Genomic DNA, 56,988 nt, shown 5'->3' with positions numbered 1-56,988 from the left:
GAACGCCGGGTGAAAAGACGACCCGGTGCGCCGACGATGTACGCGCCGTCTTGTCTCCGTCCTCGGCGTTCCCGTACCTTGGCGCTCCCCGCGAGGTTCGCCTCGCGACGGACGCCCGCCTCGATAGCTCAGCGGTAGAGCATCCGACTGTTAATCGGACGGTCGCAGGTTCAAATCCTGCTCGGGGCGCTTCAAACCCTCGCGATGCCCAGCGTCGCGAGGGTTTGTCATATCTACCCAGGCCCATGACCCGCCGCCGGCTCCTGATCGGACTCGTCCTCGTCGCCTCTGGCGTGACGGCCCTCCTCTTGTGGCGTGGCCGCTCGCTCACGCTCGACGCCGTGGAGGCGACCGTCCGCAACCAATTTCCAGGCGTCGCCACGGTCACCACCGAACAACTGGCACAGGCGCTAGCGGACTCCTCCACTGCGCCCCTCCTTCTCGACGCGCGCGAGCCCGACGAGTACGCCGTCAGCCACATCCCCGGCGCGCTCCGCATCGACCCCGATGCCAGAGGCGAGGCTCTCACAGGCGCGGTCGCCGCGATTCCCGAGGGGCGCGACGTCGTGGTGTACTGCTCGGTCGGCTACCGATCCGCCCAACTGATCCAGCGCTTGCGCGAGGCCGGCGCGGGGCGGGTGTCCAACTTGGAAGGCTCCATCTTCCGATGGGCCAACGAGGGGCGGCCTCTGGCGGGCGCCCAGGGTGAGGCCGGGCTCGTGCATCCGTACAGCGAGACGTGGGGGCGGCTTCTCGACCCCGAGCGCCGCGCGCCCCTGGCGGACGGGTAGCGCCAGAGGCGCCTTTAGCCCGCGACGGGTTTGGCCGACACCAGAGGCTCTGCCTCTGCTCCGATGCCGACCGACCTGACCACCTGGCTCCTGCTCTTCGTCGTCGGCGCGGGCGTGCTCGCGCTATGGCTGCACCGCATCGACGCGCTCCGGGCGGTGTTCAAACCTGCGATGGACCGGGCGCGCGAGGACGAGATCCGGGACCGCACCCAGGCGCTCCAGCACCGCGCGTGGAGCCAGGACGAGCACACCGATGACCGCGACCTCGCGGCTCGACTGCAAGACTCGCTCTACGCCTCTGGCGCCGAGCCGCTGCAGACCGAGGACGAGATGTACCTCCCTGGCATCGGCCCCATGCCGAAGGAATGGCGGGACCCCGACAGCAACGCGCCAGAGGCCCGGTCGTAGAGCCTCTGGCGCGAGTTGTGCGGAACGATCGGATCAGGCCGCGAGCTTGTCCAGATAGTGCGCGCGAAGCTTCGCCACCTTTGGCGCGATCACGGCCTGGCAGTACGGCTGCCCGGGGTTGGAGCGGTAGTACTCCTGGTGGTAGTCCTCGGCCGGGTAGAACGTTGGCTCCTCCACCACCTCGGTCACGATAGGCCGGTCGAACGTGTCTTTCAGCTCCTCAATCACCGCCTCGGCAGTCTTGCGGTGCTCCTCGCTGTCGTACATGATCGTAGACCGGTACTGCGTGCCGCGGTCGGCGCCCTGCTGGTTGAGCGTTGTCGGGTCGTGCGTCGCGAAGAAGACGCGCAAGAGGTCCGCGTAGGAGATCACGTCCGGATCGAACTCGACGCGCACGACCTCGGCGTGGCCCGTAAGGCCGGTGCAGATCTCGCGGTAGGACGGGTTGGGAATCTTGCCGCCCGCGTAGCCGCTCGTCACGCTTTTCACGCCGCGCAGCTTTTCGAGGACGGCCTCGGTGCACCAGAAGCATCCGCCACCGAGGGTGGCCGTTTCAGTCGTCGCCATGGGAATCAGGGGGTGTTTGGCGTGCTAACGCCCGGCGGTTCTCGGTGATTCTGCCTCCGCACTGTCTTCGCGCCGGCCGGCCTCTGGCGCCAGAGGCCTCACGCGCGGCGCAGCTTCTCGCTCCGCAACTGGTGCCGAGGCGAGAACAGCGCGCGGTAGGCCAGCGCGACCACTCCGCCGGTGGCGAGCGCGACGCACGAGGCGATCATGAACATGATCAGGATCTGGTACCGGACCGCCTGCGCGGGATCGGCACCGGCGAGAATCTGGCCGGTCATCATGCCCGGTAGGCTTACGAGGCCCATGATCATCATCGAGTTGACGACCGGGATCATACCGGTTCGGATGGCTTCTTTGGCCACAGGCCGCGCGGCCTCCCACCGCGTCGCGCCAAGCGCGAGGCGGGTCTCGATCAGAGGGCGATCCTTGGCGCAGCCTTCCATGAACCGGTCGAGCCCCAGCGAGATGCCGTTGAGCGCGTTGCCAAGCAACATCCCATGGAGCGGGATGAGGTACTGCGGGTCGAACCACGGCTCCACGCGCAGGATGCCGAGGACCGTCGCGCCGGTCACGAGAAACGAAGCGCCCAGGATGACGACGAGCGCGTTCCACAGAATCCCGGGGTAGCGCCGAACGGTCCGGTTCACAGCCGCGCGACCCGCCAGCGCCGCCATCACCGTGGCGATGCCGAGGATCAGCCACGCGTTCTCCGACGCGAACACCCAGTCCAGCACGAGCCCCACGAGCAGGAGCTGCACCGTCATCCGCGCCGCGCCAATGACCAGGTCTTTCGCGAGCCCCAGCCGGAGCGCGACCGACAGCCCGAGGTTGACCGCCAGCAGCAACGCCCCGAGCGCGAGTTGGCCAAAGCCGATGTCGATCGTGTCCATCAGAGTGCGGCGGTCTCGGTGGCGCGTTCGCCAGAGGCCTCTGGCGCCGGTATGGCGGTGCCGAGGTCGACCACGCGGGTTGCCACGCGCGCGCGCTGCTCCTCGCTATGGCTCGTCCAGATGGCGGCGCGGGCGCCGTCCTCGTCCAGCCAGTCCGAGACGAGGCGCTCGACGGCATCGGTCGCGTCAGGGTCCAGGCTGGCCGTGGGCTCGTCCAAGAGCAAGAGGTGCGGACCGCTCTGCATCGCGCGGAGGAGTGCTGCGATCTGCGCCTCGCCGCCCGAGAGCGTCTCCGTGCGCGCGTCGAGAAAGCCCGCGCCGCGCCCGAGTCGTCCAAGCCGCTCCACTGCCCAGGCCTCTGGCGCGGCGCCAGAGGCCGCCGCGAACGCCCGCGCACCCGACAGCGCGTCACGCACGGTCCCATCGGCGAAGGCCGGCGACTGCGGCACGTAGCGCACGCGCATGCGGAGATCCGGCAGGTGCCAGTCCGCCAGAGGCCTCTCGTCCACGGAGACGGTGCCCTCGTCCAGGTCGTCCAACCCGATCAGCGCGCGGAGCAGCAGCGATTTCCCCGAGCCCGACGGGCCTGCAATGGCGACGCGTTCGCCCCCATCCACCTCGAACGAGAGTCCACGCCACAGCCAGCGGTCGGGGATGCGGCGGCCGGCGTCGCGGACGGAGAGGAGCGGCATGAGGGATCGTCGGAGGTGCGCTCGGCGTCAACCGACGATCTTGCGCACCGTTTCCGCTCTCCCACGCTTATGGCCCCCAGCCACGACCGCCTCCGCGTCCGCCTCGTCCAGATCCGCGAGAAGCCCGACATCATCGAGGAAGAGCAGGCCAGCTTTTGCGCGCGCGCGCAGATGCGCCGGGACCAGCTCCTCATCACCGATGCGCTCTCCGAGCCTCTGGCGCCAGCGTTGCTGGACGACGTGGACGCGCTCATGATCGGCGGCGCGGGCGCGTACTCCGTGACCGAGACGTACCGCTGGACCCAGGACCTCATCGACCTCTGCCAGGCCAGCGCCGACCGAGAGCTCCCGCTGTTCGGCTCCTGCTGGGGCCACCAGTTCGTAGCACGTGCTTTTGGCGGGACCGTCATCAATGACCCCGAGCGCGCGGAGATGGGGACGGTGGACGTGGAGCTCACCGAAGCCGGCGAGGCCGACCCGCTCATGGGCTCGCTGCCCCGCCGCTTTGCCACGCAGATGGGCCACCACGACCGCGTGAGCGTCCTCCCCTCTGGCGCGACCGAGCTCGCCACCAACGAGGTGGCGCCCTACCAGGCGTTTCGCATGGACGGCCTGCCCATCTATGGCACGCAGTTCCACAGCGAGCTCGACGAGCACACCGAGCGCCAGAGGCTGTTCGCCTACCGCGATCACTACCCGGAGATGCAGGACGACGCCGTGTTCCAGGCCGCGCTGGACGCGCTCAAACCGTCCCCGCATGCGGACGACCTCTTGCGCCGCTGGCTCCTGCTCTACGCCGTCGAGGACGGCGCGGCGCTCTTGGACGCCGAGGACGCGGCGTAGGCCGCTTCCAACCACCGCGCCGCGACGGTCTCGTCCCACAGCTCGCCCGCCAGAGGCCGCTGCGGCCACCCGACGTGGCCGCCCTCCTCTGGCGCGATCAGCCGCACGAGCGGGTTGGCGAGATCCTCGGGGAAGCACGACGGCGCGAGAAACGGGTCGTTGCGCGCGTTGAGCAGCAGCGTCGGGACCGCGACGCGTTCGAGGACCGGGAGCGCCGAGCTCTGCGCCCAGTAGTCCTCCGCGGACTCGAACCCGTGCAGCGGCGCGGTCACGTGCGCGTCGAACTCGGCAAACGAGGTCATCGCGCGGATGGGCTCCGGGTCCGGCGCGTCCTCGAACCGGAGCGCCTTCTCTTCGGCCTTGCTCGCGAGCGAGCCGATAAAGCGCTTCATGTACAACCGCCGGTCCAGCGCCTTCATCGTTTCCGCCGATCCCGCGAGGTCCACCGGAACCGAGATCCCGACCGCGCCCACGATCTCCGGCGCGATGGCCTCCCCTGCGTCGCCCACGTACTTCAGCGTCACGTTCCCGCCCAAGCTGAAGCCCACCAGCCCGAGGTGCGCGTAGCCTCTGGCGAGCGCCCAGTCCACGACGGCCGCGAGGTCCTCGGTCGTGCCGCTGTGGTAGGCCCGCGCGAGCCGGTTGGGCTCGCCGGAGCAGCCACGGTGGTTCCACGCCACGGCGTCCCACCCGCGCGAGGCGAACGCCTTGGCCATCCCGCGTACGTACGCGCGCTCCGACGTGCCCTCCAGCCCGTGTGAGATCAGCACCACCCGGTGCGACGCCCGGCCTGCGCCTCTGGCGCCAGAGGCTGCGGCCCTCCAGGAGCCGCCAGAGGCCGGGACGAGATCGAGATCCAGAAAGTCGCCGTCGTCTAGCTCCAGCCGCTGGCGGCGGTAGCGGATGCCGGTTACCTCACGGAAGACGGAGGGCACGACGGTCTGGCGGTGGCCGCCGCCGAGGCCGACCGGCGGGGAGTACTTAGGAACGTCGAAATCAAGCACAGTCTCGCGGGAGCACTAGAGTCATAAATCAGAATCGAATGAGGGCGCTATATCAGATCTACAGGCAGCACCACGATCTCCTTGCCGCTCACCTTCGCGACCTCAGCGAAATACTGGACTTGGACATCACGCAACCGGTCACGGGGCCCTTTGACTTCGCAAAAGAAGTAGTCCGAGAAGTCGGGTGCGAAGACGAGTAAGTCTGGGGCGTGAAGCATGCCATAGCGCCGCCGCTGTGTGTCGAAGAAGCGAAGCAAGTCGTCGCCTCCGAGGCGGCTCACCACTCCGCGCTTCCACGTTTGGTTCTTCCACTGATAGCTCTCGATGAGAGAGTTCCAACCCATCGTTTCGCAAAAGTGGACTGCCGAAAACCATTCGTAGAAATGCCCCGTCCTCTGATTCAAGGCAGTTCTTACTTCGTGCGGATCAAAGGTCCAGGGGTATTTATCAACCCATTCCTGGAGTAGCTCCCCTGATCTAAACCGGACCCGCTCTGCTTGCGTGGCGACGATTTGTGGAAGTTCGCGGTACGCAGGCAAGTCGTCCACAGCAGGCAAGGAGTGAGAAGCAGTCGCGCGTGATCGGCGCCAGAGGCCGCGTGCGCGGAAGGCGCCTCTGGCGGGGTGCCCCGGACAGGAGTCGAACCTGTGGCCTACCCTTTAGGAGAGGGTCGCTCTATCCACCTGAGCTACCGGGGCGGGTCCGCAAGATAAAGCAGCCTCTGGCGCTAGCTTCGCCCGAACCCCAGCCCTCCACGATGGCCCGTCCTCCCGCCTCGCAGACCGCTCAGATCCGTTCGTGGGCGCTCTACGACTTCGCCAACTCGGCGTTTACGACGCTCGTCATCACGTTCATCTACGCGACGTTCTTCGTCAAGGGAGTCGCGCCGGACGAGACCACGGGGACGACGCTGTGGTCGCTCGGCGTGGTGACGCCGACGGCGATTCTCGTCGCGCTCCTCTCCCCTCTCTTAGGCGCGATGGCGGACCGGACGGGCACGCGCAAACGCGCGCTGTTCATCACGACGGTGATCTGCGTCGGCACAACGGCGCTGTTGTTCTTCCCCCAACGCGGCGACGTATGGATGGCCATCGTGCTGGTCGTGATCGCCAACGTCGCCTTCGAGGTGGGACAGGTGTTTTACAACGCGTTCCTGCCCGAGATCGCGCCAGAGGACAAGATCGGCCGCATCTCCGGGTGGGCGTGGGCGCTGGGATACGCGGGCGGGCTGCTGTGCATGGCGCTCGCGCTCGCGCTCGTCATGCCCGAGGTGGCGCCGTTCGGCCTAGACAAGGACACGGGGGAGCATGTCCGCGTGACCAACCTCCTCGTCGCGGGGTGGTTCGCGCTGTTCTCCATCCCGGCGTTCCTGTACCTCCGCGAGCCCAAAGCGGAGGCCGCCCCGAGCGAGCGCGGCCTGATTGCCACGACGTTCGGCGAACTCAAGAACACGTTTGTCGAGATCCGCCGCTACCGCCAGGTAATCCGCCTGCTCCTCGCGCGGCTGTTCTACAACGACGGACTGGTCACGGTCTTCGCCATGGGCGGCATCTTCGCCGCGACGGCCTATGGCTTCTCCGAGAGCGACATCCTCCTTTTCGGGATCGTGCTCAACGTCGCAGCCGGCATCGGCGCGTTTAGCTTTGGCTTCGTGGACGACAAGTTGGGCGGCAAGACGACCATCTTCATCTCGCTCGGCATCCTGTGCGTGGCGACGCTGATCGCGGTGCTCGGCCCATCGCGGGCGTGGCTGTGGGGCGCGGGCGTGCTGATCGGCGTCGCCAGCGGCCCCAACCAAGCGGCCAGCCGCTCGCTGCTCGGCCGGTTCGTGCCGCACGACAAGGAGACGGAGTTCTACGGCTTTTTTGCCTTCTCCGGCAAAGCCACAGCCTTTATTGGCCCCGTCCTGTTCGGTGTGCTGACCGCCGCATTCGGCACGCCGCGTGCCGGGATCGCCGCCGTGTTGGGCTTGTTCGCCATCGGCGCCTTTTTCCTGCTGCGCGTGAACGAGCAGGAAGGCGCGGCGCTCCGCGTCGCCTCCGCGAGCCCCCAGGCGACGCCCGCGCTCTAGCCCCTGGCGCAGGCCCCCACCCACGCCATCGCCAGAGGCCTCTGGCGCCACGCCCGCAACCTCGGAACTCGGAACTCAATGCCTACCGCCGCCGACATCGTCGCCTCCCTCAACCGCTGGGCGCCAGAGGCGCAGAAAGCCGACTTCGACAACGTCGGGCTCCAGGTGGGCGACCCGTCACGCGAAGTCACGCGCGTGATCGTGGCGCTGGACCTCACGCCCGAGGTGATCGACGAGGCCGTCGCCTCTGGCGCGGAGATGATCGTGACACATCACCCGCTGCTGTTCAAGCCGCTCACAAAGCTGGTGCCGGACGGCTTCGTGCCCGCACTCGCGTTCCGACTCGCGCAGGAGAACATCGCGTTCGCCGCCATCCACACGAACCTCGACGCGCAGTTTGGCGGCGTCTCGTTCGCGCTCGCGGGGCTCCTCGGGCTGCAAGGCGTGACCACGCTCGCGCCAGAGGCCGGGATGTTGAAAAAGCTCGTCGTGTTCGCGCCTCAGACGCACGCCGCTGGCGTCCGCAAAGCGATGGCCGAGGCCGGCGCGGGACAGATCGGGGATTACAAGGACTGCTCGTTTTCTGCCTCTGGCGAGGGGCGCTTCCGAGCGACCGCCGCCGCGACGCCGCACGTCGGCGCCAGAGGCGAGGTGCACGTGGAGCCCGAGGTGCGGATCGAGGTGCTCGTGGAGCGCTGGACGCTGGGGGCCGTCGTGCGCGCGATGAAGGAGGCACACCCGTACGAGGAGGTCGCCTACGACGTGTACGCCATCGAGCAAAGCTCCCGGACGATCGGCTACGGCGCCGTCGGCACGCTGCCCGAGCCTCTGGCGCTGGACGCCTTTCTCGCGCGCGTCGCGAGCGGGACCGAGGCCGAGGTGCTCCGGTATTCTGCCGCGCCCGAGGCCATGATCTCGCGCGTGGCCGTCTGCGGCGGCTCCGGCATGAGCTTTTTCGGCGCCGCCCTCGCCTCTGGCGCCGATGCCTTCGTCACCGGCGACGTCACCTACCACCGCTTTTTCGAGCCGCTCGACGCCAGAGGCCGCTCGCGCATGGCGCTGATCGACGCGGGGCATTACGAGACGGAGTGGGTCACGGAGCGCCTTCTCGCCGAGCACATCGCGGGCGCGTTCCCGGACCTCCACGTCTCACGCACGCGCACGCGCACGAGCCCGGTCCAGACGTTCGTGCCGTAGCAGGGCCGCCGGCGCCAGAGGCAAGCCCGTCGGGGCGCGCGCACGAAGGCCTTGCGCCCGCCCGGTTCTCCCGCGCCTCTGGCGCGAGGGGCCGCCCGCCGGTCCGCCAGAGGCGATCTTCCGCCGTCCCCCCTCCCCACCGTGAAGCGCCTGCATTGGGCCATTCTCCGCGCGCTGCCGCTGCCGTTTTTCGCAGCGTTCGGCACGCTGATGTTTCTGCTCCTGATGCAGTTCCTCATCAAGTGGCTGCCGGAGTTGGTGGGGCGCGGGCTGCCGTTCGGCGCGATGGCGGAGTTGATCGCGTACAGCCTCGCGTACATGGTGACGCTGGCCGTCCCAATGGCGTGGCTGATCGCGCAGCTCGCGGCGTTCGGGAAGCTGGCCGAGAGCCGCGCCTACCTCGTCGTCAAGAGTGCGGGTGTGCCGCTGTGGCGGCTGGCGTGGCCGGCGGCGCTCGTGGGCGTCTTTCTCGTGCTCGGCATGGGCGTGTTCAACAACATCCTCCTGCCCGAGGCGAACTACCGCATGAACGCCCTCTGGCGCGACATCAGCACCGCGCGCCCGGCCTTCGCGCTGGAGCCCGGCGTGTTCTACACCGGCGTAGACGGCTACGCGATCCGCGCCGACGCCATCCCGCCAGACTCCACCGGCGTGCTCGTCGGCGTGACCGTCGTGGAGGGCCGGACCTCTGGCGGCGGGCAGACCGTCCTCGCGGCTGAGCGCGCCACGATCCAGCGCGAGTACGGCGGCCAGCGGCTTACCCTCCTGCTCGAGAACGGTCAGGCCCACGCCAAGCGCGGAGGCGGCGAGGACCGCTACGAGCGCCTCGCCTTTGACCGCCACCGCGTCGCCTTCGACCTCGGCTCGCTCGGCTTCGAGCGCCGCGACGAGGCCTCTGGCGCCCGGTCCGACCGCACGATGCTGACGAGCGAGATGCTCGCCGTGATCGACTCGCTGGACGCCCAGGTCCGGGTCCGCGCCGACTCCGCCCGCGCTACGGCTCTCCGGCTCGGCCGGCCCGTCGCCTCCGGCGCGCCCGGCCTCGATTCGCTCCTGGCCTCTGGCGCCGTCTCGCCAGAGGCGTACGCGTTCCGCGACCGGTCTCCCCAAGACCTCGAGCGCACGGCGCCAGAGGCGGGATCGCCGGTTGCCTCAGGCGAGGCGCCGCTCCTGGCCGGCTTGGACGCGCAGACGCGCCGCTCGGTGGTGGCGCTGGCGCAGGACCGCACGCGCGAGGTGCGGAGCACGGCCGAGGCGGCGGCATCGTCCGCGCAGTGGGAGCGCCAGCGGGCCGACCGCTACCGGGTGGAGGTGTACAAGAAGAACTCCATCGCGCTGGCCTGCCTCGTCTTCGTGCTCGTCGGCGTTCCGCTCGGCCTCGCGATCCCGCGCGCGGGCGTCGGCGTGATCGCCACGCTGTCCGTCTTCATCTTCCTCTTCTACTGGATCTCGCTCGTGCAAGGCGAGAAGCTGGCCGACCGCGGGCTGCTCCCGCCGTGGCTGGGCATGTGGGCGGCGAACGTCATCATCGGCATCATCGGCGCCTACCTCGTCGCGCGAGAGGCCCGGGACCCGGCGTGGCGCGACCCTATCGCTACGCTTGCGGGACTGGCAAAGCGTCGCAAAGGCTAGCCTCTGGCGCCAGAGGCCTACTCGGCGGGCATCCGGCCCCGCCATGCCGTCTCGGTGCCGTCGGGCGTCTCGCCGCCGCCGAGGACAAACAGGCCATCGGCCGAGACGGCGTCGATGGACATCAGCCACCACCCGTCGGCGTCGAACACGTCGCGGGCAAAGCGCACCCCGGCCTCTGGCGTCCAGACTACCGCCAGGGCTGTTTGATACGACCCGACGACCGTCGAGCCGTCCGCAGACACGTCGCGGGCGATCCACTCGCCCAGAAACGTGAGGCCATCTTTTTCGGACCACCGGAAGGCGACGGCCTCCGAGATGTTTGCGAGCGACCCGTCGTACGCGTACCCCACCACGACGCGCCCGTCGGCAGACACGGCGTTCGCTTCGGACGTGCTGAAGCCCTCCAGTCCGGGAATCGGTACCGAGCCCGTCTCGGCGGTCCACCGGAACGCGGCCCTGTCGAAGCCACCCGTCGGCAGGCTCGCTCCGACGACGACCGAGCCGTCCCGCGAGAGGTCGCGCGCCACCGCGCGCGCGTGCCCTTCGAGCGGAGGGATCGTGGCCGCCTCCCGGCCGTCTCGCCAGAGGACTTCCCGGCTCGCCTCTGGCGACCGAGGCGCGATGCGCCCCAGGACGACCGATCCGTCGCCAGAGGCCGCCCGCGCGTAGGACTGAGCGGCCTCTGGCGTCGGGAGCCACGAGGACCCACCGCCCTCGCTCCACCGAAACGCACGCATCCGCATCGGTCCCGCCAGAGGATCGGGGTTCACGAGCAGCACCGATCCCACGACCACGGACCCGTCGGCGGACAGCGCCGTCTCCGTACCGGCGCGGATGAGGCCGAGCGAATCCGGCGCCGCGACCATCTGAGCGGGCTCGCCAGCGGTCCACAGAAACGGCCTCGACTCGGCCGGGGGCCAGTCGGTTGAGAGCAGGTCGTCCACGTTCGCCACGCCCGCCACCCGTTCCCCGTCTGCAGACAGTCCGGCGGCATAGACGCGGGGGTGCGTCTCGCTCGGCGTGCGGATCGCCTCGATGGCTCCCGGCGCTAGGGGCTCTGGAGACTGCGCCTGCGTGGTCGCCGCAGCGAGGCACATCAGAGCAGCCGAAATGAACGGGCGAACAGTCATCATCATGGAAGCGGCTCATCCGCTGGGGAGGAATGGCACGGCGCGAGCGGCGGCGCGGTTTCTACGCACCCTGCGCGCCGGAGGCCTCTGGCGCGAGCGGTTTCACCGCGAGGTACACGTGGTTGTCCCACGCGTCGCGGTACTCACGTTCCAGGTGCATTCCGGTGCGTTCGAGGGCCTCGCGGTACCCATCCACGCCGAGCGAGATGTAGCGAAACCGCACCCCGTCCATCTCGCCCTCAATCTCGCCCGCCTCGCCGCCTGACGTGAACAGAAACCGCCCGCCAGAGGCCAGCCACCCGGAGACCTTCTCAATCGTGGCGCGCTGGTCCTCTGGCGAGAGATGGAACAGCATGCCCCACGCCACCACACCGTTGAACGCCCCGGCTGCGAACGTGGCCTCTTGCGCCCTCTCGCGTCGAACGGTGACGTCGGGGAAGCGCGCCCGGAAGCGCGCGATCATCTCCGCCGAGCTATCGAGCCCGATGACCTCGAAGCCCTCGCGGAGCAAGAGCTGCGAGACCGGGACGCCGTCGCCGCAGCCGAGGTCGAGGACGCGGGCCTCTGGCGGGAGGCGGCGCGCAAAGCTGAGCACATCGACCGCACCCACGTTTGCATCGCGGACGCGGGCATACCAGCCGGCGATCTCGTCGTACTCACGCATGGAGACTGTGTCGGCGAGAGCGACCCCACTCGCGCTAGAGGCCGAGACGTACAAGGTCTCTCGGGTTAACACTGGGCCCGCCTCTGGCGCCAGAGGCCGCCTAGAACGAGTACGCGGCGCGGAAGCCGAAGCCGCTTTGCCACGGTGAGACCAGGGCGTCATCGGTGGAGTTGCGGAGAACGGCGAACTCTCCTCCCAGAGAGATCGGACACGACGCGCACGTTACGTAGTCCAATCCCAGCGCTGCTCTCACTTGAATGCCCACCTCGCTCCGCTCCGGGATCGTAAAGGGCAGCGGTCCGCCGGTGGTTCTACTGATGTACGTCCCCGAGGCTCGACGCCGACGGGAGCGCAACTGCCCAACGCCCGCCTGCAGGTAAGGCCTCACTCCGACCGTCGTCCGGAGCATGTAGCGAGCCATCCCATAGATCGACGTCGTCTCCATCGGGATGTCGAGTTGGAAGGGGTCCGACGATCCGCGGTTCTCGAACGTCGCCCGGGTGAGTTCACCGCCGAGGCCGAGCGCGATGCGTGGGGTCAGGAAGACGAACCCCTCGGGGTTTACCGAGAGGGTGACGCCGCCTTCGAACCCATCGAAATCGAGATTCCCCCCGGCTGACGCGAGGCTAACCGACCCCGGCGCGGAGCGCGTGGCCACACCGAGCTTGACCGAGCCCCCTGCACGCCGGATGGCGGGCTCGTTTCGCTCGTAGCGCGAGACGCGGCGCTCCCCGTCCTCCAGTCGGGCATCTGCGATCACGCGCTGCGTGCTGAGCCTGTCGATAAACGGGCGGTGATCCGGGTGGCGGCTACCCATGTACTGCTCGACGGCGTTCAGGGCCGAGCGCGCGGCCACGTACTGACCGTCTTGCAAGAGGTCGAACACGTTTTGTTGGGCCGCGTCCAGAATCGCCGTCACGCTTCGGGTGTGCCGAACCAGGAAGTACCGCGAGGCCTCGATGTACACCAGTGCCTCGTTGTAGTCCTCGGCTTCCGCGAGTTCGAGAAAGCGCTGGTAGAGCCGGACGGCGGTTGGGCCTGCAAGCGCTTCGGTGTATGACGCGCCCACCCGCACCTGCTGGAGCACGTACGTCTTGACCGCCGCAGAACCGGCCTCCGTCCGCGCATCGACGCGCTCCAAGAGCGCGCCCACGTCATCTGGAGCGTCCCCCTCCCGCTGCCATGACCGCAGCCCTTCAACGTCGGGAGCTCCAATCAGCGCGTCAAGGCGAGCCTGGTCCGCTGCTGCAAGCGAATCCGTCTGGGCACTCGCAGAAGGCCCCACGACGAAAGGAAGCAGACAGAGGAGGAACAGAAAGACGCGCATGAACACAGAGGAATCGGATCTAAAGAGAACGGCGAGCGCACGGAGGATACTCCCGCACGGGCTAGCCCACACGGGCAGCCGCCGCGGATGCTCAGACGTAGCCGCCTCCCGTTCGGGCCCGACCCCTCTTCCTTTCTTTCTCGCGTTTCCCTCGCCAGAGGCCGTCTAGCTTTCGGCCTCATCCAAGACGCACGCCCGATGTCCACGCCCCGCCTCACGCCCACCGACGCCTTCACGCACGGCGACCGCACGCACACCTGCGGCGATCTCCGCGAGTCCGACGCCGGCACGACCGTCACGCTCAAGGGCTGGGTCGACACCGCGCGCAACTTCGGCGGCCTGAACTTTATCGACCTCCGCGACCGCTACGGCCTCACGCAACTCGTCTTCTCGCCCGAGTTGGACGGGCCTCTGGCGGCGACCGCCGAGAAGCTCCGGATGGAAGACGTGATCTCCATCCAGGGCGAGGTCCGCGTGCGCGAGCGCAAGAATCCCGACATGGCGACGGGCGATGTGGAGGTCTACGTGACCGGCATGGAAGTGCTCAACACGTCCGAGGTCACGCCCTTCGTGGTCAGCGTGGGCGACCCCAAGGCGACGGTCCCGGGCGGCGACCTCGCGCTGAAGTACCGCTACCTCGCGCTGCGCAAGCCGGCGTTGCAGAACAACCTCCTCTTGCGCCACCGCCTCGCACAGAGCACGCGGCGCTACTTCGACGAGCACGCGTTCGTGGAGGTCGAGACGCCGGTTCTGATGAAGAGCACGCCAGAGGGCGCGCGCGACTACCTGGTGCCGAGCCGCGTGCACCCCGGAAAGTTCTACGCGCTGCCCCAGAGCCCGCAGACGTACAAGCAGATCCTCATGATGAGCGGCCTCGACCGGTACGTGCAGATCACCAAGTGCTTCCGCGACGAGGACCTCCGCGCCGACCGCCAGCCGGAGTTCACCCAGATCGACGTCGAGATGACGTTCGCGACCGAGGACGGCATCTACAACCTCATCGAAGGCCTCATCGCCCAGGTCTGGCAGGACACGCGTGGCATTGAGATCCCGACGCCGTTCCCCCGCATGGCCTACGCCGAGGCCATCCGCCGCTTCGGATCGGACAAGCCCGACTTGCGCTACGGCATGGAGATCGCCGACGTGAGCGACATCGCCAGAGGCTCGGACTTCAAGGTCTTCGAGTCCATCCTGGAGGAAGGGGGCGCCGTCGTCGCCATCCGCGTCGATGGCGAGGGCGACCGCGGACGCAAGCCGATGGACAAGCTGGACAAGGAGACCGTCCGCGCGCAGATCGGCGCCGGCGGCCTCTTCTACGCCAAGCTGCCGAGCGACGGAAGCGACTTCACCGCCTCGGTCAAAGACGCCGTGTTCTCGCGCGACAAGATGCAGGGCATCATCGACGCCGTCGGAGCCGAGACGGGCGACCTGGTGCTCGTGCTCGCGGGCGAGGCGCCCAAGGTGTTCGAGCAGATGGGCGACCTGCGCGTCCACATGGCGAAAGAGACCGGGTTGGCGCCAGAGGGCGCCGACGGGCCGTGGAATTTCCTCTGGGTGACCGACTTCCCTCTTCTGGAGTGGGACGAGGAGAGCGGCCGCTACCACGCGATGCACCACCCGTTCACCAGCCCCGCGCCCGACGACTTCGCGCTCTTGGACTCGGCCCCTGGCGAAGTCCGCGCCCGCGCCTACGACCTGGTCCTCAACGGATCCGAGATCGGCGGCGGATCCATCCGTATCCACCGGCCCGACGTGCAGGCGCGGATGTTCGAGCTTCTCGGCATCAGCGACGAAGAAGCCGAGCGCCGCTTCGGCTTCCTCCTGGAAGCGCTCAAGTACGGCTGCCCGCCCCACGGCGGCATCGCGCTCGGCCTGGACCGCATGGTCATGCTCCTCACGGGCGCCCCCTCGCTCCGCGACGTTATCGCGTTCCCCAAGACGCAGCAGGCGACCGAGCTCATGTCGTCCGCGCCGGACATCGTGGACGCGGAGCAGCTTCAGGACCTCCACATCGCGCTGGCCGTGGATGCGCCAGAGGCCGAACACACCACGCCTCTGGCGAGCGACCCGACCTGAGCCCCTGGCGCCAGAGGTCTACCCCCTCAGCCTCTGGCGCCGGCGCGCGTACCCGGGCGCTACGGCGAGCCGCACCTTGCGACGCTTCGGCACCCACGCGCGCTGCGTGAGGTTGTCGTAGCCGCGGGCGCGGACCTCGTTGAGGATCTCTCGGTAGGTGCGCAGCGCGGTTCGAATGCCCCATTTGGCGTTAAAGCGCAGGCTCGCGATACCGCGGTCCGCTTCGTCGTAGAACGCCTCGGCCTGCTCCATCAGCCCCTCGACGAGCGCGGCGTAGCGCGGCGCCAGAGGCCCGAGCGGCGTCTCGCCCGATGCGGCGCGACTGAGCGCCTCTGGCGAGATGCCGGCGGCCGCCAAGTCGTCGGCTGGGAGGTACACGCGGCCGAGCTCTCGGATGTCCTCGCCAACGTCGCGGAGGATGTTGGTGAGCTGCATCGCCGCGCCGAGCGCGCGCGCGGGGCGGTCCAGTTCGGATCGGTCCGCGCCCTCGCGGACGAGGAACGGAAGCACGATGGCTCCCACGCTTCCCGCGACGAGGTCGGAGTAGTCCAGCAGGTCCTGGTTGGTCTGGATGGGCGTCTCTTCCAGGTCCCAGACCGCGCCATCGAGTTGCTGGTGGAGCGGGAACGGGTCCAGCTCGAACTCCCGGTGCACGTCCGCGAGCCGGCGCCAGAGGAGCGCGTCCGGCCCGCCCTCTGGCGGGTGCCCGGCGAGGGTCACGTCCAGGTCCAGGCGCATCTTGCTGGCCTCTTCCAGCGCGGCCTCTCGGCCGATGCGGTAGGCCCGCTCGTCGGCGAGGTGGTCCACCGTCCGGCAGTACAGGTAGACGGTCGCGACGGGGAGGCGCACGCGGCGTGGGAGCAGCCGCGCGGCGAACGAGAACGTGCGGCTGTGGTGCCGAAACGCCTCGCGCAAAAACGCGTCCTCCTCCGCCCGAGTCGCCAGAGGCCCCGGCGGCAGGGGCGCGGCGCCGAGGCCGGGGCCCGTCCGCGGACCGGCCTGCGGAGCCTCTGGCGCGGCAGAAGCCCCCGGCATCAGGAGTAGATCGTCAGGCCGGCCGGCCCGCCCGTCTGGCTCCGCCAGTACACGACGCCGAGCGCGACGACGAGCGTGACCGAGGCGATAAGTCCCGCCAGAGGCAGGCCGTACAGCAGGCAGACCGAGATGGGAAAAAAGACGTTGAGCGCGTACGCGATGGGTCCCCACTTCGCGACGAACGGGTCCGCCGCGGCCCTCATCCCGCCCAACATCTCAAACGCCAGCGAGATCAGGATGCTGGTCACGAACCACCCGTACCAGTTCACCCACGGCATCCCGAAAAAGGGACCGCCGCCCGGGTAGTTCCAGAAGATGAACGTGCCGCCGCCCTGGTTCATCGCGGGATCTAGCGCCACGTCCCACACGATCATAAACACGGCCATCGCGACCGCGCGGCCCGCCACGCCGACCCGCAGCCGCCCACCCAGATCGTAGCAGAGCAGAGCGAGGGCGTACCAACTCGTGGGGATGAACCACGGCACGTCGCCGAGGATTTTGGGGCCGAGGCGGTCCGTGTATTCGTACGGCGCGAACGGGATGCCGGTGTTCGTGCCCAGCAGTTCGCTCCCGGCGCCGATTAGGCTCGCGGCGAGCAGGAACAGGATGGAGCGCCAGGGGCCGAGCGTCTTCCAGTACAGCGCGAGCGTGACGAGCGGGAGCAGCGCCATGTACGTCCACGTCGGGCCGGCCACCAGCTTCTGGTAGTACGGGCGGAAAAACTCCTCCACGGGGCCGATGTAGAGCGAAAGCGTCCCCGCGATGGCGAAGAAGACGGTCCCGGCGAGGAGCCAGAACAGAAGTTGAAACGTGCGGCGCGAATCCATGACAGCGAGAGAGGGAGCGCGGGAACGGCGAGCCTCGGTGAGGGATCCACAAGATCGCACCGTCCCCCCCTTGCCCGTGACCGCCGTCCGCCCGCCCGAGTTCTTCCCGACGCCAGAGGTCGCCGCGCTGCTGCTCCACGCCGAGCGCGTCGTGCTCGCGGACACGCTCCCGTTTTCGCGGCAGGCCGCCTACAACCGCGCGCAGATCCGCGAGGCCGCAGGCGCGCAGCGGCTCTCCATCCCCCGCGTCCATACGGGGAAGCGCCAGCCTCTGGCGTCGCTGGAAATCGCCGGGACGGCGTGGGCGCGGAAGCACGTCCACGCCTTGCGGACTGCGTACGGGATGGCGCCCTTTGCCGAGCACGTGCTGCCCGAGGTCGAGGCACTTCTGACAGGGCGGTGGCCCTCGCTCGGCGCGCTGACCGTCGCGACGACGCGGTGGACGCACCGGTGGCTGGGCGCCACCTCACAGCTCGTCGTCGCGTCCGAGACGCCAGAGGCGCCGGCCTCGCTCGCAGACATCTGGACCGCCTCTGGCGAGGGCGCGCTGCTCGCACTCCCCTCCTCGGCCGCGCGCGACCGCCAGAGGCTGGGCGTGGAGACGCACGTGCTGCGCTACGAGCACCGGCCCTACCGGCAGACCTTCGAGGGCTGGGTGCCGGAGTGCTCCTCGCTGGACCTCATCCTCAACCACGGCCCTGACGCCGCGCGCCTTGTGCGCGAGCGAACGACGATCAGGCCTCTGGCGCTTGAGGCCGCGCCGGAGCCCACCCGCCCCGAACACGGCTAGCGCTCGGCGCCTCTGGCGCCGCGGCATCGCGCCAGAGGCTCACAAAAAAGCCCCGAGCCGCAGAACGCGACCCGGGGCAGATGTCCCGGCGGCTTACGGGCCGCCAGAAGCAGAACGTCTAGAGCTTGGCGGCGGCCTCCTCGGCAGCCTCCTCACCCTGGACCTTCTCGACGACGGCGGCGCCGACGCGGACTTCGAACCAGCCACCTCCGACGGAGACGACCGTGACCTCGTCCGTGCCCTGGAGGTCGGAGAGCTTGGCGGCGACCGCCTTGCGGCCCTTCACCTTGTCCACGACCACGTCGCCGGTCTTGATCTCGTACCAGCCACCACCGACGGACTCGACGGTGAACGCGGCGGGCGCGGCAGCGTCCAGCGAGCGGGCCTCCTTGACCTCTTCGACGCGGGCCGTGAGGCGCTCTACGGAGGCGGTCAGTTCGCTGATCTCCTCACGCGTCGGTACGCCGATGCGCTTCATGACGGTCGCGACGGCGTCCTGGACGCGGTCTTCGAGGGAGTTCGCGGTCTCGCCGGCGACGTACTTGGCGTCGGAGACGCGGCCCTTGACGGCGTCCTCAACCTTGTCGGTCGCGCCGTCGATCTGCTTGCGGATGGTCTTGACGCGCTCGGTCCCGAGCGTGCCGAGGTCCACCTTCTCGCCCTTCTTAACAAAGGACTCGAAGGTCTCTTCGCCCGTCTCCTTCGCGGCGACGAGCGCGCCGAGGCCTGCGAGGAAGACGTTCTGGGCGGCGTCCTTCACGTTGCCGGCAGCGTCGGTGAAGCCGCGGCGGACCGAGTCGACGGTCTCTTTCGCGTTCGTCACCGCGACGTCAGCGGAGTTGCGGATTTCTTTGGTGAGTTCTTTGGTGGTCGACATGTTTAGAGGGGTTGTGTGGATGTACAGGTTCAGGAACGATCGCGGAGCGAGTTCGCCGCGCGGTCGAGGTCAGCGACGGCCCGTTGCAGGCGGTCGATGTCGGTCAGGGTCGGGAGACCCAACGTGTGGAGGGAGCGCTCGCCAGAGGCCTCAAGCGCGTCTTGTGCCGCGGCAACTCCGGAGAGGCCTCTGGCGAAAGCGACGCGCGCGGCGTCTTTGAGCGCGGCGATGGGGTCGCGCATCGGTCAGCCGGCGTCGGCGGGCGGCTTGGGCTCGTCCTCTTCGAGAGAGGCAAGAGAGCCTTCGAGGGCGTCCAGGCGGGCGCGGAGGCGCTCCATCTCGTTGCGCACGTCTCCAAGAGGCGCGCCAGAGGCGATCCGGCGGCGGGCGTCCCCGACGACGGCGGCGGCATTCTTGCGCGCCCCACCGACAACAGCGCCGACGGTTTCCTCGGCCCGAGTGATGGTCTCCGCACCGGTGCGGATGGCCCGCTCGCCCATGCGGACGAGGTCGTGCAGAAACGTGGACGAGAGGCTGCCGCCGTTTCGCCCCTCCTCCGCGATCACCTGGCTCAGGATGGCGACGGTCACGTCCTCGCCCGTCTTGTTGTCGACGATGCGAACGTCCTCGCCGTCACGGACGAATGCGGCGACGCGGTCGAGAGAGACGTACTCGCTGGCTTCTGTGTCGTAGAGCTTTCGAGAGCCGTAGCGTTTGATGAGTCGGGGCATGGTGTGGAGTGCTGTGCTGGCAATATGACGCAACGCGGCAAGTCGAGTTTCCGCAATGCGTCATTTCGAGAGCGCTTCATGCGGACATACCTGTTCCTGCGAGCCTTCCGGCCTCTGGCGCCCACGCGCTTCCTTGACCACACCGGCCTCGCCCTCTCTGCCTGCTCTCGCCTCTGGCGTCAGAGACGAAGCACAGGACTGGCCTTACTCGTCGTCGTCCGCCCCACGGCGGGTCGCGAGATCCGCTTGGACGTGTTGCGGCATGGGCTCATACGCGGAAAACGTTGCGCGGTGGAGGCCCCGACCCTGGGTAAGCGAGCGCAGCGTTGTGGAGTAGCGGTACAGCTCCGCTTCAGGGACGTGGGCTCGGATGACCTGGAACGGGCCGTCTGCGTCCATGCCCTGGATGCGCGCACGCCGGGTGCTGAGGTCTCCCAACACGTCTCCCATCTGAGCATCTGGCACCTTGACCTCCAGCTCCACGATCGGCTCCAGAATCGTCGGCCGCGCCTCGCGGAAGCCGTTGCGGAAGGCCATCTTGGCCGCCGTCTTGAACGCGTTCTCGTTGGAGTCCACGGGGTGCATGCCGCCGTCGTAGACCACCACGCGCACGTCGCCGACGGGGTAGCCGGCCACAGGCCCCTGCCGCAACGCGTCACCGATGCCTTTGAGGATCGCGCCGGTGAACCGCTGCATGTCGATCACGCCGCCCACGATCGCGTCGACGAGTTCTACCGTCGAGCCCCAGTCGGTCGTCACCTGGTGCGTTTTGCGCACCTTCATCCCGCTCGGCGGGGCGTACTCCTCCCCCGCCAGAGGCGCGACGATGATGGAGATGTCGGCGAACTGCCCGGCCCCGCCCGTCTGCTTCTTGTGGCGGTAAGACGTGCGGGACTCCCCTTGCACGGTCTCGCGATAGGAGATGCGCGGCTGATCGAACTCGACCTCTACGCCGGACCGGTGCGCCATGCGGTACTTCGCGATGTCGAGGTGCATCTGTCCCTGCCCGCCGAGCGTGATCTGCCCCAGGTGCGCGTCGTGCTCCACGAGCAGGCTGGGGTCTTCCTTGACGAGTTGGTGCAGGCCCTGCGCCATCTTGTCCTCCTCTCCCTGCCGCTTGGCGCGGACCGCCAGGCGCATCCGCGGCTCCGGGTACTCGATGGCCTGGATCACGGCGTCTGAGCCTTTCTTGCGCAGCGTGTCGCCCGTGCCCGTGCTCTTGAGCTTGACCGTCGCGCCGATGTCGCCCGCAGGAAGCCTCGCGATGGAGTCCCTCGCATTGCCGTTGATGGCGTAAAGCTGCCCGAGCCGCTCGCCGTGGCCGTCGCTGGCGTTCTCCAGGTCCATCCCCGGCTCCAGCGTGCCATCGTACACCTTCAGAAAGGAGAACTCGCCGACGTGCTCCTCGTGCATGGTGCGCCACACGAACGCGACAGGGTCCGCCTCTGGCGAGGTGTGGACCGCGCCAGAGGCCATGTGCGGAGGCGGCATCTCCGCCGGCGACGGGCACACGTTGTCGATAAAGCCCATGAGCCGCGAGACCCCAACGTTCTCGGTCGCGACCGTGAGGAAGATGGGGAAGAGTTGCCGCTTGAGCATGGCGTGGTGCAGGCCCGTGCGCATCTCGTCCTCGCTGAGCGTGCCCTTCTCGAAGTACAGTTCCATAAGGCCCTCGTCGTTTTCGGCGATGGACTCCACGAGCTCGTTGTGGAGTGCGGCGGCCCGCTCGGCAAACGCCTCGTCGATGGGCTCCACGGTCTGCGAGCCGTCGGGTGCGAACCGAATCTGCTTCATCAGCAGGACGTCGATAATCGTGCGCGTGCCGGTCCCGCCCGGGAGTTGGACTGGCGTGGCGGCGTGACCGAAGCGTTGCTGCACGCGCGCGAGCGCGTCCTCGAAGTCCGACCCCGGCCCGTCCAGCTTGTTGAGGACGAACATCGCCGGCGTCTCCGTCATCTCGGTATACGTCCACCCCAGCTCGGTCCCGACCTGCACGCCTTCGGCCGCGTCGAGGACGAAGATGGCGGTGTCGGCCACCTTGAGCGCCGTGATGGTCTCGGCCGAGAAGTCGAGGTAGCCGGGCGTGTCCAGCACGTTGATCTTGTGCCCCTTCCACTCGGCGTGGAGCAGACTAGTGAACACGCTCATGCCGCGCTCCTGCTCGGACTCGTGGTAGTCACTGCGGGTGCTCCCGTCCTCCACCGCGCCCATGCGCGGGATCGCGCCAGAGGCGTAGAGCATGGCCTCGGCCAGGGTCGTCTTGCCCGTCCCCTGATGGCCCACGAGGGCGACGTTGCGGATGTGATCGGCGTCGTAGACGGTCATAGCAGGGGAGCGCAGTGCGGGAGAACGGGTCCGCCTCTGGCGGAGTACGCCGAATGTACAGGATGTGAAGGAACTATCAACACTCGTCAGGTGCCGTCGCGGATCGCGCTACAACCAAGCGCCAGAGGCGGCGCGGCACCCTCCCGTTCTCGGTTTGCCTATCTGCCATCCCACGCGCTCTCGTGGCCTCTGGCGACGGGCCACAACCACCCGTGGAAGCGCCTCGTTTTCTCAGGAACCGCAGAGTCCCCCGCCAGAGGCGCGGGTAGTCTCGGATGCCCTCCGCAGCGGCCCATGCGAAACCCGCCGTGGCCGCGTTGGGGAGGACTCCGCCTGCTCTCCCCGCATCGCTCCGTGACCCTGTCGCTCCGCTCCGCCGCCCCGCTTGCCCTCGCGGCTCTCGCGTTCTCCCTCGCCGCCTGCCAGGACCCCTCCGGCGTCGGCCTCTCGCTAATCGGTGACGAGACGTCCGACCCCAACGCGCAGTTGGTCTCGGCCTCCACCCTCAGCTTTGGCGATGAGCAGGCCGTAACGGGCGGGTTCGCCAACGGTACCGGCACGCCTCTCCAGACGCGCGTCCTCGTCGGCGCGATGACCGACGACCGCTTTGGAGACGTGCAGGCGACGGCGTACGTCGATGCCCGGTCGATCACGCAGCCGGCCGACTTCGGGGACCGGCCTCTGGCGCAGGTGCAGATCCTGCTCCGCCGCGCCGAGACCTACGGCGACACGCTCGCGTCGCTGCCCGTCGAGGTTCGCCAGATCGACCCCTCGCCGGCGTGGTCGCCGGACGGCCTCCCGCCCGACACGACGCTCGCGACGGGCGACCTCCTCACCACGGCGACGCTCTCGCCGCAGGACACGCTCGTCACCATCGACCTGCCGCAGTCCTACATCGCGGCGAACACCGTCGTATTGCGCGACAGCCTGGACTCGCTGTTCGAAGGCTTCCAGATCCGCACCGCCAGCGGCTCTACTCCCGCCGGCATGACCACGGGCGCCGTCTTCGGCTTTAACGCCTCGCAGTCTTCCATCCGCCTGATCGGCGCCGACTACGACGACGACGGCGAGACCACGCGCGACACCGTGGATTACCCGCTCGTGGAGGTCTACACCGCGCTCGCCAGAGGCGACGCGATGGACACACCCGGCCGGATGTTCCTGCGCGGCGGCGCGAGCATGCCTCTGGCGCTGGACTTCGATATCTCCGCCTTCGAAAACCTGCCTCTGGCGAGCGCGAAGATCCGCGTGCCGCTCGACCGCAGCCTGCTCGATGGCCCGATGGGCTACAACCGCCCGCTGCCACAGACGGTCGTGCTCTACTCCGTGCTGGAGGACGGGACAAGGACGCCCATTTTGAGCCAGGCCGTCGAGCAGGACGCCACCGAGATCGTGTTCCGAGACAACAACCTCTCGAACCAGTCCTTTAACACGCTGCTCCAGTCCGTCCTGCTTGGCCGGTTCGCCATCACGGGGTTTGAGATCGGCGTTCCCAACAACCCGCTGGACCTGGGCGTTCTGCCTGTCATCGTCGAAGACGCCGTCGAGGGAGACCTCCGCCGTCCGCGCCTCTCGCTTGTCACCATCGGCGGGCCTCCCGCCTGAGAGCAACGTTTCGCGCCTGACCTGATCTCCTGACTGCTGCCCTCTCCGATGCTCCGCTCTCTTTTCCTTCTCGCCGCCCTCGGTCTCGCCAGCGGCCCTGCCCTCGCGCAGGCCTCGAACGACTACGGCTCCGCCTACTCCCGCTTCGCCCTCGGGCAGCGGTACGACTTCTCGACCTCGCAGGCGGAGGCGATGGGCCTGGCGGGCGTCGCCATCCGTTCCGGGATCTATAACGGTCTCGCGAACCCCGCGCTTGGCGCCGACCAATCGCTGACCACGTTTACGGCCTCGGCCGGCGTGCGCGGCGTGCGCTCGACCGACGCTGCTGACGCGACTTCGGAGGCGACCGCAGGGGACCTCGGGCTTGTCCAGCTTGGCATCCCGCTCTACCCTGGCCGGACCGGGCTGACGTTGGCGTACCGCCCGTACTCGCGCGTGGACTACCGCGCGGCAGAGGAAGGCGAAATCGCCATCGACGGCGACGAACCAACGCCATACCGCGCGAACCTGGAGGGTCAGGGCGGTTTGCAGCGGCTCTCCATCGGCATCGGTACTCGCATTGGCGACGTGCTGACGGTCGGCGCGAGCGCGGAGGCGCTTGTCGGGACGGTGGAGTACCTGCAGCGGACGGAGTTTCCCGAAGGCGGCTCGGCGTTTTTGGAAACACGCGAATCGCTCTCGACGCGGATGTACGGCTTTACCGGCACGTTCGGAGCCGCCGCCTCGCTCCGCAACCTCGGCCGCGAAGCCGACGCGCTCACGCTTTCCGCCGCCTTTACGCTTCCGACCAAGCTGAACGCCTCGCGCTCCAGCCTTCTCGGTGCCAACCTGGACCGCGACACGCTTTCCACGCAGTCGGACGGCGACGTTACCGTTCCGCTCACCGCCAGAGGCGGCATCTCCTACCAGTACAGCCCCAAGTTCCTCGTCGCCACGGACGTCGTCTATGAGCCCTGGCAGGACTTCGAGAGCGACTTCGCCTTTGGCGGCTACGACGCCTCTGGCGCCTCGGACCTGCGCAGCCGCTGGCGCGTCGGCGCCGGCTTGGAGTGGGTGCCCGGCGGCGGCGAGCGCAATGCGAGCTACTTCCAGCGCGTCAACTATCGCCTCGGCGCCTACACTGAGACCGGCTTCATGTCGCCAGAGGCCCAGGACGTGATGACGTACGCGCTCACCGGCGGCCTCTCCCTCCCCACGCGCGTTGCCGGCGCGCGGGTCGACCTCGGCTTCGAGGTCGGGACCCGAGGGGAGACGGAGGGCGTACTCGTCCGCGACCGCTTCTGGCGCGGCACGTTCACGTTCAACTTCGGTGAGCGCTGGTTTATCCGCCGCCGCCTCGGCTAGTCCCTCTCTCTCGTTATCTCACCCCTACACGTTTCATGCTCCGTTCCGCCGCCCGCCCCCTGGGTCTGCTCGCGTTGCCGCTGGCGCTGCTCTTCGCCGCCTGCGCCGCGCCTGCGCCCGCCGACACCGTCGTCGTCGACACCTCCACGCCTACCACGATGGAGCCGACGGTTGCCGCCAACGGCGTCTGCCCCGAAAACTTTTACACGCCTCTGGAGAGCACGCGGCAGAATTTCAGCCTTGCAGCGGAGTACTACCGCAACGCGAACTCCGCGGAGGAAGAGAACATTGACGCCCGCTTGGACGCCTTCTGCGCGTCCGAGGTCTACCTCACGTGGCTCGTTGAGAACGACCCGCTGTTCACCGGCGGCGACCCGGACGACCGCAACTTCCTCCGCCTCGCCAATGTGTACGAGTTCTACTCCACGCAGGTAGAGGACGAGGCCAAGAAGAAGGAATTCCTGGACGAGTCGCTCGCAATGCGCGCCCGCGGCGAAGCCGCCATGGAGGCCGCTGGCGTCAGCTTTGACCAGTACACGCGCGACCTGCGCGAGGGCTACTTCTTCTACTCCTACGCTGACGTGTACGAGGACGCCAGCCAGCGCCAGTACGCCGCGTTCAACCGCGCGTTCGAAGCGCAGCCGGACAGCCTGGACGACTGGTACCTCCAGCAGCTCGTCAACATCTCCGCCGAGGTGATTGAGGACCCGATGGAGCGCGCCGACTACCTCGAGACGCTCGCCCCGAGCTTCGACGACGCGAGCACGCAGACCTACATCGCGCAGCTCGTCGAGTTCTCGCGCACGCCGCCAGCCGATCCGTCCCAGGGCGTGACGCCGGACGCCGTCGCGGACCTCGTGGCGAAGTACCAGGCCGACCCGCAGTCCCTCACCGAGTCTGAGCGCCGCACCATCTTCGGCACGGCCAACCAGCTCCCCGACCTCATCACCGAGGCCGGCGGCGACCCGGACGCGATCCAGGACACGTACTTCGACGAGATCGTCGCAGGCAGCATCGATCAGCTGAGCGCGAGCCAGCTGTACGCGCTGTTCCGCCGCTCCTACCGTCGCGGTGACCGCACGCAGGCTGAGGACTACTTCAACCAGGCCATCGCGAAGGCCGCCAATAACGCGCAGCGTGCGGACTTCTACTACTCCCGCGCCGCCGCTGGCGCCGGGAGCAAGTCGTCGCTCTACGCGCAGGCCCTCTCCTACCAGCCCAACCACGGCCCGACGCTGTTCGCGCAGGCCCGTGATTACGCCAGCGGCATCGGCCGCCCAGGCAGCGTAGACGGCCGCGCCGCATACTGGTGCCTCGCAGACCGCTTCAGCAACGTCGCCGCAACGGGTGACCCACGCGTCGCCAGTGCTGCGCGCCGGACGGCTGCGGGCTATAACCGCGCTGGCCCAAGCCGCGATGACTACTTCTTCAAGGGGTGGTCGCCCGGTCAGAGCATCCGCGCCTCTTCCGGCTCGGTCTCCTGCACGACGCGCGTGCGCTAAGTCTCGCGTCTCGCACTCCGCCAGAGGCCTGCCTCTGGCGACTGCGGCCGCTCCCACCTCGGGGGCGGCCGCTTTTTTGCAAGGTCAGGCAGCGCGAGATCGGGCAGGGGCTTCCAAGGAGAGCAACGTTTCGAGCCTCTGGCGGTCTCCGAGCAACGGCCTGCAACTGACCATGCGCTCACACCTCCCTCTGGCGACGCTCCTTGCCCTCGCTGCCTGCTCTGCTGCTCCCCCTTCAGCACCCGACGTGGCGCCAGTGGCCTCAGCGGCGGTGGCGCTAGCAACGGAGGGCGAGTTGTGCCCCGAGGCCGCCTACCAGCCCTTGCAGAGCGAGCGTCAGAATTACAGCCTCGCCGCGGAGTACTACCGCAACGCGAACGCGGACTCGGCTCCTGAGACCCGCCGCGATGCCTACTGCGGTGCAGCGGTCTACCTCCGGTGGCTCGTCGACAAGGCGCCACTGTACACAGGCGGGGAGCCCGATGACCGTGCGTTCGAGCGGCTCGCCACCGTCTACGAGCACTTCGCGGACGAAGGAGACCGCCGCTCCCGGCTGGACTCCGCACTTGCACTGCGCGCCAGAGGTCTCCGAGCGTTCCGCGCCTCTGGCGCCGAGCCCGAGACGTGGACACGCGACCTCCGCGAGAGCCTCTTCTTCATCACCCACGCGGATGCGTACCCGGACGCGCCCGAGCGCGAGTTCGCCGCCCTGAGACGCGCCTTCGACGCGCAACCGGACAGCCTGGACGATTGGTACCTGCGCCGCCTCGCAACGGCCTCTGGCGAGTTCATCGAGGCGCCAGAGGCCCATGCGAGCTTCTTGGAGGCTCTGGCTGAGCCCATGGACGACTCGGCGTATGCCGACTACCTGCGTCAGCTTGCGGTGGTGATTCGCACCCCGGTTGCAGCCACGCCGTCCGTGTCATCGTTGGAGCCGCTCCTCGCCGCGTTCGCCAGAGGCGACTACGATGACTGCGAGCCAGCCGCCGATGTCCGCACGCTGATCGGCACGGCCTCGCGGCTTCCAGAGCAGGTAGCCGAAGCAGGCGGTGAGCCCGACGCCGTCGTGGACCGGCTCTTGGACTGCGTGACAACTGACATCGCTGATCCCACACAACTCTACGCGCTCTTCGTGCGCTCGTGGACCCGCGGCGACCACGAGCAAGCAGAGGCCTATTACGACCGCGCGCTGACCAACGCAGCCTCTGGCGCCGAGCGTGCCGAGTTCGCGTACGCCCGCGCTGTCAGAGGCTACGGCGATGCCGCGACGTTCTACCGACAGGCCACGAGCTATCAGGCGACGCACGCGCCAAGCTTGTTTGCGCTCGCGAGACACCGCGCCGAGTCCGTCGGCTCCCCGAGAGGCGTCCGAGCCCGAGCCGTGTACTGGTGCCTGGCAGACGACTTCCGCGAGATCGCGGCCATCGGGGACTCACGTGTCACGTCTCTGGCGCGGCGCGCGGCCGAGCAATACGCGCGGTCAGCACCCGGCCGCGAAGCATACATCTTCGAGACGGACTGGAAGCCCGGCGATACCATCCGGGTGACCTCTGGCGAGGTGAGCTGCACCACGCGGGTACGCTAAGCCTCTGGCGCCAGAGGCCATCTGTGTTGGGGTCCAGACTACCACTCACTACTGGCCCCTCCCCACTGGCCCTACACCAAGTCCGACTCCTCCCTACCGGTGAAGTACAGCACGCCCGTGTACACAGTGATCGCAGACGTCACGAGGAGAAAGATCAGCGGCCCGATGCTCGTCAACGTGGCGTAGGTAAACCGGAAGAGCCCTCCGAAGAAGCCGTCCAGGTCGCGGCCGTGAGAGGCCGTCAGGAACACGAAGACGGAGATCAGGAACGTGAGCTGCCACGCCGTTTTCCACTTCGCTGCGCTCAGCGTGCGGAGTGGCCGGTTGCGCCGCTCGTACACCGACCGGAGCCACGTCACGCCGACGTCACGCGCTGCGATGGCGCCGATGGCGAGCCACGGCAGCCACGCTCCCAGCGGCCGTGTCAGGCTGGCATCCAGCGGCGCCAGGAACGGCACGAGCAGGAAAGCCCCCAGAACGAGGATCTTGTCCGCCAGAGGATCCAGAAACTGCCCCAGCCGCGAGCCGACGCCGTACTTCCGCGCCAGATTCCCATCCAGCCAATCGGTGATGGCGGCAAGGATGAAAAGAGTCGTACCGCTAAACTGCCCCCAGAACGTGCCCGTCCACAGCAGGTACAGGCTGAGCGGCGCGACCAGGATGCGACCGATGGTGAGGGCGTTGGGGACGTGCTTCACAGGCCGGGGATGGGACCTCGGGGGGCGGTGCGGGGCGCAAAGGTAGCGCCAGAGGCGAGTGTGAGGACTCGTTGCAATAACGGACGTGGCACGGCGCTTGCACGTCTTCGCACGACTGACACGCTGCCAGCCTCTGGCGCGCGGATCCTCCCGCCAGCGATTGCGTAGCCACACCACCTCCCAACCCAGATTTCTCTTCCCAAGATGAGCAAGATTATCGGCATCGACCTCGGCACGACGAACTCCGTCGTCGCCGTGATGGAAGGCGACGAGCCCGTCGTCATCCCCAACGCGGAGGGCGGCCGGACGACGCCCTCCGTCGTAGCATTCAAAAAAGACGGCGAGCGCCTCGTGGGCGCCCCCGCCAAGCGGCAGGCGATCACCAACCCGCAGAACACCATCTTCTCGGCCAAGCGCTTCATGGGCCGTGGCTTCGACGAGGTGAGCTCCGAGCTGAAGACCGTCCCATACACGGTCTCCAAGGGCGAAGGTGGAACGGCCCGCATCTCTATTGACGACAAGCTGTACACGCCGCAGGAGATCTCGGCGATGATCCTCGGCAAGCTGAAGCAGACCGCAGAGGATTACCTCGGCGAGCGCGTGACCGAGGCCGTCATCACGGTCCCGGCATACTTCAACGACGCGCAGCGCAAGGCGACCAAGGAGGCCGGTCAGATTGCTGGCCTCGACGTGAAGCGCATCCTCAACGAGCCGACCGCCGCTGCTCTCGCCTACGGCCTGGACAAGAAGGACGAAGCCGACTCCACGATTGCGGTCTACGACCTTGGCGGCGGCACCTACGACATCTCCATTCTCGAACTCGGCGACGGCGTGTTCGAGGTCAAGTCCACCAACGGTGACACGCACCTTGGCGGCGACGACTTCGACCAGCGCCTCATCGATTACATCGCGGACGAGTTCAAGTCCCAGGAAGGCATCGACCTCCGCCAGGACCCGATGGCGCTTCAGCGCCTGAAGGAGGCGGCCGAGAAGGCCAAGATCGAGCTCTCCAGCGCGGCCTCCACGACGGTCAACCTGCCGTTCATCACGGCAACCCAGGACGGCCCGAAGCACCTCACGCTGGACCTCTCCCGCTCCAAGTTCGAGCAGTTGGTGGACGACTTGGTGCAGCGCACCATCCCGCCGATGAAGAAGGCTCTGGAGGACGCCGGACTCAGCAAGAGCGACATCGACGAGATCATCCTTGTCGGCGGCTCCTCGCGGATCCCGAAGATTCAGGAGGTCGTGCAGGAGTTCTTCGGCAAGGCGCCGAACAAGAGCGTCAACCCGGACGAGGTCGTCGCAGTCGGCGCGTCCATTCAGGGCGGCGTCCTCTCAGGCGACGTCAAGGACGTGCTCCTGCTCGATGTCACGCCGCTCAACCTCGGCATCGAAACGCTCGGCGCGGTCATGACCGCGCTGATCCCCGCCAACACGACCATCCCGACGCGGAAGTCGGAGACGTTCTCCACCGCAAGCGACAACCAGCCGAGCGTTGAGATCCACGTCCTGCAGGGTGACCGCCCGATGGCGATCGACAACCGCACGATCGGCCGCTTCCACCTCGACGGGATCCCCCCCGCCCCGCGCGGTCTGCCCCAGGTTGAAGTCACCTTCGACATCGACGCCGACGGCATCCTGAGCGTCAGCGCGAAGGACAAGGCGACGGGCAAGGAGCAGTCCATCCGCATTGAGGCCTCTTCTGGTCTGACCGAGGAGGAGATCGAGCGCATGCGGAAGGCCGCTCGCGAGAACGCTGCCGAGGACGCCCGCAAAAAGGAGAGCGTGGACAAGCTCAACCAAGCGGATAGCCTCATCTTTTCGTCGGAGAAGAACCTCGCCGAGTACGGCGACAAGCTCCCAGACGAGAAGCGGGCAGCCATCCAGGGTGGCTTGGAGCGCCTCAAGGAAGTCCAGAAGGCTCAGAACGTGGACGAGATCGACTCCGCGATTGAGCAGCTCAACGCCGCGTGGAGCGCTGCGAGCGAGGACCTCTACCGCGCCCAGCAGGCCGAGGCCGGAGGCGACGGCGCCCCCGCTGCGGACGGTGAGCCTGTGGCCGACGCCAACGGCGACACGGTCCAGGACGCCGACTTCGAAGTCGTGGACGAAGGCGACGAGACCGCATAACGTCTCCTGACGCTTCGGCCTCTGGCGAAACCGCCAGAGGCCCGCGCCCCGGTTGCCCCGTGCAGCCGGGGCGTTTTTCGTGCGGGCCTCTGGCGACGCAGGCCACCACGGGCGGCGGAAGAGTCGTCGCGCCTTGACGGTATGTCGGGAGAAGTCCGGTAGGTAGAGGCAGTCTGCCTCCCCCTCCTCAGCCCGACGCCGCCATGCGATACGCTCTCCTACTGCTCGTCCTCTGGCCTCTGGCGTCTGCCGCACAGATCCGCCCGCTCCCCGACGTACGGAGGCCGAGCCCGATCCCGACCCGCCCCACGCAGCCCATTCCCGAGCCGTCGCCTCGCGTCGCGCCCGTTCAGATTCAGACGGCGACGCTCGCCCCGCTCTCGCCCCAGGCCCTTCTGGACCGTGTGCCGGTCTGGCGCACGCAGATCCGCGTCCACACCTGCAACGTGGAGGGCGGCGGGACCGAGGGCGAGGTTTGGGTGCGCCTCCACTCGCCAGAGGACCGCAGAGGCAACGCCACCTCGGCGCCGGGAACTAGTACCGGAGGCGCTGCCGTTGCGACGGCATCCGACGACGCCACACGGTTCTGGATAGACCGCGGCGGGGACGACCGCAGGCGTGGAGCGATGGAGACCTACGAGATCATGATGCCAGGGATTTCGACCGTCCGCGACATCTCGCGCATCGAGTTCGGCACCAACAGCACAGACGACTGGTGCATCGATCGCGTGGCGCTGGTCGTCAACTCGACCGGGAGTTGGAGCGAGGCGCTCCACATCTACGACCAAGAACTGGAGCCGACGTGGCTGCGCAACGACCGCGCGTCTACGCCCTCGCTGGTCGTCGCGACGGATGAAGACCTGCGCGCATCGCCCTCGTGGAACCTGGACGGCGCGCGCGTCACCATCCCGATGATGCCTGAGGTCATCCCCGGAGAGACGCTTCGCTCCATGCTGGAAGCCTCGATGGGCCACCTCATCGCGACAGGCCAACCCCTGGATCCGTACAAGTGGGGGCGTAGGCGCGGTCCACAGCACCTTTCAATGCGGCGCCATGCCACGCTGCTCAATATGGTGACCGCGAAAGCGGACCTCAACACCAGCGGGAGTGTGCGGCGCATGAACGACGTGGACATCACCTTTAAGGTGGTGGCCCTGTGCGACGGCGGGGCGCTCACCCTCCACATCGCGGACATCACGGGGGGCCCGAGCAGCCTCTTGCGAGTCTTTGCCGATCCGTTCGGCATTGCCGCCATCACGACGACCCTCAACACGATCAGCCGCGCGGCAGGGCGTCACGGGCGCAACCGCGCAGAGAACCAGGAAGAGACAACACCGCTCGCCTGCACCGATGACATCCGATTCGAGCCCGACGGCACGCTCCGGCTTCAGGGCTGATCCGCCCCGGCCTCTGGCGCCAGACCTCCCCTCTCCTCCCCCCTCGTGATGACTCGCGTTCTCCTGACTTTTGCCGCCCTCCCTCTCCTCGCCTGCGGCGGAGATCCCGCCCCTGGCGATTCCGCCGCCGTGACGGCTTCTAGCGCCAGCGGCCCCGTCGAAGTCCGGCTGGTATCGGACGATCCAGCGGTCCGCCAGAGGCTTACGCCGCCACAGCTTCTGGCGTACTACCCGGCCGAACTCGGAGGCCGCGAGCCCAACCTGAGGTCGATCGGCCTCAACGACAGCGAGAGCGAATCCGAATACAGCTACAGCTACGCCAACGTGCGCTACCGGATGCCGCCGACGATGGACCAGGAGGTCGAGTTCTCGGTGTACGACTACGTCGACAACCCGAGCAGTCTTGAGCGGCACAGGCGCGCAGTCATGACCGGCGAAGGCCTCAGCATCAGCACGACGGGCGAGGTCAGCGAGGCGCGAACGCTGGAGGGCGGCGTCGGGCGCAGCTACACGCCATCCTCAGGCGCGCCAGAGGCCTACATCCTTCTGGCCGACCGTTTCCACGTCATCGTACGGGCTCAGGACCCGGAAATGACCGTCGAGGACGTGTGGGGGCTGTTCGACGCCAGCGGCCTTTCACGGCTGGCCGGCGCGGGCGTCTATGGCGAGCCAGATCCCCTCGAACCTCCCGCGTGGGCCTCTGGCGCGATCGCGGAGTGGCGCGAGAACGTCGCCGAGGCGGAGGCGACGCCTGCACCCCAGGCCGCGCCCGAGGTCACGCCTCTGGCGGACTGCGACGTGATCTTGCCGCTCGCCGAGGTGGAACGCGTGTGCGGCGTCACGGGCCTTCGGGTCAAGTCCACTCCGTTTGAGACGGAGGGCCAGAACTGCAACCGGACGTACAACCGCCAGGGGCAGTCGGGCGGGCTCATCCTCCTCGTCTCGCACTTCTCGAACGAGCGCACCGCTCTCGCCGCGCAAAGCGCCTCGATGAACTTCGCGGATCAGCGGAGCCGCCGCGACATCTCAGGCCTCGGCGACGCCGCCACGCGAGTCATCCACGACCTGAGCCCGCTGGAGAACCAGAACAGCATCCTCACGGTCGCCAGCGGCGTGGACATGGTCGAGCTCAAGTCTGCGGACTACAGCTACGAGCCCCGGCAGCAGGTGTGCAACCTCGATCAGATGGAGACCATCGCGAGAGGCGTCGTCAGTCGCCTGGCCGAATAGCCTCTGGCGCCAGATCCATGCTGCACGTCGTCCTTCTCCTGCTCCTGGCCTCTGGCGCGGTCCCGCCTCCCCTCTCCATCAGCAACGCGGTGATCGCGCCGGACGCCATCGCACGGGACGGCAGCCGGACCGTCCTGACGCTCCGGGTTCAGGTCCACCAGCGCGTCGCGCACTACTGCGTGCGGACCCCGTGCCCGCAACCGGAGCCGACGCCCGCTCGCGTGAACCTCGCCGCCGAGGTCCCGCGCCATGCGTCGGCCGGGACGGTGACGCATCGCTCGTTCGGCGCCCGGACCGAGACCGTCGATCTGCCTCTGGCGTTGGACCTCGCCGACCGCGCCCCCACCGACTCGCTCCGCGTTCTCACCGGGACGGTCCACCTTCTAGGGCTCGAGGGACAACAGCTCGACTGCATGCGCTTCGAGATCGCCGTCAATGGCCCCAACCGCCAGAGGCCGCGCCCCCGCGCCGACGTGGCATGCCCGGACTCCACTCCCGACTAGCGTAGGGTTCTAGTAGACGCGGCGCCCCTCCGCTGGCACAAAACAAGCAAAGAGCCTCTGGCGACCGCAGCCGCCAGAGGCTCTCCGAGGATCGCCAGAGGTTACCGGATCGCGCCGAGGACGAACTCCAGAACCAGCGGGAGCGCGTAGAACAGCCCCAACAGGTAGGCGATGGCGTAAAAGCGGTTCTTGAACGCGAGGTCGCCGATGAACTCCGCCATCCGGATCGGGATCTCGCGGATAAACGAGATCGGGTAGACAATGGCGATGCCGAACACGTTGAACATCATGTGGCACAGCGCGATGGTGAGCCCCGCCACGGCCGCCGGTTCGCCGCCGGAGATGGCGACCAGCGCTGCCAGAAGCGCCGTGGCCGTGGTCCCGACGTTGCTGCCGAGCATGTACGGAAACACCTGCCGGACGGTCAGGACGCCTGCGCCGATCAGGGGCACCACGAGGCTCGTCGTGACCGACGAGGACTGCACGAGAAACGTCAGCACCAGTCCGAAACCCATCGCCAGAAGCGGCTTGCCGAAGATGTACTTGTCGAGCGCGCCCTCGCTGCGGCCGAGCACCATGCTCTTGAGCAGCACCACGAGGTAGCGGAGCGCGATGAACAGCAGCAGCAGGCCGAGTCCCGCAATCAACCACGGGTTCTCGCCCAGCAAGGAGCCGCCGATCCACTTCGCGAACATGTCGAACGGCGTGTCGCCCAGGCCGCCGCCTTCGACGCCCGGGATGGAGTTGGCGAGGGCCGTCGCGGGCTTCGAGATGATGCCGAAGAGGAGCTCCAGCGGGAGCAGGATGAGGACGGCCAGCCAGTTAAAGAAGTCGTGGACGGTAGCCCCCGCCATCGCGCGGCGGAACTCCTCCGGCTGCGTAATGTGGCCCATCGAGACGATGGTGTTGGTCACCGTCGTGCCGATGTTGGCGCCCATGATGACCGGGATCGCGCTTTCGACGGAGAGCACGCCTGTGGCCACGAGGCTCACCACGATCGAGGTCGTCGTGGAGGACGACTGGACCAAGCTCGTCGCGAGGATGCCCGTGATAAGACCGAGCAACGCGCTGCCTGTGGCCTTCGCGAGGATGCCTTCGAGGTCGAACGAGCTCTTGCCCAGCCCCTTGATGCCGTCGCCCATGAGCTCCAGCGCGACGATGAACATCATCATCACGCCGATCAGGAGCAGGATGCGGACCCACAGCGGCAGCCCTTGGGCAGGCGTCAGCGGGTCCCCATCGAGGTCGTCATCGGTGAGGGGGACGACGCCCGTCTTGAGGTCGGTGTGGTCCTCGTCGTGAGGGCGGGTGGGGGTGGCCATGAACGTGGGTGGGGAAGTCTGAAAAGAGGGTTATCGATCGCCGCCGGACTCGCGCGGGGCGCGGCGGAGTTGATCGAAGGGGAGCGCGACGGCCGAGATGATGTTGGACAGGTGGCTGGAGACCCGGCCGATCATACGAGCGGAGATCCCGAGGACGAGCGCCTGGTTGGGCGTCAGGTCCGTCGCGCTCGCGAGGGCCTGGAGGTACACGCCGATGTCGCGCTTGAGCGCCTCGTGCTCGGCCATCACCTCGTTCGCGCCCTGGCGGTCGCCAGCAGAGAAGGCGGCGTGGACGCGCGGGAACTGCGCGTGCACGCGGTCCCGGATGGCGGATAGCTCTCCGACGTGGGCGCCCATCCGCGGCGCCGTGGACAGCGCCGTCGCCTTGGCGATGCTTTTGGCGAGGTCGCCGCACCGCTCCGCGTCTTGCACGACGGAGACCATGATGAGGCTGAACGACAGCTCCTGCTGCGGGTTGACGGCGACGTGCTCCAAGACCGCGCGGCGGATCAGCGCCTCACGCATGTTGATGTCCTCGTCCATTTCGGCGAGGTCCACCTGGATGGTTTCGTTGTCCAGCAGCGCGCCTGTGGCCGCGTCGAACATCTCGCCCGCGCGGTCCACCATCGCGATGAGATCGTTGACGCTTTGCGCGATCAGCGGCGGCTTGGCGTCCGAGAGGAAGTTGAACAGCTTCATGGCTAGAACCGTGCGGAGACCGTGACGCGGCCAGTGACAGAGGCGTCCTGGCCCTCGAAGGCCGAGACGAGAACGTTGGGCATGACCTCCACGCTAGGGATGGGCGCGTAGGAGAACGCCAGGAGCCCGTAGTGCTCGTCGGCGTCGGCGCGGCGCGCGGCGCCCTGCACGAAGTCGTAGCGGCCGATAAGGCGGTACTCGCCTCTGGCGCCGAAGAGGTAGACCCCGAACGCGCTCGCGCCGACGCCCTGCGTGGGTTCAAGCGAGGGGTCCTGGTAGTTGGTATAGACGGCGTAGGCCTCGACGCCGGCGCGGACGGTCTCGCCAGAGGCGCCGTAAAAGGCGGATGCCTTGACGCTCTCGTCGCGCTCCTCGCCTTCGCCTTCGTGGGGCGTGTAGTCCAGGCCGAGCGTGGCGAAGGTGGCTTCGGTGGGACGTGCCTGGAGTTGGCCGTAGACGTGCTTGCCCCGCTCGGTCGAGCGTTCCTCGACCAGTCCCCGGCCGTTTCCGACCATGAGCGAGTAGCTCACGCGAGGCGCCAGAGGCCCGTCGGCGCGGAGCCCGAAATCGCGGGAGTCGTTGGCGCGTGCGCGGTCGAGAAGGGTGCGGTCCAGGCTGCGGTAGCCCCAGACCCGCTCGACGACTTCAAGCAGCGGGGGCGGCTGGAGGCCGAGACGAAAGGAGTGCCCCTCCGCCAGAGGCCCCTTCCAACGGATAAAGGCGTCTTTGACGAACGGCGCTGGGCGGCCCTGGGCCGTGGTGGACGAGCTCTGCGCTTCGAGCCGAAACCGGCCGTCGAACGCGTCGGACAGTGTGTAATCCGCCGTGAGGTACAACCGGCGGTAGTCGAAGGTGTTGGCCCCCGCTTCTCCCTCGACCGGAGAGGCTAACGTGTAGTCGTAGTCGAAAAAGCCGAGGCCGCGAAAGCGGATCGTAGGCGCGGCTTCAACGGGGGGCGGCGCCACGGAGACCGAAGCCTCTGGCGACGCGGTGCTATCGGAGCGTGTCGCCATGGTGGGGTCCGCCTGGGCCAATGCCGCAGGCGCGCCAAAGAGAGCAAGGCCGACGCATGGAAGCGCTCGGCCCCACCGCCGGGCGCGGGCAGGGAAAGACGTCACGGAAACGGGAGATGTGGGAGGTCGCGACGCTGCCCGTCCAAAGGAGCATCACGCGGCCAAGATGGCGGCTAGCTGTTACGCTACTGTTACCGCCTCTGGCGCGATCAGGACTGCACCGGATCTCCCGACAAAACGGCGCCAGAGGTCTAAAAAACAGCGGACAGCGTGACCCGAACCGTTTGCACGAGCGGCGCCGAAGCCGGAAGCCGCGCGTCGTAAGTGACGGTCGCCCGGATGGCCTCGGTCACGCCGAGCGTGGCCTGGACCCCGCCCAGCGCGGACGTGCCGGCGCCGCGCCCGTCGGTGAGCTCGTAGAGGGCGAGGCCGCCGCCAGAGGCCCCGCGCAGGCTCACGACGGACAGCTCGGCGCGAGCGGTCAGCGAGACGCGGCGGCTGGGCGCCCACCGGGCGTCGGCGGGGACGCGGACGAGGAGCGCGCCGTCCGGCGCTGTCGCGGTCGCGAGGCGGTCCGTGCGGGTGGAGGCAAAGGCGCCGAGGGTGACGGTGGCCTCTGGCGAGGGCGTCCACGTCACGGACGGCTCCAGCGTGAGCGCGCCGATGTCGAAGGTGCGCGTGGCGAAGGCCGTGCTGGTGGCGCGGCGGCGCTCGGTGCGAAGCGTGAGCCGCGCGAGAAACGCGGGACCGAGCGCGAGGCGGCCTTCGGCGCGGAGCGATTGGGTGAGGCGCGCTTCAGCACCGGCGGCGAGCCTGCGTGTCGTCGTCAGGTGGTCCCCTCCCAGCCGGAGACCACGTCGGGCGTCGCGCGGAAAGAGAGAGACCTCTCCCTCGGCACGGAAGCGCCCGTCCAGCGTGCCGACGGCGTCGCCATCGGGGCGCTGTTGGAGCACGCCGGGGTCCAGGAGGAGCACGCGGAGCAGTCCGCCAGAGGCCGTTTTCTCGCGCACCTCCGCCGAGCCTCTGGCGTCGAGGTGGCGCAGGAGCGTGGCGCCGTAGCGCTCGGCGAGGCGGGCACCGTCCATGCGGAGCGCCAGTTGCGCGTCCACGCCGACGCTGGGCACCAGTTCGTCGGAGGGGACAAACGTGCGGAGGTAGCTGCCCTCGTAGGGCGTCGTCTCGGGAAAGAACTCGTCGACCTGCTGGCGGCCGTCGGGCTCGCCGGCGCGCGGCTCTCCCTGCCCGTCGCGCCAGACGTACAGGCCAGCCTCGGGGCCGACGAGGACGTAGGCCTCTTGCAGGACCGGCGTGCGCTCGGTCAGCGCCACGTAGCGCGTGCGGACATCGAGCCCTCGCGCCAGAGGCGCCGCGCGGGCGGTCCAGTCCAGCGCGAGGCTCTCGGTATCCAGCCGCCCACGTTCGCGAAAGGCGTCGGTGAACTGCCTCTGGCGGAAGGCCGCGCGGAGGTCCGAGCGGAAGCCAGCCGCGCCCTGAACGCGCAGCGTGCCCTCGATGCCGAGCGACCGCGCCGCGTCCGCCAGGTCCTCAGCCGTGCCCGCAGGCGCCAGAGGCTCTGACTCTTGCCGGAGGTCGAGTTGGCCGCTGGCGCTCAGCCCTCGCGAGGTGTACGCCAGACCGGGCTGGACGGCGACAAAGCTGTAGGTCGCCGCCAGGAGCGAGTCCTGCGGCAGCGCCCCGCCGATCTGCTCGCGGGTCTCTTGCTCCAGGCCGAGGCTCGGCGTGAGGCGTCCGCCCAGAAGCGCTCGCTGAAGCCCGAGCCTCTGGCGAAAGAACGAGCCCGAGCCCAGCAGCGGGTCGTCGCCGCTGGAGTCCACGGCGTCGAGCGCGTAGCTCGCCAGAGGCAGGTCGCGGGCGTCGGGCAAGAGCCCAGCGGTGAGCCCGGCGCGGCGGGCGCGGTAGGCGCCGAGCGCGACCTTGCCCGCTTCGAGCCCGACGGTGCCGAGGCCTCTGGCGGTGACGCGCGCAAGTCCCTCGGTCAGCGTCTCGCCGAGCGAGTCGATGGACGCCTCGAAGGGCGTCCCGGCGCGCGCGAGGTTCCAGCGCCGGTTGTAGTCGATGGCGCGGACACGGTCCAGCGTGCGGAAGTCGCGCGCGCGGTCGCGGCGCAAGAGGCTGGCCTCGACGGTGCCCCACGCGTAGGCCTCTGGCGCGAAGCGGAGGCCGGTCTCGTAGGCCGTCGCGCCGTCGTCTGCAGCGTCCAGGTCCGAGAGCGTGTTGGCATCGTCCAGGGAGCGCGCGAGTTCACCGAAGGCGGTCAGCCCCGCCAGAGGCTCGGCGCTTGCACGCACGTCCAGAACGGTGCGCGAGGCCGGGCGGGGCAGGATGCGGAACGGCACGTAGTCCCCGCCAGAGGGTCCGGCATATTCGTAGAGGATCCCGTTGAGCGCTTGCCCCGCACGGCGATACGTCCCCTGCCCTTGCCTCACGCGCGAGAAGCGGACCCGGAAGACCGAATCAGCGCTCGCGCTCGCGGGGACGAAGATGCGGACGGTCTCGCCAGAGGCCAGCGTCGTGTCGCGGGCGGTGTAGAGCAGCGTGGCGCTTTCGGGGTCGAACGGCACGCGCGTCTCGCCGGGCACGAGCACGTCGCGGTCGCCGGCAGCGGCGATCAAGTCGAGGTCCGTCTCGCTGAGCCCGAGCGCGTCGCCCAACCCGGGCGCATCGGCCTCGCGCAGGACACGGATCCCGAACGTGCCCAGCGGGCCGCTGGCGCCAGAGGCCGCAGGCGAGCGGCCGAAGTCCAGCGACGCCCCGGCGACCGAGAGTGTGCGGGCGTAGCCACCGGCGGAGTACTCAAAGTCGACCGTCGCGCGGCGCTCGGCGGTCACGAGGTTCTCGGCGGTGAAGGTCACCTCGCCGGTCCCGTAGTCCACGGTGTAGTCGCGCCCTCGCGCCAGAGGCCGGCCGTCCCAGTAGAGACGCTCGGACCCGGGCACGACGAGCACGAACGGCTCGCCGCGGTCGCCTTCGAGCCGGTATGGGCCTTGGACGCCCTCGATCAGGAGGAGGTCTTGCGAGCGGAAGCGGCCGCGCACGGCGGAGGCGCCCGCCTCCACCCTGCCGCCCGAGATCCAGCCTCTGGCGGGCACATTGACGGAGAGCGCGGCGCCCTGCACCTTGCGGCGGATGGGCGCGAACGAGGTGCCGTCGAGCGCGAGGTCGATGTCGCCCAGGCGGGCTGCCGCTCCCGGGCCGTCCACGCGCACGAAGACGCGGTCGAAGTCCGAGAGCGTTTGGGTAGTGCCCTCCGGCACGATGGGCGTGTCGGAGTCCGTCAGCGCGCCGCTGACCGTTACGCCGGGCGCGATCTCACCGCCGATATCGAGCCGGAGCCCGGAGGTCAGCGACACGTCGCGGTTGCTCCCGGCCACGACGCCGCGCGTGATGCTCCCGCTCGTGGTGACGGTGCTCGCGCCAGAGGCTCCCGTCCGGGGCGGCGGCCTCTGGCGCCCCGTGGAGTCCGTCTCCGGCTCCTCGAAGCGCGGAAGCGGCGCAGGCGCGACGACGCGGGGGAGCGTCCGGTACGCGATCACGAGCGTCGTCAGCGTGTCGAACGGGGCCACGAGCCGGAACGCGCCAGAGGCGAGGTCCACGAGGTACGCGCCCGGCTCCAGCGTGCGGGCCTCGGGCGCGATCACGTCCACGCGGACGGAGCGTGGCGCGATGGGCCCGCGGAGTTGGAGAAATCCCGCGCCCGCCTGCACCTCTACGGTATCGCGCTCGGCGCCCAACCCCGGCCCCTCCGGAATGTCCTGCGCCTGCGCGCCGATGCTGCACAGCACGGCCGTCGCCAGAGGCAGGAAGAAACGGAGGGCTCTGCGCGTCACGCCGGTCGCGAGGGGGAACGGGAGTCGAGAACGGCGCGGGAGCAATCGGGGGCAGAGTGACGCCTGAACGTAGCGGGGCGCCGGGGCGTGTTCAAGGCGCTTCGCCGGCGCCAGAGGTCTCTGGCGGGACGCGGCCCAGCGCCGTCAGCGCGCGGGCCGTCAGCGCGAACAGCACGCCGTCGTGGATCGCCGCGTCAAGGACGGGCGCCTCGCTCTCAATGTCGACCCGCCAGAGGCGTTCGGCCTCTGGCGAGAACAACAGCACGCCGCGCGGTCCGAGGACCAGAACGCCCGTCTCGCTTGCCGACACGTTTGTCACGCCGCCGAGTTCTTTGGCGTCCAACGTCTCCAGAGGCTGACCGGCGGTATCGCGGACGTCCACGCTCTGCCTCTGGCGGTCGGCAACGAACAGGCGCCGCCCCACGACGGCGAGGGCCACAGGCTCACCGAAGCCTTCGAGCACGTCCACGAGTTGCCCGTCGCGCCACACCTGCACCACGCCGCGCGAGGCCTCGGCGACGAACACAGTCCCTTCGGCGCCAGAGGCGACGGCGACGGCCTCGCCGGACGGAGCGGCCTCTGGCGCGGCGACGAAGAGTCGGTCTACGGCGGGAATGCGGATGGTTTGGACGAGACGGCCCTCGTTAGAGAAACGCAGCACGCGGGCGCCGTCGGCGACGTAGAGGTCTTGGCCGTTCGTGGCGTCGAGATCGAGGCCTCCCCGTACGTCGCGCGTACCGACGGCCTCTTGCGACACCCGGGGGAGCAAGCCGAACCCGCTCCACCGGACAAGCTCTACGCCTCGCTCCGACAACACCTGCAGGCCGTCCGTAGTGGGCGCGAGCGCGAGGAAAGGAACGTTCAGGCTCAAGGTGGTGACGACGGGCGGCGCCTCGAAGGACACGCCCGCTGCGTGGGGGCCAGAGGCTGCCTCTGGCGGCCCCGAGCATCCTGCGGCTAGCATCACGAGCAACGCGATGCGCCAGAGGTCCCGAAAGGGACCGGCCCCGAGCGCCAGAGGCAGGGACCACGGCGCGGCGCGGCTACCCCCCGGTTGACACGCCTGCACGGCGGTCAACCTCTCCCCCTCGGGGAGGGGGACAATCTGCTTCTTTGTTCTACCGGGAAGGTCATCGCAGGCTGGAACTGAATTGTCCCCCTTGACAAGGGGGACAGCGTTGCGACCGAAGGGGAGCAAAGCGGGGGGTACTTCCGGCCTGGCTCGGGCCCGCCCCCCCTGGCGCCAAAGGCTCACGGGTCCACCACGTGCGCGAGGCCGCGGCGGCCGATGTCGCGCCGGAACGTTTTGCCCTCGAACGTCATGAGGTCCACGCCCTCGTACGCCGCGCCGAGCGCCTGCACGAGCGTCGCCCCCCGCCCGACGACGCCGAGCACGCGCCCGCCGTTCGTCACCACCTCGTCGCCTTCGCGCCGCGTCCCGGCGTGGATGACGGTCGCGACGCCAGAGGCGTCGTCCAGACCATCAATCGGCTTGCCCTTCTCGTAGCTGCCAGGGTAGCCCGCCGAGGCGAGGACGACACAGGCCGCGGCCTCTGGCGAGATGGCGACTTCGGCGCCCGCGAGCGTGTGGGTGGCCGCGCGCCAGAGGAGGTCGAGCGGATCCGAGTCCAGGAGCGGCAGGATCACCTGCGTCTCGGGGTCGCCGAAGCGGCAGTTGAACTCGATCACCTGCGGACCGGAATCCGTCAGCATGAGGCCGCAGAAGAGCACGCCGCGGTAGTCGGCGCCCTCGTCGCGGAGTGCCTTCAGGACCGGCTGCACGATGCGCTCGCGCACCTGCTCCAGCGTCTCTGGCGTGACGGCGGGCGCCGGAGCGTAGGCTCCCATACCGCCCGTGTTAGGTCCCGTGTCGCCCTCGCCGATGCGCTTGTGGTCCTGCGCCGTCGCGAGGAAAACGACCGCCTCGCCATCCGTGACCGCAAACACGCTGGCCTCCTCCCCTTCCAGAAAGTCCTCGATCACGACCGTCGCGCCGGCCTCACCGAACTGCCCGCCCAGCATGTCGTCCAGCGCCGAGAGGGCCTCTGGCGTGGACTCCGCGATCACGACGCCTTTGCCAGCCGCGAGGCCGTCGGCTTTGAGCACGACGGGAAGCGCGTGGGCTTCGACGTAGCCCCGCGCCGCCTCGGCGTCGCCCGCTTCGAACGTGCGCGAGCGCGCTGTGGGCACGCCCGCGCGGTCCATGAGCGTGTTGGCGTAGGCCTTGGAGCCCTCGATGCGCGCGCCTCTGGCGTCCGGCCCGAACGTCGCGATGCCCGCTTCGCGGAGCCGGTCGGCGAGGCCGAGGACGAGCGGGACCTCGGGGCCCACGACGACGAGGTCGACGGCCTCGGATTGGGCGAGCCCAACCAGCCCGTCGATGTCGTCTGCGGCGATGGGGACGTTGCGCGCCAGGGGCGCCGTCCCGGCGTTGCCGGGCGCGCACAGGAGGGTGGGCCGCTGGGGGCTGCGGGCAAGCGCGAGGAGCAGCGCGTGCTCACGGCCTCCGCTTCCGACGACGAGGACTTTCATGCGAATGGCGCCAGAGGCAGGCCGGATGGAGCGAAAAGATAACCGGCGCGTCTACCTTGCTCTCCCCTTCTCCCTGGCCCGTGCTCGCCCTCCTCCTTCTCGTTCTTTCCGCGCTTGTCCCTGCTGACACCACGCTCGCGGACTCGGCCGCCGCCTCGCCAGAGGCCGCCCGGTCGTTCTACCAGGCGCCTCTGGCGTCGCTCGTGCCCGCTCGCGACACCGTGCGGGAGCCCATCCAGATCCGCCCGCGCCTCGCGCCATCCGCGCTGTACTCCAACTCGCGAGGGGTTGGTATCGGCGCCGGAATCGGCGTGCGCAACATCCTCTTCGACGGCAGCGACGTCACGCTCGACCTCCGCGTCTCGCAGCGGTACCAGGCCATCGCGCTCTCGGCCTTTACGGCGGACCCATTCGAGTCCGCGTTTTTCGGGACCGCCTCTTTTGAGGCGAGCACGACCGAGCGGCAGCGCTACTACGGCATTGGCCCGTACACCACGGAGGAGAACCGTCTTTTCCTCGATTACAGCTCGATCAATGCCGAAGGACGGATCGGGGCGTACCCGCTGGGCAACACGGGGCTCTTTCTCCAGCCGGGCGTGCGCTTCCTGCTGGACAAGCTCCGCGAGGTAGACGAGGACGAGGACTCGCAGGGCGCTCTCGACCGCCTGGAGCGGGACGATCCCAGATCCTTCGCGGCCGTCCAGAACGTGTTGGACGAGACGCGCTACGGCATCTCGCTGGGACTGGAGGTGGCGAGCGACCTGCGCGACTGGCGCTCGTACCCACGCAAAGGCACGTTCGTAAGCCTTGAGGGCCGCCGGTTCTACGCGATGGACGGCTCCGGGCTGCGCTTCAACCGCTTCGCGGTGAGCACGCTGGGCTACCTCCCCATCCGCGGGCGCACGGCGCTCGTCGGCCGCTCCAACCTCATCATCACGCGCGCCGAGAACGACGCGGAGATCCCGTTCTACTACCTCCCGGTCCTGGACTCCCGGCTCCTGGCGGCCTACCCGCCCGACCGGTTCGTCGGCCGAGACGTGCTCGCGCTCGGCGGCGGCATCCGCTTCCCCATCCGGGACTTTATCGGCGTCTACGGCATCGACGCCCTCGTCATGGGCTACCTCGGCAACGCCTACACCGACGTGTTCGATCAGGTCAGCGCCGACGTGACGTTCGGCCAGGGCGCGCTTGCGGAAGACGGCCGGGTGCCGTTCCGGCCCGCGCTCGGCATCGGACTCGGCATCGTGAACCTGGACAAGGAGCGCGTCGTGCTCGGCGGCCTGGTCGGGTTCAGCCCGGACGGCATCTCGCTCGCCACCCTCCGCATCGCGTACGACCTCCGCGACGCGCGGCCGCTGTTCCGCTAGAGCCCGACCCCTCCCCGGGCCTCTGGCGCCCAAAGCCCGAGCGAGGCAAGACCTGAGTGACCGAGGCCGACCGCTCCGCCGATCGCGCGGCGTAGCCCTCGCGGCCTGAACAAAGCCGAGCCTCTGGCGCCAGAGGCTCCCCCAACGCCTCACGGACGGGCCCCGATGGGGCTCGGTACCTTCGCGGCGTGCATGTGTCTGCCCCCCTCCTCTTCGCCCTGAAGGCGCTCCTCGCGGCGCTCGTGCTCGCGTTTGTTGTGCAGGTCGTGGATCCAGAGGCGGCGCTCGCCGCAGCGCGAGAGGCCTGGATGGCGCCGCTGCTGCTCGCGCTCGCGCTCGTGCCCGCAAACGTCAGTCTGGAAGCGTACCGCTGGTGGCGGCTGGTGACGCACCTCGCCCCCGACGTGCGCTTTCGAAGCGCTCTCGGCGCGATCCTGGGCGGCTATCCGCTGGGTTTGCTTACCCCCGGCCGCGTCGGCGAGATCGCAGGGCGCGCGGCGCTGCTGCGGGCGCTCCCGGCCGGGCAGTCCGCCGCGCTCACAGTCGCGGAAAAGGTGGCGACCCTGGCCGCCATCCTTGTCGGTGGGCTCATCGCCGTGGGCCACCTGCTGCTGACGAGCGCCGCGCCGTCGCCACTCTGGGTGCCGACGGTCGTGTTCACCGCGCTCTGGACCGCCGTGCTCCTGCTCGCGGTCTTGCACCCCTCGGCCGCGCGGGCGTTCCTCGGCGCCATTCTCCCCTTTGCGCCGGTCCGCCGCGCCCTCGGCGCGTTCGACGCCATCCCAACCCGCGAGGCCGTCGCGCTTCTCGCGCTCTCGTTCGGCCGCTACCTCATCTTCGCGAGCCAGTTCGTGCTGCTCGTGCTCGCCTTCGCGCCCCAGGCCGCCGTCGGCGCCGTGGCCTCTGGCGTCGCGCTCGTGCTCTTCGCCAAAAGCGCCGTCCACTCCGTCACCCTCGGCGATCTCGGGGTCCGCGAGGGCGCGGCGGTGTTCTTCCTGGGAAGCGCGGGCGTTTCCGAAGCCGCGGCGTTGAACGCTTCGCTCGCCATCTTCGGGTTCAACCTGCTCCTCCCGGCCCTCGTCGGCGTGCCGTTCCTCCTGAGGCTCCGCCTCTCTCGCTCCTCCGCTCCCGCCATCTCGTGACGACCGCTTTCGGACTGCTGCTGGTCGGGCTGGGCGTGCACTACGCGGTGCACCTCGGTCGCTCGGGCGCCGCGTTCGCGCGCGCGATGCGGGCCTCCGACGCCGAGCCTCTGGCGCCAGAGGCCGCACTCCCCGTTGTGACGGTCGTGGTGGCGGCTCGCAACGAAGAAGCGTCCATCGAGGCGTGCGTGCGGAGCATCCTCGCGAGCGACTACCCCGAGGACCGGTTGGAGGTCATCGTGGCCGACGACGACTCGACCGACGCGACGGCCGCGATCGTGCGACGCGTGCAAAAGGCCGTCAACGCGAGCGTCCCCGCCCGAGGCCTCGTGCTCGCGGGCGATGACGAGCCCGAGCCTCTGGCGGACGCGCCCCCGGAGCGCCTACGGCTGCTCTCCATCCCGCACGACCCGCTGCGCATCCGCGCTCACAAAAAGCGCGCGATCGAGACCGGCGTTGGCCACGCCAGAGGCGAGATCGTGCTGACGACGGACGCGGACTGCGTGGTGCCACCTTCGTGGGTGCGCGCGATGGCAGACGGCCTCGCAGACCAGGGCACGGCGCTCGTCTCCGGCCCGGTCCGCTTCGACGGCAGCGGTGGGCTGTTCGGGCGTATGCAAGCGCTGGACTTCGTGGGCATGATGGCGCTCGGCGCCGGGGGGATCCTATTGGGACAGCCGCACCTCGCCAACGGCGCCTCTCTGGGCTACCGGCGCGACGCCTTTGAACGCCTGGGCGGCTTCGACGGCATCGACGACGTGACCAGCGGCGACGACGAGTTGCTGATGCAGAAGCTGGCCTACGCGCCGGCCGGCCGAGACACGCCCACCACGGGCGTCCGGTTCGTCGCCCGGCCCGACGCGGCCGTTGTCACCCAGCCTGCGCGCACGTTGCGGCAGTTCACGGCGCAACGCCTGCGCTGGGCCTCCAAAGGCGCGCATTACCCGGCACGGCTCCAGTTCCTCATCGCGCAGGTCGGCGGCTTCTACGTCATGCTACTCGTGGGAACGCTCGGCCTTCCGCTGTGGCCCGCGTTCGGCGCCTGGCTCCTCGCCGGTTTCCTCCTCAAAACCGCAGGCGACCTCTCGCTCCTGGTCCCTGCCACGGGCCTCTTGCGCCAGAGGCGTCTGCTCGCGCTCTACCCGCTCTACGCGCTGCTGCACATCCCGCAGACGCTTCTCGCCGGGCTCGGCGGCGCGATGGGGGCAGGCTTCGAGTGGAAGGGGCGGCGGCTGGACCGCTAGACGCGCCTCTCGCGAACGTGGACCGGCAGGGGTTGTGAGGTGCCTGGGCGAGCCTCCGACAAACAAGCGGGGCGGGCGCCGCACTGGCGCCCGCCCCACAAAGGCCTGAGTGCTTCGGTCTAGCGGACGACCGTCATCGAGCGCACGGTCTGGAAGCTCGTGCCCACCACGCGGACGGCGTACACGCCGACCGCCAGAGGCGAGAGGTCCAGCGCGACATCGGCCGACGCCGCGAGTTCGGCGTCGTACGCCACTGCCACCTCACGGCCGAGGGCGTCGTGGACGCTGACGCGGACGTGCTCCGGGCTCGGGACCGAGACCTTGATCTCCGCGCGGCGCGAAGCCGGGTTCGGCCATACCGACGAGACCGCGAGGCTTGGGGCCTCTGGCGCGTCCGTCCCGGTCGTCACCGACTGCGGCGTGACCCGAAGGACGAAGCGCTCGCCAGAGGTCACGGCGGCACCGGCGGATTTCGCCTGGGGCGCCGCGTCGGCACCGAGCGCGAGGCCGAGTCCTGCGGGCCGCGCTTTCGCGTCGCCCTGCAGCACGTCCATCTCGAACGCGTACGTCCCTCCCTCCGTCAGCGCGACAGTCGTCTGCAGTTCGCGGTCCACAATCTCCGCCGTCCAGCCCTCGGGCAGCGCGCCGCTCCATGCCAGCGTCAACGCCAGAGGCCCGGCTCCGTGTCCCTCGGCCGCGACTTCCAGCGCCATCTCGATCTCGCCTGTGGCCTCGGCCGGGAGTGCGTTCAGCGCCAGAGGCGTTGCCTCCGCATCACCGACCGTGTGCGTGCTGAGAACCGTCCGCGGGTATGCTGCGGGCGTCAGCCGGTACGCATCCTGCGTGTCCAGGCCGAGCGCGGCCTCTGGCGCCGCCGCGACGAACGCGGCCGAGACCGGCTCACCGTTCAGCGAGAGCTCGAAGCGGAGCGGAGCGCTAGAGGCGTCCTTGCCATACACGTTCGGGCCTGGCGCGACCACGGCCGCTACGGGAACGGTCAGCGTCGGGTTCGCCGCGACGGCCTTGGCGAAGAAGCCCTGGAACGCCGGGACGACACCGCCCGGGAGGTCCCCCCCGATGTTCGCCGTCCACGTCCGGTAGTCCCCCCCGAAGTAGTTCGGGTCGAGCACGTAGATCGTCGGCGTGAGCCCGCCGCCGCGGACGGTCTCGTCCCAGTCCATGCCGGCCGTGAGAGGGTTCCCCAGCAGGTTCCACCCCTCCTGGTAGCTCGGCACGCCGGGGTTGTTCGTGTACGTGAGGATCGGATCGGCGTCGCCCGCTACGGGGAACGTGAAGGGCGCCCCGTCATCCGCGAAGCCGGGATCGTCCACGCTCAGGGTCTTGGGGAACCCGCCGTCGATCACCGTCGGAGTCGTGAGGTCATCGTCGGCATACACGTAGACGTACGCCCCGCGGCCGCGCTGCCACGTCGCGTTCTGGTCCGTAAAGCAGGTGTAGCCGCCCTCGAAGCTCGCCGCGGTTTCGGCGTAGTCGTACGCCGAGCAACCGCCGGCAGGGTCGTCTGAGTTCTGGAAACCTTGCGTCCAGAGCGGCGCGAGGAGGTCGTCGTAGGTGCCGCCGGTGGGCAACGCGAGCACGCGGTAGTCGCGCACGCCGTTGAGTTCCGTGGTGAGAACCGGCTGAGGAACCGTTACCACCGTTGCTGCAGGCCCCTGGATGCGAACCTCGTAGTCGTCCTCGGTCCCGAACACGCCAAAGACGACGAGCACGTAGTTCGTGGCGTCATCCAGCGTGACGGTCAGTCCGCTTCCAGCGATCTCGTTCCCGATGCCTACGAGGTTCGTACACGCGTTCGCGGGATCGAACGATGTCTCATAGACGATCAGCCCCGTGTCGTCGGTGCCAGGAAATGCGGGGTCATTGATGGGCTCCAGAACCGTCACGTCGTAGTCCCCATCGGTGTCGACGGTGAAGGACGTCACGTCGTACGGGTCCGCAGTGCCACTGAGCGTGCAGCTACCAGGCGTAGAGTTAAATAGGGGTAGCAGAGCAGTCGGGGCCCCGGCGGTGGTCCCGGATACGTCCGCTGCAGTCCCTTGCGCGAACGCGGGCGCGCCCGCGAGGAGCAGAGCGCAGGCGAGTAAAAAGAAGCGATACATAGGAGTAAAAAATGTTTAGGACACGGCGGAAACGAGAGTCGTCCCGCCAGAGGCTTCTGGCGGGACGGGGCGAGTCAGCGCCGTTTTAGTTGCGCGAGGGGTAAATGCCAAAGAGAGAGACGCACCAGTACATCCCGAGGTAGGGCGGTCGGTTGCTGAAGCCGCTGCCGTTGCCCGCGCTCGACGTCGAGCCCACCGGGACCCCGCCGCTCACCGCCCCGCCCGTCGTCACGCCGACGGCCTGCGCCCCCGCCCCCCGCACCTGCACCTGCGGCGCCGTGGGGGTGTGCACGTGCGGGGGCATGTTCGCGGCGCTCAGCGTCGTCGTCTCGTTCCCGCCCCTCTGCCCCCACGAGACAGGGGCGAGCCCGGGGCCCTGGCCCCGCCCGATGGGCGAGCGGCCGCGGAGGTCGGGGAGCCCGAACGTCGTCCGCCCGTCGCCGCCGTAGGCCGTCCCCAGCAGGGAGAACAGCGCCTGGTTCTGAGCGATGGCCTGCAGCTGCCCGTCGCAGAGGGCCCACCCCCGCGGCGCGAAGTTGAACCCAACGAGCATCAGCTGGCCGATAAACGGCTCAGTGCCTGATACGTCAGCTTGGGGGACCGGACGCCCCATCGCGTCTACAACGGAGCCAGGTTCTACGTCCAGGGGCTTGGCGTCGGCACCGTGTGGAAGCATCATGCCTCCTACACCCAGCCCGGTGCCGGCAATGAGTTGACGGCGCGATAGAGAGGCCTCATCGGACGAGGAGGCGAGTTTCGAACGAAGCGTATGGAACCAAGACATATAGAAACGGGGCAAGTAGGTACAGCGGGCAGTTCCTCCACGTCACGAGGGCGTAGAGCGATAGGCGCGTTGCGACTGATCAGCTAGTTGCGGGAGGGAAAGACGCCTTGAGTAGCGATGCACCAGTACATCCCGAGGTAGGGCGGTCGGTTGCTGAAGCCGCTGCCGTTGCCCGCGCTCGACGTCGAGCCCACCGGGACCCCGCCGCTCACCGCCCCGCCCGTCGTCACGCCGACGGCCTGCGCCCCCGCCCCCCGCACCTGCACCTGCGGCGCCGTGGGGGTGTGCACGTGCGGGGGCATGTTCGCGGCGCTCAGCGTCGTCGTCTCGTTCCCGCCCCTCTGCCCCCACGAGACAGGGGCGAGCCCGGGGCCCTGGCCCCGCCCGATGGGCGAGCGGCCGCGGAGGTCGGGGAGCCCGAACGTCGTCCGCCCGTCGCCGCCGTAGGCCGTCCCCAGCAGGGAGAACAGCGCCTGGTTCTGAGCGATGGCCTGCAGCTGCCCGTCGCAGAGGGCCCACCCCCGCGGCGCGAAGTTGCCCCCGAACAGCATCAACTGCCCCAGAAAGGGGTTGGAGCTCGCGTTCGCACTCGTAACAGGCCGTCCCTGCGCGTCCACAACCGTGCCCGGCTCAATGTCCCGAGCGGCCGCCTCTGGCGCGAGGAGAAGGCCACCGGCGGCAAGGCCAGCGCCTGCAAAGAGACGTCGGCGCGAAACGGTCTCGTCGGTGGAAGAAGCGAGTTTGGAACGGAGGCTGCGGAACCAGGACATAGTCGTAGGGCTGGGGAGTACCGCCACGCTGAGCGGTAAGAGTCGGGGAGGGCACTCCCGCAAGCGGAGCGCCCCTGGCAGTGTCGCGTGGTGTCGACGTGTGCAACGTACAGGCGCGGCCTCCCCCCATCGCCCGCCGCCCCGATTTCTGGGCGGCGGAGCCCCATGTATGAGCGCACTCGGTCTGTCCACCCCTCCCAAACGCCACCTACGCCTTCCAACAGGCTTAAACAGCCCGTCTACCCGGGCGTTACTTCACAATGGCGCCCGGTTCCCCCTCCGTACTAACGGGCACAAGCGCACCGTCTCGATTCTCCGCAAACAAGATCATCCCCTGCGATTCCAGCCCACGAATCGTCCGCGGCGCGAGGTTGGCCACGACCACGACCGAGAGGCCGATCATGGCCTCTGGCGCGAGGTGCTCGCGCACGCCCGAGAGGATCTGCCGCGTCTCGAAGCCCATATCCACGTCGAAGCGGAGCAGTTTGTCCGCCTTCGGGTGCGGCTCCGCAGCGATGATCTTGCCGACCCGCATGTCCAGCGGCGTGAACTGATCGAAGACGATCTCGGCTCCCAGAGGCGCATACGGCTCGCCCTCCGCCTCTGGCGCGTCCCCGCCAGAGGCCGACGCGGACGCCGAGCGATCCGCCAGAAGTTGCCGCTGCGCTTCGATCTCCTCGTCCTCGATTTTGCGAAAGAGGATGTCGGACTCGCCCAGTGCGTGACCGGCTTCCAGAACCGGTCGGGCCGCGTCCTCCCAGCCGAGCGCGCCAGAGGCCTCTGGTGTGGCTCCAGCTTCCGGCGCGCCAGAGGCGCGGATGGCACCGAGGTTTAGCATCGCGCGGAGACGCGCCATGGAATCGGGCACGACGGGGTCCAGCAGGATCGAGAGCGAGGCGCACACCTGCAGCGCCACGTGGACCGTGTTGCGCATGGCCTGCTCGTCGGTCTTGCGCGTCTTCCAGGGCTCCGTCTCCTGCAAATACTGGTTGCCCAGCCGCGCCAGGCCCACGGCCTCTTGCGTGGCGTCGCGCAGCCGCACTTTCTCGTACGCCGCGCCGACTTTCTCGGACGCCAGAGGCAGCGCGTCCAGCATCGCGCGGTCTTTCTCGGATGGGCTCGCGAGTGCGGGCACCTCCCCATCGCAGAAGCGGGCGGCAAAGGTCAGCGCGCGGTTGACGAAGTTGCCGACCACGTCGGCCAGCTCGCCGTTGACGCGGGCCTGGAACTCGCCCCACGAGAAGTCCGCGTCCTTCGTCTCCGGCAGGTTGACCGCGAGGCCGTAGCGCAAGAGGTCGAGCGGGAAGGCCTCCAGCGCCTCCTCGGCCCAGACGGCCCAGCCACGGCTCGTGCTCAGCTTCTGCCCTTCCAGGTTGAGGAACTCGTTGGCGGGCACGTTCGCAGGCAGCACGAACTGCGGGAGTTCTGGCCGCGCTGCGTTCTGCGCCATCAGGATCGCGGGGAAGATCAGGCAGTGGAAAACGATGTTGTCCTTGCCGATAAAGTGCATCAACTCGGGCGTGACTGTTTCGCCCGCCTCGTCTTCGTGGACCTGCCAGTACCGGCGCCAGAGGTCCGGGTCGCCCTGCGCCTCCGCCCACTCGCGCGTGATGGAGACGTAGCCAATCGGCGCGTCGAACCACACGTAGAGCACCTTGCCGTCGGTCTCGCCCTCGGCCTCTGGCGGGACGGGCACGCCCCAGTCGAGGTCCCGCGTCATGGCGCGGTCCTGGAGGCCGTCTTGCAGCCAGGAACGGACCTGTCCTAGCACGTTGGGCTTCCAATCGCTTTTGGTGTCGATCCACGCCTGGAGGTCGGGCTGCATCTCGCCCAGCGGGAGGTACCAGTGCGTGGTCTCGCGGCGCTCCGGCGTGGCGCCCGTGAGCGTGCTCCGCGGCTCAATCAAGTCGTCCGGCGAGAGCGCCGAGCCACAGTTCTCGCACTGGTCGCCGTAGGCGGCTTCGTAGCCGCAGACGGGGCAGGTGCCCGTCACGTAGCGGTCGGCGAGGAACAGTCCCGCCTCGGGGTCGAAAAGTTGTGTGCTCGTCTTTTTGCGCAGCCCGCCCGCCTTTTCGACCGCCAGAAACATGTCCTGGCTCGTCTCACGGTGGATGTCCGACGACGTGCGCCCGTAGGCGTCGAACGAGATCCCGAAGCCTTCCAGCGCCCGCTTCAACTCCTCGTGGTAGCGGTCCACGATAGCCTGGGGCGTCGTCCCCTCTTTTCTCGCGCGAAGCGTGATGGCCGCGCCATGCTCATCGGACCCGCAGACGTAGACCACGTCGCGCCCCTTGAGGCGTTGGTAGCGCACATAGAGATCGGCGGGGAGGTAGGCCCCCGCGAGGTGGCCGAGGTGGAGCGGCCCGTTGGCGTACGGGAGCGCGGAGGTGACGAGAAGCGGGGTGCGAGACATGGAAGCTGTGCGAAGCGGACGCGAAAGCTAGCGAGCCCCCGTTGCCGGTAGGTTCCTCGCCTCACCCCTCCCATTCGAATGCCCCGCCTTTTCGCCGCCGCCCTTTTCGCCGCCGCCGCGCTTTGCGCCGCCTCTGGCGTCCGCGCCCAGGAGCGCCTGGACCTCTCCACGCTCGACACCGTCGGTGAGCTGACCTACGTGCTCGGCTTCGACGCCGCGAAAAACGTCCAGCAGGACTCCGCCAGCTTTGCCTACTTCACGTACGACACCTTCGCCAGCGGCTTCCAGGACGGCGCCGCGGGCGACTCCTCACGCCTGGCGTACATGTACGGCTACGAGATCGGCTCGCGCGTCGGCTCCGACACCACGCTGAGCATGTCCCCGGACCTGTTTCTCGCCTCGTTCCGCGAGGGCCTGGCGTTTCCGGCCTCGCAACTGGACGACGCGCAGAAGCGGTCGGTCATGAACCAGGTGCAGGACATGCTGTTCATGAACGTCCTGCGCGAGCGTGCCCAGGACGAGCCCGAGGCGCAGCAGAAGCTCGCGCAGATTGAGGCGGGCGCCCGCGAGGCGGATAGCCTTCTCACCGCGGCCGCCCAGCGCCCGGGTGCGGAGGTCCGCGCCAGTGGCCTGGTGGTCATCCCCGGTACCGAGGGCACTGGTCCCGAGGCGACCATGACCGACCGCGTCCTCGTGCGCTACACCGGCACACTCGCCGACGGGACCGAATTCGACGCCTCTGGCGAGGAGCCCGCGCAGTTCGCGCTCAGGGGTGTGGTCCCCGGCTTTGGCGAGGGCGTCTCCGGCATGAAGGCGGGCGGCACGCGCACGCTGGTCATCCCCCCCAGCCTCGCGTATGGCCTGCAGGGCACCAATGGCGGACCCATCGGCCCCAACAAAGCGCTCACGTTCGAGGTCGAGTTGGTCGAGATCGTCGCGCCCACGCCGGCGCCAGGCCTGGAGTAGTCGTCCGCGCCAGAGGCCTCCTCGCCTCTGGCGAATGCTCCTGACGCGCGCGGCCGCCGCGCCAGAGGCTGACGGCAGGGAATCTCATCGAGAGCTCCCCCACGCCCTCAGTTCCCAACGTCTTCCCACCGGGGCCTCTGGCGCCCGGGTAGCTTGAATCCTTCCTTTTCGATCCTCAGACCGTATGACTTTCCGCATTCTCCCCTTCGCGCTGGCCGCCCTCCTCGTCGTCGGCGTAGGCTGTGGTGACAACGCGACCACGGGCGGCGCCTCTGGCGACGATCTCTCCGAGATGAACGCCTTCGAGCAGCTCGCCTACGCCCTCGGCTTCGAGGCAGCGCAAGGCGTCAAGGCTGACTCCGCTTCCTTCAAGTTCTTCGAGTTCGCCACCTTCGAGGAGGGCTTCCGCGACGGCCTCAACGCCGACTCCTCGCGCCTCGCCTACCTCTTCGGCTACGAGATGGGCAACCGCCTTGGCCGCGACACCACGGCCAACCTCGACGCCGAGATCTTCCTCCGCGCCTTCCGCGCCGGTCTCGACAGCGACTCCTCCGGCCTGAGCGACGAGGACCTCCAGCGCATCTCGACCACGGTCCAGGATTCGATCTCGATCCGCCAGCTCCGCCAGCAGGCCCTGACGGATACCTCGGCTCAGCGCATGCTCCGCGACATGGGCACCAACGCCGCCGCCGCGACGCGCTTCCTCGGTGAGGTCGCCGGCCGCTCTGGCGTCACCAAGACCTCCAGCGGTCTCCTCTACACCGTCGAGGAGACGGGCTCCGGCGCTTCGCCGAGCGCCGCGGACATGGTGGTGGTCAACTACGTCGGCAAGCTCGCCGACGGGACCATCTTCGACCAGTCCACGGACGGCACGGCGACGTTCGCGCTCGCGCAGGTCGCTCCCGGCTTCCGCGAGGGCGTCATGGGCATGAAGGTCGGCGGCAAGCGCACGCTGTACCTCCCGCCGGACCTCGGCTACGGCCAGCAGGGCACGCCCGGTGGCCCGATCCCGCCGAACGCCGCCCTCGTGTTCGAGGTCGAGCTGCTCGACGTGCAGCCCATGCAGCAGAACATGCAGATGCAGCTGCCGCCGCAGTAGCCCTGCGGACTGGCGCCTCTGGCGCGATGGACTCCTAGAGGGGACGCTGCAACGCGCGGCGTCCCCTCTCGCCGTTTTGGCCTCTGGCGCCAGAGGCCAAACGCGTACCGCACTTGACAGGGTTCGATCCGGTTCGTACCCTTTGTTCGAACCGAATCAAATCATGCCATGCGCAACCCGATCACCTCCCTGGGCGGAACCGAGATGGAGATCCTCCGCCTCGTCTGGTCCCTCGAACGAGCCACGGCCCGCGAGGTCCACGCCGCGATGGACCACCAGGTGGCCTACACGACGGTCGCGACCGTGATCAAGAACCTCGCAGTCAAGGGCTACCTCTCCATCGAGCGCGACGGCGCCACGTACGTCTACACCCCGGCGCGTCCGGCAGAAGAGGTGCGCGGGTCGTTGCTCACCTCGGTCGTGGACAAAGTCTTTGGCGGGTCCGCCCGGACGCTGATTCAAACCCTAGCCGGTCACGAGTCGCTGACGGAGACGGAGCAGGCCGAAGTCCGCCGCCTGTTGGACCAACTCGGCGCAGAGCCGACAGCCTCCGATGAGTAGCGCCCTCACAGACCTCGGCACCGTGGCCCTGGAAGCGTTCTGGGTGCCTGTTTTCGCCTGGACCGTACTCGCCCTCCTCGTGGAGGTGACCCTCCGCGCGCTCCAGCCCTCCGCCCGGCTTGGCCTCGCGACCCGCGGCTCTCTTGTGGCGCTCCTGCCGCTCAGCATTGTTGGCCCGCCGCTTCTGGCGCGGTGGGTGCCGTCCATCCTCCCGGCTGAACCGGTGGCGCCTCTGGCGTCGGCTTCGCGAGAAGCGATCCCCGACGTTCTCGCCTCCGTTCCCTCGTTCTCGCCAGAGGTGATGCCTGCGCCTGCGACCGACTGGACGGCTCTCGCGGTGGGAAGTGCCACGCTCTCGGCGATCGTGGCCGGAGCCCTCGCCCTGCTCATCCTCGCCGGGGGGCTGGTGTGGATCGCGCGGTACCGCCAGAGGCTTCAGGCCGCCACGCGGCCCGTCCGCGACGAGGCGGAAGGCCTCTCGCGCCGCATGGGCGTCACGCGCCAGGTGCGCGTCGCCGTCGTGGACGACGCCATCTCGCCGTTCACCGTCGGCCTCTGGCGCCCGCTCGTCGCGCTTCCCCAGGACCTCGACGCCGACGCGCGCCGGCTGGCGCTAGCCCATGAGTTCGCACACGTCCGCGACGCGCACTTCGGGTGGGCCGTGGGCGAGCGGCTGGTGCGAGCGGCGTTCGTCTGGCACCCGCTGGTGCACGTGCTCGGCCGCGGCCTCGCGCTGGACCGCGAGCGCGAGGCCGACGCCGCCGTGCTGCGCCTGTGGCCGGAGCGCGCCGCCGAATACGGCCAGTTGCTTCATGCCCTCGCGTCACGTCCCTCGCCGCGGTTTTGCCTCGGCGCCTCCTCGTCCCCCCTCCTCACACGCCTACACGCCATGACCCGCTCGACCCCCGAACGCCGCCGCCTCGCCCGCCTGGTTGGCGCGATGCTGCTCGTGCTGCCGCTCCTCGCGAGCGCCGCCGTCCTCCCAGACGCCCCGCTGCAGGCCTTCACGTCGCAATTGCAGTCTCCCACACCGCCCTCCGCTCCCGAGGCCGCGCCTCTGGCGCCAGAGGCCGCGCCCGAAGCGCCGGAGGCACCCGAAGAGCCGGAAGTGCTCCCTCCGCCTCCACCGCGCGCCACCGCTTCGGCCGATACGCTGATGCGCTACATGCGCCAGCGGCAGGTATGGAGCCGCGATGGCGAGATGCGCATCGAGCTCGAACTGACGAGTGACGCCACC

General features: G+C 68.8%; 48 protein-coding genes and 2 tRNA genes. 24 read left to right on the top strand and 26 right to left on the bottom strand.

The features are described 5' to 3' along the window. Positions 1-117 precede the first annotated feature (117 nt). The 3 genes from BSZ36_RS04955 to BSZ36_RS04945 all read left to right on the top strand — a co-directional run bounded on the left by BSZ36_RS04955 (position 118) and on the right by BSZ36_RS04945 (position 1,199). Positions 118-189: transfer RNA gene (locus tag BSZ36_RS04955), tRNA-Asn, on the top strand. A gap of 56 nt (positions 190-245) precedes the next feature. Further along, positions 246-791 (top strand): rhodanese-like domain-containing protein, encoded by a 546-nt coding sequence (locus BSZ36_RS04950; protein ID WP_094546590.1) that lies wholly within the window; start codon positions 246-248, stop codon positions 789-791. A 63-nt stretch (positions 792-854) separates the two neighbouring features. Then, positions 855-1,199 (top strand): hypothetical protein, encoded by a 345-nt coding sequence (locus BSZ36_RS04945; RefSeq protein ID WP_094546588.1) that lies wholly within the window; start codon positions 855-857, stop codon positions 1,197-1,199. A 33-nt stretch (positions 1,200-1,232) separates the two neighbouring features. On the opposite strand, the gene msrA is transcribed toward BSZ36_RS04945, so the two are convergent. The 3 genes from msrA to BSZ36_RS04930 form a co-directional block, all read right to left on the bottom strand. Further along, positions 1,233-1,766, bottom strand: a complete 534-nt coding sequence (msrA, locus tag BSZ36_RS04940; protein ID WP_094546586.1) for a peptide-methionine (S)-S-oxide reductase MsrA — start codon at positions 1,764-1,766, stop codon at positions 1,233-1,235. Between the two features lie 98 nt (positions 1,767-1,864). Continuing rightward, entirely contained in the window at positions 1,865-2,656 is a 792-nt protein-coding gene (locus BSZ36_RS04935; protein WP_094546584.1) for an ABC transporter permease, read from the bottom strand. Continuing rightward, a complete protein-coding gene (locus BSZ36_RS04930; RefSeq protein ID WP_094546581.1) occupies positions 2,656-3,348 on the bottom strand; it encodes an ABC transporter ATP-binding protein in 693 nt (230 codons plus the stop codon). Before BSZ36_RS04930 ends, BSZ36_RS04935 begins: the two co-directional genes overlap by 1 nt. 69 nt (positions 3,349-3,417) lie before the next feature. On the opposite strand from BSZ36_RS04930, the gene BSZ36_RS04925 reads away from it, so the two are divergent. Next, a complete protein-coding gene (locus BSZ36_RS04925; RefSeq protein ID WP_094546579.1) occupies positions 3,418-4,191 on the top strand; it encodes a type 1 glutamine amidotransferase in 774 nt (257 codons plus the stop codon). On the opposite strand, the gene BSZ36_RS04920 is transcribed toward BSZ36_RS04925, so the two are convergent. The 3 genes from BSZ36_RS04920 to BSZ36_RS04910 form a co-directional block, all read right to left on the bottom strand. Continuing rightward, positions 4,140-5,195: a YheT family hydrolase gene (locus tag BSZ36_RS04920; RefSeq protein ID WP_094546577.1), complete on the bottom strand. Its 1,056-nt coding sequence runs from the start codon at positions 5,193-5,195 to the stop codon at positions 4,140-4,142. The genes BSZ36_RS04925 and BSZ36_RS04920 overlap by 52 nt on opposite strands. A 47-nt stretch (positions 5,196-5,242) precedes the next feature. Beyond that, a complete protein-coding gene (locus tag BSZ36_RS04915; protein ID WP_143536762.1) occupies positions 5,243-5,743 on the bottom strand; it encodes a VRR-NUC domain-containing protein in 501 nt (166 codons plus the stop codon). A 76-nt stretch (positions 5,744-5,819) separates the two neighbouring features. Next, positions 5,820-5,893, bottom strand: a tRNA-Arg gene (locus BSZ36_RS04910). A gap of 59 nt (positions 5,894-5,952) precedes the next feature. On the opposite strand from BSZ36_RS04910, the gene BSZ36_RS04905 reads away from it, so the two are divergent. From BSZ36_RS04905 to BSZ36_RS04895, 3 genes are all read left to right on the top strand, one after another. After that, positions 5,953-7,266: an MFS transporter gene (locus tag BSZ36_RS04905; RefSeq protein ID WP_094546572.1), complete on the top strand. Its 1,314-nt coding sequence runs from the start codon at positions 5,953-5,955 to the stop codon at positions 7,264-7,266. A 78-nt stretch (positions 7,267-7,344) separates the two neighbouring features. Beyond that, positions 7,345-8,463, top strand: coding sequence for a Nif3-like dinuclear metal center hexameric protein (locus BSZ36_RS04900; protein ID WP_094546570.1), 1,119 nt, complete (start codon positions 7,345-7,347; stop codon positions 8,461-8,463). A 141-nt stretch (positions 8,464-8,604) separates the two neighbouring features. Further along, positions 8,605-10,095, top strand: coding sequence for an LptF/LptG family permease (locus BSZ36_RS04895; RefSeq protein WP_179271028.1), 1,491 nt, complete (start codon positions 8,605-8,607; stop codon positions 10,093-10,095). 17 nt (positions 10,096-10,112) lie between these two features. Here the strand turns inward: BSZ36_RS04895 and BSZ36_RS04890 are convergent, their stop codons facing one another. The 3 genes from BSZ36_RS04890 to BSZ36_RS04880 all read right to left on the bottom strand — a co-directional run bounded on the left by BSZ36_RS04890 (position 10,113) and on the right by BSZ36_RS04880 (position 13,216). Beyond that, entirely contained in the window at positions 10,113-11,231 is a 1,119-nt protein-coding gene (locus BSZ36_RS04890; RefSeq protein ID WP_143536761.1) for a hypothetical protein, read from the bottom strand. Positions 11,232-11,286: 55 nt separating this feature from the next. After that, a complete protein-coding gene (locus BSZ36_RS04885) occupies positions 11,287-11,889 on the bottom strand; it encodes a class I SAM-dependent methyltransferase (protein WP_179271027.1) in 603 nt (200 codons plus the stop codon). Positions 11,890-11,989: 100 nt separating this feature from the next. Beyond that, on the bottom strand, positions 11,990-13,216 hold the full coding sequence (locus BSZ36_RS04880; protein WP_094546562.1) for a hypothetical protein: 1,227 nt from the start codon (positions 13,214-13,216) through the stop codon (positions 11,990-11,992). A 198-nt stretch (positions 13,217-13,414) separates the two neighbouring features. Here BSZ36_RS04880 and aspS point away from each other — a divergent pair, with 198 nt between their 5' ends. Then, complete coding sequence (gene aspS, locus BSZ36_RS04875) at positions 13,415-15,292, top strand: aspartate--tRNA ligase (RefSeq protein ID WP_094546560.1); 1,878 nt, start codon at positions 13,415-13,417, stop codon at positions 15,290-15,292. An 18-nt stretch (positions 15,293-15,310) separates the two neighbouring features. Here aspS and BSZ36_RS04870 read toward each other — a convergent pair whose 3' ends face one another. Both BSZ36_RS04870 and BSZ36_RS04865 read right to left on the bottom strand, forming a co-directional pair. Continuing rightward, a complete protein-coding gene (locus BSZ36_RS04870) occupies positions 15,311-16,327 on the bottom strand; it encodes a phytoene/squalene synthase family protein (RefSeq protein ID WP_094546558.1) in 1,017 nt (338 codons plus the stop codon). Further along, the gene (locus tag BSZ36_RS04865; protein WP_094546556.1) at positions 16,327-17,154 is read right to left on the bottom strand and encodes a carotenoid biosynthesis protein; all 828 of its coding nucleotides are present in this window, start codon (positions 17,152-17,154) and stop codon (positions 16,327-16,329) included. The genes BSZ36_RS04870 and BSZ36_RS04865 overlap by 1 nt, the downstream gene beginning before the upstream one ends. 76 nt (positions 17,155-17,230) lie before the next feature. Between BSZ36_RS04865 and BSZ36_RS04860 the strand changes: the two genes are divergently transcribed. Then, positions 17,231-17,944: a WbqC family protein gene (locus tag BSZ36_RS04860; RefSeq protein WP_179271026.1), complete on the top strand. Its 714-nt coding sequence runs from the start codon at positions 17,231-17,233 to the stop codon at positions 17,942-17,944. A gap of 118 nt (positions 17,945-18,062) precedes the next feature. Here the strand turns inward: BSZ36_RS04860 and BSZ36_RS04855 are convergent, their stop codons facing one another. From BSZ36_RS04855 to BSZ36_RS04840, 4 genes are all read right to left on the bottom strand, one after another. After that, complete coding sequence (locus tag BSZ36_RS04855; protein WP_094546552.1) at positions 18,063-18,821, bottom strand: phasin family protein; 759 nt, start codon at positions 18,819-18,821, stop codon at positions 18,063-18,065. Positions 18,822-18,850: 29 nt separating this feature from the next. After that, entirely contained in the window at positions 18,851-19,063 is a 213-nt protein-coding gene (locus BSZ36_RS04850; RefSeq protein ID WP_094546550.1) for a hypothetical protein, read from the bottom strand. 3 nt (positions 19,064-19,066) lie between these two features. Next, the gene (locus BSZ36_RS04845; protein WP_094546548.1) at positions 19,067-19,552 is read right to left on the bottom strand and encodes a polyhydroxyalkanoate synthesis regulator DNA-binding domain-containing protein; all 486 of its coding nucleotides are present in this window, start codon (positions 19,550-19,552) and stop codon (positions 19,067-19,069) included. Between the two features lie 204 nt (positions 19,553-19,756). Next, positions 19,757-21,877 carry an elongation factor G gene (locus BSZ36_RS04840; protein ID WP_094546546.1) on the bottom strand — a complete coding sequence of 707 codons (2,121 nt, stop codon included), beginning with the start codon at positions 21,875-21,877 and terminating at the stop codon, positions 19,757-19,759. A 354-nt stretch (positions 21,878-22,231) separates the two neighbouring features. Here BSZ36_RS04840 and BSZ36_RS04835 point away from each other — a divergent pair, with 354 nt between their 5' ends. From BSZ36_RS04835 to BSZ36_RS04820, 4 genes are all read left to right on the top strand, one after another. Continuing rightward, positions 22,232-23,482, top strand: a complete 1,251-nt coding sequence (locus tag BSZ36_RS04835; RefSeq protein ID WP_143536760.1) for a DUF4270 family protein — start codon at positions 22,232-22,234, stop codon at positions 23,480-23,482. Between the two features lie 48 nt (positions 23,483-23,530). Next, positions 23,531-24,826, top strand: a complete 1,296-nt coding sequence (locus tag BSZ36_RS04830; protein ID WP_094546542.1) for a hypothetical protein — start codon at positions 23,531-23,533, stop codon at positions 24,824-24,826. Between the two features lie 35 nt (positions 24,827-24,861). Then, on the top strand, positions 24,862-26,328 hold the full coding sequence (locus BSZ36_RS04825; RefSeq protein ID WP_094546540.1) for a hypothetical protein: 1,467 nt from the start codon (positions 24,862-24,864) through the stop codon (positions 26,326-26,328). 172 nt (positions 26,329-26,500) lie between these two features. Further along, positions 26,501-27,913, top strand: a complete 1,413-nt coding sequence (locus BSZ36_RS04820; RefSeq protein ID WP_143536759.1) for a hypothetical protein — start codon at positions 26,501-26,503, stop codon at positions 27,911-27,913. A gap of 71 nt (positions 27,914-27,984) precedes the next feature. On the opposite strand, the gene BSZ36_RS04815 is transcribed toward BSZ36_RS04820, so the two are convergent. Continuing rightward, on the bottom strand, positions 27,985-28,611 hold the full coding sequence (locus tag BSZ36_RS04815) for a CDP-alcohol phosphatidyltransferase family protein (RefSeq protein ID WP_143536758.1): 627 nt from the start codon (positions 28,609-28,611) through the stop codon (positions 27,985-27,987). A gap of 204 nt (positions 28,612-28,815) precedes the next feature. On the opposite strand from BSZ36_RS04815, the gene dnaK reads away from it, so the two are divergent. From dnaK to BSZ36_RS04795, 4 genes are all read left to right on the top strand, one after another. Further along, complete coding sequence (gene dnaK / locus BSZ36_RS04810) at positions 28,816-30,741, top strand: molecular chaperone DnaK (RefSeq protein ID WP_094546536.1); 1,926 nt, start codon at positions 28,816-28,818, stop codon at positions 30,739-30,741. Positions 30,742-30,944: 203 nt separating this feature from the next. Continuing rightward, the gene (locus BSZ36_RS04805) at positions 30,945-32,138 is read left to right on the top strand and encodes a hypothetical protein (protein WP_094546534.1); all 1,194 of its coding nucleotides are present in this window, start codon (positions 30,945-30,947) and stop codon (positions 32,136-32,138) included. Positions 32,139-32,186: 48 nt separating this feature from the next. Further along, complete coding sequence (locus BSZ36_RS04800) at positions 32,187-33,368, top strand: hypothetical protein (protein WP_094546532.1); 1,182 nt, start codon at positions 32,187-32,189, stop codon at positions 33,366-33,368. Positions 33,369-33,385: 17 nt separating this feature from the next. After that, entirely contained in the window at positions 33,386-33,871 is a 486-nt protein-coding gene (locus tag BSZ36_RS04795) for a hypothetical protein (protein ID WP_094546530.1), read from the top strand. A gap of 101 nt (positions 33,872-33,972) precedes the next feature. Here the strand turns inward: BSZ36_RS04795 and BSZ36_RS04790 are convergent, their stop codons facing one another. The 6 genes from BSZ36_RS04790 to purD form a co-directional block, all read right to left on the bottom strand. Then, entirely contained in the window at positions 33,973-35,193 is a 1,221-nt protein-coding gene (locus BSZ36_RS04790) for a Na/Pi symporter (RefSeq protein ID WP_094546527.1), read from the bottom strand. A 30-nt stretch (positions 35,194-35,223) separates the two neighbouring features. Further along, positions 35,224-35,892, bottom strand: a complete 669-nt coding sequence (locus tag BSZ36_RS04785; protein WP_094546525.1) for a PhoU domain-containing protein — start codon at positions 35,890-35,892, stop codon at positions 35,224-35,226. A gap of 2 nt (positions 35,893-35,894) precedes the next feature. Next, on the bottom strand, positions 35,895-36,905 hold the full coding sequence (locus BSZ36_RS04780; RefSeq protein ID WP_143536757.1) for a hypothetical protein: 1,011 nt from the start codon (positions 36,903-36,905) through the stop codon (positions 35,895-35,897). A 251-nt stretch (positions 36,906-37,156) separates the two neighbouring features. After that, positions 37,157-40,753, bottom strand: coding sequence for a hypothetical protein (locus BSZ36_RS04775; protein WP_143536756.1), 3,597 nt, complete (start codon positions 40,751-40,753; stop codon positions 37,157-37,159). A 91-nt stretch (positions 40,754-40,844) separates the two neighbouring features. Next, the gene (locus tag BSZ36_RS04770) at positions 40,845-41,831 is read right to left on the bottom strand and encodes an NHL repeat-containing protein (RefSeq protein WP_143536755.1); all 987 of its coding nucleotides are present in this window, start codon (positions 41,829-41,831) and stop codon (positions 40,845-40,847) included. A 173-nt stretch (positions 41,832-42,004) separates the two neighbouring features. Then, positions 42,005-43,285, bottom strand: coding sequence for a phosphoribosylamine--glycine ligase (gene purD / locus BSZ36_RS04765; protein WP_094546517.1), 1,281 nt, complete (start codon positions 43,283-43,285; stop codon positions 42,005-42,007). 80 nt (positions 43,286-43,365) lie between these two features. Between purD and BSZ36_RS04760 the strand changes: the two genes are divergently transcribed. The 3 genes from BSZ36_RS04760 to BSZ36_RS04750 all read left to right on the top strand — a co-directional run bounded on the left by BSZ36_RS04760 (position 43,366) and on the right by BSZ36_RS04750 (position 47,038). Then, entirely contained in the window at positions 43,366-44,652 is a 1,287-nt protein-coding gene (locus BSZ36_RS04760) for a BamA/TamA family outer membrane protein (RefSeq protein WP_094546515.1), read from the top strand. 194 nt (positions 44,653-44,846) lie between these two features. Beyond that, positions 44,847-45,794 carry a lysylphosphatidylglycerol synthase domain-containing protein gene (locus BSZ36_RS04755; RefSeq protein WP_179271025.1) on the top strand — a complete coding sequence of 316 codons (948 nt, stop codon included), beginning with the start codon at positions 44,847-44,849 and terminating at the stop codon, positions 45,792-45,794. Beyond that, positions 45,791-47,038 (top strand): glycosyltransferase, encoded by a 1,248-nt coding sequence (locus BSZ36_RS04750; RefSeq protein ID WP_094546511.1) that lies wholly within the window; start codon positions 45,791-45,793, stop codon positions 47,036-47,038. Before BSZ36_RS04755 ends, BSZ36_RS04750 begins: the two co-directional genes overlap by 4 nt. A gap of 119 nt (positions 47,039-47,157) precedes the next feature. On the opposite strand, the gene BSZ36_RS04745 is transcribed toward BSZ36_RS04750, so the two are convergent. From BSZ36_RS04745 to metG, 4 genes are all read right to left on the bottom strand, one after another. Beyond that, complete coding sequence (locus tag BSZ36_RS04745; protein WP_094546509.1) at positions 47,158-48,981, bottom strand: T9SS type A sorting domain-containing protein; 1,824 nt, start codon at positions 48,979-48,981, stop codon at positions 47,158-47,160. A gap of 262 nt (positions 48,982-49,243) precedes the next feature. After that, the gene (locus BSZ36_RS04740; RefSeq protein WP_218827561.1) at positions 49,244-49,837 is read right to left on the bottom strand and encodes a phage tail protein; all 594 of its coding nucleotides are present in this window, start codon (positions 49,835-49,837) and stop codon (positions 49,244-49,246) included. Positions 49,838-50,025: 188 nt separating this feature from the next. Then, complete coding sequence (locus BSZ36_RS04735; protein WP_218827560.1) at positions 50,026-50,712, bottom strand: phage tail protein; 687 nt, start codon at positions 50,710-50,712, stop codon at positions 50,026-50,028. A 250-nt stretch (positions 50,713-50,962) separates the two neighbouring features. Continuing rightward, positions 50,963-53,125, bottom strand: a complete 2,163-nt coding sequence (gene metG, locus BSZ36_RS04730; protein ID WP_094546504.1) for a methionine--tRNA ligase — start codon at positions 53,123-53,125, stop codon at positions 50,963-50,965. A 78-nt stretch (positions 53,126-53,203) separates the two neighbouring features. On the opposite strand from metG, the gene BSZ36_RS04725 reads away from it, so the two are divergent. The 4 genes from BSZ36_RS04725 to BSZ36_RS04710 all read left to right on the top strand — a co-directional run. Next, on the top strand, positions 53,204-54,091 hold the full coding sequence (locus tag BSZ36_RS04725; RefSeq protein WP_094546502.1) for an FKBP-type peptidyl-prolyl cis-trans isomerase: 888 nt from the start codon (positions 53,204-53,206) through the stop codon (positions 54,089-54,091). Between the two features lie 184 nt (positions 54,092-54,275). Continuing rightward, on the top strand, positions 54,276-55,190 hold the full coding sequence (locus BSZ36_RS04720) for an FKBP-type peptidyl-prolyl cis-trans isomerase (protein WP_094546500.1): 915 nt from the start codon (positions 54,276-54,278) through the stop codon (positions 55,188-55,190). Positions 55,191-55,358: 168 nt separating this feature from the next. Beyond that, positions 55,359-55,751, top strand: coding sequence for a BlaI/MecI/CopY family transcriptional regulator (locus BSZ36_RS04715; protein WP_094546498.1), 393 nt, complete (start codon positions 55,359-55,361; stop codon positions 55,749-55,751). After that, positions 55,744-56,988, top strand: a 1,245-nt coding sequence (locus tag BSZ36_RS04710) for a M56 family metallopeptidase (protein ID WP_143536754.1), incomplete at its 3' end; no start/stop codon positions are given. The genes BSZ36_RS04715 and BSZ36_RS04710, both read left to right, overlap by 8 nt.

It is taken from the genome of Rubricoccus marinus (genome assembly GCF_002257665.1).
In the GTDB taxonomy this organism is placed as follows: Bacteria; Bacteroidota; Rhodothermia; order Rhodothermales; family Rubricoccaceae; genus Rubricoccus; species Rubricoccus marinus.
This window is presented reverse-complemented; position numbering and strand designations above follow the sequence as displayed.

Excerpts from the sequence above, each read along its gene's own strand:
- purD (WP_094546517.1), bottom strand. The coding sequence starts at position 43,285 with ATGAAAGTCCTCGTCGTCGGAAGCGGAGGCCGTGAGCACGCGCTGCTC.
- metG (WP_094546504.1), bottom strand. The coding sequence starts at position 53,125 with ATGTCTCGCACCCCGCTTCTCGTCACCTCCGCGCTCCCGTACGCCAAC.
- BSZ36_RS04735 (WP_218827560.1), bottom strand. The coding sequence starts at position 50,712 with ATGTCCTGGTTCCGCAGCCTCCGTTCCAAACTCGCTTCTTCCACCGAC.
- BSZ36_RS04855 (WP_094546552.1), bottom strand. The coding sequence starts at position 18,821 with ATGTCGACCACCAAAGAACTCACCAAAGAAATCCGCAACTCCGCTGAC.
- BSZ36_RS04945 (WP_094546588.1), top strand. The coding sequence starts at position 855 with ATGCCGACCGACCTGACCACCTGGCTCCTGCTCTTCGTCGTCGGCGCG.
- BSZ36_RS04950 (WP_094546590.1), top strand. The coding sequence starts at position 246 with ATGACCCGCCGCCGGCTCCTGATCGGACTCGTCCTCGTCGCCTCTGGC.
- BSZ36_RS04890 (WP_143536761.1), bottom strand. The coding sequence starts at position 11,231 with ATGATGATGACTGTTCGCCCGTTCATTTCGGCTGCTCTGATGTGCCTC.
- BSZ36_RS04870 (WP_094546558.1), bottom strand. The coding sequence starts at position 16,327 with ATGCCGGGGGCTTCTGCCGCGCCAGAGGCTCCGCAGGCCGGTCCGCGG.
- BSZ36_RS04830 (WP_094546542.1), top strand. The coding sequence starts at position 23,531 with ATGCTCCGCTCTCTTTTCCTTCTCGCCGCCCTCGGTCTCGCCAGCGGC.
- BSZ36_RS04850 (WP_094546550.1), bottom strand. The coding sequence starts at position 19,063 with ATGCGCGACCCCATCGCCGCGCTCAAAGACGCCGCGCGCGTCGCTTTC.
- BSZ36_RS04825 (WP_094546540.1), top strand. The coding sequence starts at position 24,862 with ATGCTCCGTTCCGCCGCCCGCCCCCTGGGTCTGCTCGCGTTGCCGCTG.
- BSZ36_RS04925 (WP_094546579.1), top strand. The coding sequence starts at position 3,418 with ATGGCCCCCAGCCACGACCGCCTCCGCGTCCGCCTCGTCCAGATCCGC.
- BSZ36_RS04780 (WP_143536757.1), bottom strand. The coding sequence starts at position 36,905 with ATGGCGACACGCTCCGATAGCACCGCGTCGCCAGAGGCTTCGGTCTCC.
- BSZ36_RS04900 (WP_094546570.1), top strand. The coding sequence starts at position 7,345 with ATGCCTACCGCCGCCGACATCGTCGCCTCCCTCAACCGCTGGGCGCCA.
- BSZ36_RS04880 (WP_094546562.1), bottom strand. The coding sequence starts at position 13,216 with ATGCGCGTCTTTCTGTTCCTCCTCTGTCTGCTTCCTTTCGTCGTGGGG.
- BSZ36_RS04845 (WP_094546548.1), bottom strand. The coding sequence starts at position 19,552 with ATGCCCCGACTCATCAAACGCTACGGCTCTCGAAAGCTCTACGACACA.
- BSZ36_RS04865 (WP_094546556.1), bottom strand. The coding sequence starts at position 17,154 with ATGGATTCGCGCCGCACGTTTCAACTTCTGTTCTGGCTCCTCGCCGGG.
- aspS (WP_094546560.1), top strand. The coding sequence starts at position 13,415 with ATGTCCACGCCCCGCCTCACGCCCACCGACGCCTTCACGCACGGCGAC.
- BSZ36_RS04800 (WP_094546532.1), top strand. The coding sequence starts at position 32,187 with ATGACTCGCGTTCTCCTGACTTTTGCCGCCCTCCCTCTCCTCGCCTGC.
- BSZ36_RS04790 (WP_094546527.1), bottom strand. The coding sequence starts at position 35,193 with ATGGCCACCCCCACCCGCCCTCACGACGAGGACCACACCGACCTCAAG.
- BSZ36_RS04725 (WP_094546502.1), top strand. The coding sequence starts at position 53,204 with ATGCCCCGCCTTTTCGCCGCCGCCCTTTTCGCCGCCGCCGCGCTTTGC.
- BSZ36_RS04805 (WP_094546534.1), top strand. The coding sequence starts at position 30,945 with ATGCGATACGCTCTCCTACTGCTCGTCCTCTGGCCTCTGGCGTCTGCC.
- BSZ36_RS04840 (WP_094546546.1), bottom strand. The coding sequence starts at position 21,877 with ATGACCGTCTACGACGCCGATCACATCCGCAACGTCGCCCTCGTGGGC.
- BSZ36_RS04935 (WP_094546584.1), bottom strand. The coding sequence starts at position 2,656 with ATGGACACGATCGACATCGGCTTTGGCCAACTCGCGCTCGGGGCGTTG.
- BSZ36_RS04740 (WP_218827561.1), bottom strand. The coding sequence starts at position 49,837 with ATGATGCTTCCACACGGTGCCGACGCCAAGCCCCTGGACGTAGAACCT.
- BSZ36_RS04720 (WP_094546500.1), top strand. The coding sequence starts at position 54,276 with ATGACTTTCCGCATTCTCCCCTTCGCGCTGGCCGCCCTCCTCGTCGTC.
- BSZ36_RS04820 (WP_143536759.1), top strand. The coding sequence starts at position 26,501 with ATGCGCTCACACCTCCCTCTGGCGACGCTCCTTGCCCTCGCTGCCTGC.
- BSZ36_RS04795 (WP_094546530.1), top strand. The coding sequence starts at position 33,386 with ATGCTGCACGTCGTCCTTCTCCTGCTCCTGGCCTCTGGCGCGGTCCCG.
- dnaK (WP_094546536.1), top strand. The coding sequence starts at position 28,816 with ATGAGCAAGATTATCGGCATCGACCTCGGCACGACGAACTCCGTCGTC.
- msrA (WP_094546586.1), bottom strand. The coding sequence starts at position 1,766 with ATGGCGACGACTGAAACGGCCACCCTCGGTGGCGGATGCTTCTGGTGC.
- BSZ36_RS04905 (WP_094546572.1), top strand. The coding sequence starts at position 5,953 with ATGGCCCGTCCTCCCGCCTCGCAGACCGCTCAGATCCGTTCGTGGGCG.
- BSZ36_RS04885 (WP_179271027.1), bottom strand. The coding sequence starts at position 11,889 with ATGCGTGAGTACGACGAGATCGCCGGCTGGTATGCCCGCGTCCGCGAT.
- BSZ36_RS04930 (WP_094546581.1), bottom strand. The coding sequence starts at position 3,348 with ATGCCGCTCCTCTCCGTCCGCGACGCCGGCCGCCGCATCCCCGACCGC.
- BSZ36_RS04715 (WP_094546498.1), top strand. The coding sequence starts at position 55,359 with ATGCGCAACCCGATCACCTCCCTGGGCGGAACCGAGATGGAGATCCTC.
- BSZ36_RS04785 (WP_094546525.1), bottom strand. The coding sequence starts at position 35,892 with ATGAAGCTGTTCAACTTCCTCTCGGACGCCAAGCCGCCGCTGATCGCG.